Origin of the sequence: Paracoccus sanguinis, from assembly GCF_012689545.1 — a bacterium.
GTDB lineage: Bacteria > Pseudomonadota > Alphaproteobacteria > Rhodobacterales > Rhodobacteraceae > Paracoccus > Paracoccus panacisoli.
In genome coordinates this window covers 3,016,668-3,072,624 of sequence record NZ_CP051542.1, presented here as the reverse complement: position 1 = coordinate 3,072,624, position 55,957 = coordinate 3,016,668, and the positions used below count along the sequence as shown (strand labels likewise).

Here is a 55,957-nt window from a genome sequence, read left to right as displayed (position 1 = left end):
CGCGCTCTACGACGGCTACGCGATCCCGCCGAACTACGACAGCCTGATCGGCAAGCTGATCGTCCACGGCCGCGACCGCGACGAGGCGCTCGCCCGCCTCAACCGCGCGCTGGGAGAGCTGATCGTGGACGGCGTCGACACGACCATCCCGCTGTTCCGGCGGCTGTTGCAGGACCCCGACATCCAGCGCGGCGACTACTCGATCCACTGGCTCGAGAAATGGCTCGAGACGGCCGAGTTCTGAGGCTGGCGGGCGGGGCTGCCGCGATGACCCGCCCTGCCCTCTCGCCTGAGGCAAATATCTCGGCGGGGCGCCCGGCACGGGCGCGGGGGCAGCGCCCCCCGCGGCGTCGGCCCCCGGTGCTGATGCCGTGACCGGCGCGGCTGCCGACCGCCAGCTCAGGCTGGTGGCCGCGCTGCGCCGCTACGGCGCGGCCCACGCCGGGCTGATGCTGGCCTTCGCGCGCCATCTTGCGCTGCACCCGACCGACGCCGCGGCGCTCTCCGAGATCCTGCTGGCCGAGGATCTGGGCGCCCCCCTCACCCCCGCCACGCTCGCCCGCCGCATCGGCCGCTCGCGGCCCGCGACGACCGCGGTGCTCGACAGGCTTGCGGCCGAGGGCCTCGTCGCCCGCGCCCCCCATCCCCGCGACGGCCGCGCCACCGTTCTCGGCGCCGGCCCGCGGATCGGCGCCGCGATCCCGCAATTCTTCCAGCCCCTCTCCGAGGCGATGGCGGCGACGCTCGCCCCCCACGATCCGGCGCAGGTCGAGGCGCTGATCGCGCTGGTGGGCGAGGTGACGAACTGCGTGGTCAGCCAGACCCCACCGGAAAATTAGTTCCATCATGGAATGATACGTGCGAGGATGAGGCGCTGCGTCCCCAGAGGAGCCTCCGCATGGCCGACTTCCACAGCCTCGTCATCGACCACCTCAACATCGGCGTCTTGGACCTCGACCGCGCCCTGCCGATCTACGAGGCGGCGCTTCGCCCGCTCGGGCTTGCGGTGTTCTTCCGCCCCGAGGCCGCCGCGGCCGAGTCCCGCACCCGCATGATCGGCTTCGGCCGGACACCGGACCGCCCGGTGTTCTGGCTGGTGGACGCCCAGCCGCCCGGCCCCGCAACCCACATCGCCTTTGCCGCCGCGGACCGGGCGCAGGTGGACGCCTTCCACGCCGCCGCGCTGGCCGCCGGCGCCACCGACAACGGCCCGCCGGGGCTGCGCTGGTACCACCCGCACTACTACGGCGCCTTCATCCGCGACCCGGACGGCCAGAATATCGAGGCCGTGTGCCACGCCCCCGCCTGAGCGCGGGCCGACGGGCGACGCTTGGCGTGGCGGCGACGGTCCTGCCGACGCCCGCGCAGACGTAGGGCGCGACGAGGCCGCACGGGCGAACGCCGCCCCGCGCGTCACGAACGGCCGACGCATAGATGGAGCCGGATGATACCGCCGAGGGCGTCCGGCCACGGCCCAGACCGCCGGGGGCGTGGGGCGCCGCCACCGCCCGCGTCGCGCGCGCCCCCTCGTTGGCCCGCCAGAGCGCTCGGCGAGTCCCCGCCCCCTGCCCGAACCGCGAGCCCGCGCCCCCTTCCCCAGACGCCCAGATCGGCTAGGGTTCGGACCATGCACGATCTGCCCGGCCTCTCGCCCCGCCAGCTTCTCGCCGGTTATGCCCACGGCATCTTCCCGATGGCGCTCTCGGCCGATGACCCGCGGCTGTCCTGGTACGATCCGCCGGCGCGCGGGGTGCTGCCGGTCGGCGGCGTCCACGCCTCGCGCTCGCTCAGGCGCAGCCTCGCGCGCCACGACTGGCGGGCCGAGGTCGCCGAGGATTTCGACGCCATCGTCGGCGCCTGCGCCGACCGCGCAGAGACGTGGATCAACGCCCCGCTACGGACCCTCTATGCCCAGCTCCACGCGACCGGCCATGCCCACGCGCTCGCCGTCCATTGCGACGGTGAGTTGGCGGGCGGGCTCTTCGGGGTGTCGCTCGGGGCCGCGTTCTTCGGCGAGAGCATGTTCTCGGCCCGCACCGACGGCTCGAAGATGGCGCTGGTCTGGCTGTCGGACCACCTCGACCGCTGCGGCTTTCTGCTCTGCGACACGCAATATCTGACACCGCATCTGGCCAGCATGGGCGGGGTCGAGCTCACCCGCCGCGCCTATCGCGCCCGCCTCGCCGCCGCGCTGGCGCAAGAGGCCGATTTCCGCGCCCTCCGCCCCCGCCCCGCCGACGAGCTGGCGGACGATCTACGCACGGCCGGTGCTGCGGAGGGGTGAGGGGGGCGACGCAGAGCGTTAGGGTTGGTCTCAACCGGCTCGCGGTGCTTTACCCGGAGCCAATCCGTCCGCAACCCGCACTGATCCCGATCTTAGGGTGGAGCGAACGGCCCCCGCAGGCCCGTGACTCCGACCCCGTGCCACCTGAAGGCCCTAGTTCACCTGCCCACGGTTTGGCGGCGCCCTGCCGGCAGACGAGTGGATTCTGCGCCAGAGGATAGACCGGCCCGCCATCCCGGGGCGCACCCGACGATCCTAAGCGGTCGCGCCTGACCGCCTCCAACCCATTCCAGAGGCCAGCGGAACAGGTTGTCCGGGCCGATCGACGGGATAGGGACGGGTCGCGCGGACTGCCTTGGCTAAGCCGAGGAACAGGCGACACCGGTCGTAGGATGCAGCGTGGATCCCCACGCCGCGCGTCGGCGCAATCCTCGCGGCCCTCCGCGTCGCCCGTCCTTACCCGAGCCGCCACGGCACGCCCGCCGCAGCCCCGCCCCTCAGCCCCCGGCGCCGTCCGCGGGCGGAGGCGTCTCGCCCTCGCCCTCGCCGTCGCCGCCCTCACCCTCGCCACCGGTCCCCTCGATGGGCGGCGCGCCTTCGCCGTCCGGCCCGGCGCCCTCGCCGCCCTCGGGCACGGCGGTGTCGGGCACATAGGTCAGCTCGGGCCGCGCCAGGCCCGTGCCGTCGTTGCAGCTCACCACCCAGACGTCATAGCGCGCATCGTCCAGCGCCGAGAGCGCCGGGGACGAGGCGATCATCCACCCCGTGAACAGCGCCTTGCGGTTGGTCGTGTCGGTGACCGTCAGCTGGGCGAAGGCGTCCGATTCGGGGTCCGCCTCGGGATAGCGGCACTCGCCCAGCCGCACCTCGAGCCGGCCGAACTTCACCGCCTCGCCCACGTTCAGCGGCAGGTCGGTGCTCTGCCCCGACACCTTGTCGAGCCCCCGGAGCAGTGCCCCCTGCCCGCGCGCGACCTTGCCCTCGATGACCGGGGCCACGCTCTCGGCGCGGGTGCCGGGGGCGATGTCGGTGCTGGCGCGCGACTGCGCCAGCGCCGGGCCGGCGGCGAGGACCGCCGCGCCGAGGATCAGCGCCGTCCTCATGGCTGGGCCCCGGTCGGCGTCGCACCCGGCCGGGCACCGCCCGCCGCGTCGCCCTCACCCGAGCCCGAACCCGACTGCGAATCCACGAACTTCATCATCAGCGCGAGCAGGCTGACCGCCCCCTGCACGTCCTCGATCTCGTCGCCGGGCTTCAGCATCTCCTCGGCCCCGCCGGGGCGCAGCTCGATGTACGAGCCCCCGAGCAGCCCATCCGACTGGATCAGCGCCGCGCTGTCGGTGGGCAGCGCGATCGTCTCGGGCACCCGCAGCTCGGCCTCGGCATAGTAGGTCTGGGGGTTCAGCGTCACCGCCGCAACGCGCCCCACGCGCACGCCCGCCAGCCGCACTTCGGTGCCCCGCTCGACCCCGTCCACGTTCGGAAACGCCGCCCGCAGCGGATAGCTGCCGCCGCCGGTCCCGCCCAGGCCCCCGGTCGACCAGATCACGAACCCCGCCGCCACCGCGAGCACCGCGGCGCCGACGAGCGTCTCGGCGCGTTCGGCTGCCGCGCTCATCTATTCCGGCTGCCAGGCGTCATAGTCGCGCCGCTGCGCGGGCTCGGCGCGCACCAGCGACCCGGCCGGGCGATACGCCCCGGGCAACCCGGTCTGGTTGGCGCGGTGCGGCTGCTCCCACGCCTTGCGGGGCAGCGGCGCCTCGGTCGGCGGCTGGTCGAAGGTGAAATGCAGCCAGCCATGCCACTCGGGCGGCACCCGGCTCGCCTCGGCCTCGCCGTTGTAGATCACCCAGCGCCGCTTGCCGCCCTGGGTCTGGTAATAGACGTTGCCCTGCGCGTCCTCGCCGACGCGCAGCCCGTGCCGCGCGGTCCAGAGCTGCGTGCCCAGCGTCTGGCCGTTCCACCAGGTCAGCAGCCGATCGACGATCCACATTGCGGCGCCCTCTCTCGAAAATCCGCCCCCCGTATCGCCGATCCCCGCGCCGGGGTCCAGCATCCTGTCGCGTCCTGACGGCAGAGTGACGGCCGGGCCCCGCCCCCCCCTTGCACCCCGCCCGCGCGCCGGGTCTGTTGGCCCCGCACAGGCTGGGGGGAGAGGCTGCCATGACCGAGGTTCTGATCGCCGGCGGCGCCGTCATGGGCGCCTCCGTGGCCTTCTGGCTCACCCGGCTCGACCCCGGCCTCCGCGTCACCGTCATCGAGCCCGACCCGGGCTACGCCACCGCCTCGACCGCGCTCTCGGCGGCCGGCATCCGCTCGCAGTTCACCAACCCCGTCAACGTCGAGATCTCGCGCTTCGGGATCGAGTTCATCCGCGACTTCGCCCGTTGGACGGGCCCCGCCGGCGGCGTCCCCGACCTCGGGCTGCGCGAGAACGGCTATCTCTTCCTCGCCGAGACCGAGACCGGCGCGCTGCAGCTCGAGAACCTCGCCGCCATGCAGCGGGGGTTGGGCGCCGGAACCGAGGTGCTCTCGCCCGCCGAACTCAAGGTCCGCTTCCCGTGGCTCTCGACCGAGGGCGTCTCGGCCGGCAGCTTCGGGCCGCGCGACGAGGGGTTCTTCGACAACATGGGCCTGCTTTCGGGGATGAAGGCCGCCGCCCGCGCCGCCGGCGCCGTCTGGGTCCGCGACCGCGTCACGGCGCTCGAGCGTGACGGGGACCGCATCACCGCGGCGATCCTCGAGAGCGGCGGGCGCCGCCCGGCCGACGTGTTCGTGAACTGCGCCGGCCCCCGCTGCGCCGAGATGCTGCGCACCGTGGACCTGAACCTGCCGGTCGAGCCGCGCAAGCGCACCATCTTCGTCGTCGACGCCCCCGCCGCCCGCCACCCCGAGGCGCCGCTGGTCGTCGACCCCTCGGGCATCTGGATGCGCCCCGAGCACGGCCAGTGGCTCGCCGCGACCGTCCCCGCCACCGACGGCCCCTGCGCGCCGGACGACTTCACCCCCCAGTCCGAGCTGTGGGAAGAGCACGTCTGGCCCGCCCTCTACGCCCGCTGCGCGGGCTTCGAGGCGGCCCGCGTGATCCGCGAATGGGCCGGGCACTACGCCTATAACACCCTGGACCAGAACGCGATTCTGGGGCGGAACCCGCAGGCCCCGAACCTCTATCACGCCAACGGCTTCTCGGGGCACGGGCTGCAACAGGCCCCTGCGGTCGGCCGCGGCGTGGCCGAGCAGATCGTCCACGGCGACTGGGTCACGCTGGACCTGTCCGAGCTGGGGGTGCAGCGGGTGCTGGACGGTCAGCCGTTTGCCGAGGCTGCGATTGTGTGAGGCAGCACTGACGTGTTACTGGTCATAGAAACCGGTATCTTTCTGAACAACCTGTCTTGATGGACACAACATGCATCTCAAGTCTGTCAGTTTAAGCAATATAAAGGGATTCGAGGATCTTGAATTTGATTTTTCTAGAGGAACAAGCAAAGAGCTAGCCGGCTGGACCGTTATTACCGGGGACAACGGCTCCGGCAAAAGTGCTTTTCTTAAGTCCATCGCTATCGCGCTGTCTGGCCCAGATGCAGCGCGATCATTGCAACCGAGCTTTGCAGGGTGGCGCACACACGGAATTGACGAAGATGCACACTCGCAAGTGAGTATTGATGTAAGGCGGTCGGAGGAAGTAGATTTCTTTTCTTCTGGGGGCCAGCCGGGATCGGGGACATTTAAAGCGACAATTAGATTTTCTGGATCAGGACGCGAAACGTTCCTCGAAGCAGTGAATTTTAAAGGGAAGCGAGTTACGCCTCAAAGAACAATTTGGGCCCCAAAGGCGGCCGGATGGTTCTGTTGCGGCTACGGACCCTTCCGCCGGGTGTTTGGCGCATCACCAGAGGCCATGCGGCAAATGGTTGCGCCGACTACAGAACGGTTCGTTACGATGTTCCAAGAGGCCGCCTCGCTTGCAGAGGTTGACCAGTGGCTGAGGGCGCTGAAGCACAAAGAGCTGGAGGGGCGTCATGACGATATCAAAAAACTTGAAGTTGTTAAAGCCATATTAGATGATGACTTTTTGCCTAACGGGATGAAGATCGCGCATATCAATTCGGAGGGGTTATGGCTGCGAGATCGCAGTGGGGCAACCTTGTCTTGGGACGAAATGAGCGACGGCTATCGCGCCGCTCTCGCTCTAGTTGCAGATATTCTAAGACATCTTATAAACGCTTATGGTATTGATAATCTGACCGGCACAGATGAGGCGGGTAAACTTTTAATAGGAATGCCGGGCGTCGTGCTGATTGATGAGGTTGACGCGCACCTTCATCCTGTTTGGCAGCAAAGTATCGGGTTCTGGCTGAAACACCGGTTTCCTAATATACAGTTCATAGTCACCAGCCATAGCCCCCTAGTGTGCCAAGCTGCAGATGAAGGTGGATTATTTGTTTTGCCGGCGCGTGGCGGTCAAGATTTTCCTAGAAAGCTAAGCGGAGAGGAGCACCGTAGAATCGTAGCTTCGCGGCCCGACACTATACTATTAACTCCAGCGTTTGGCCTTCGAAACACTCGCTCACCCGTGGCCGTTACGGGGCGTGCTCGCCTCAGCCAGATGCGAGCGAAAGTTCGGGCTGGCGCTCGGCTGACCGAGCAAGAGAAAATCGAGCTATCTCAGTTAGAACTTTTTGACGTCGGCGATGAGGCAATTTAGTTGAAGCGCGTTATCCGTTGCGATCTAACCGCGCGCGAGATTAATTACCTGGATCGGCGCGCCAATGATCTGGCTTTGCGGGGTGCAGACAATCTGCCTCCAGGCGCGATTAATCAGCATTGGAGAATTTCCAGGCAGACGCGAACGCTGAACGGAATTTTCGATAAGCTGAGGTCAATGATGGGGCCGTTCGAGCGCTGCATGTATTGCCTTGACTCGCACGGATGCGATATCGAGCATTTTAAGCCCAAGGCTTCATATAACGAGAGCATGTACACGTGGAACAATCTCCTCTTATGCTGCACAGAATGCGGCAGGCTAAAAGGTAGCAAGTTTCCGATGGATGGCGCTGAGCCGTTGCTTATTGATCCGACAGGCGAGAACCCTTGGGATCATCTTTCCTTCGACCCAAGACTGGATACAATTACAGCATCTTTCGATTTAGCTTCGAACACATTTGATAAGAAGGGCACTGCAACCGTGGAGTTGCTTAACCTTGACCGTCGAGAGGCGTTACAACACATCTATCGGCGCGCCTACCGACGGCTAACTCATTGCATCACTCAAATAATAGACGCCCCTCCGGCTCCCGACGAAGCGGTCGATATACTCATAGAAGAGGATGTCTGCGGCTTATTAGGCTGGATGTTCGGACTCGAAGGAGAACGTATTAGCCCCATGTTAGAGTTAAAAGAACATTATGTGGGCATTTGGGATGCCTGCCACCGGAAATTCGTTCTAATGGCGTAATAACCATGCCCTTCACCATCGCCATAGACGGCCCCGCGGCCTCCGGCAAAGGCACCCTCGCGCGGGCTCTGGCCGAGCGCTTCGGCTTTGCCCATCTCGACACGGGCCTCCTCTACCGCGCCGTCGGCGCCCGCGGCGGCGATCCCGTCGCGGCGGCCCAAAGCCTCACGCCCGAGGACCTGGCCCGCCCCGACCTCCGCTCGGCCGAGGCCGGGCTGGCGGCCAGCCGCGTCGCCGCCCTCCCCGAGGTGCGCGCCGCGCTCACCGACTTCCAGCGCCGCTTCGCGCGGGTCGAGCCCGGCGCGGTGCTCGACGGGCGCGACATCGGGACGGTGATCTGCCCCGATGCGGCGGTGAAGCTCTATGTCGTGGCCGACGACGCCACCCGCGCCGCCCGCCGCGCCGCCGAGCTGGGCGCCGACCCCGCCGAGATGCTGGCCCAGATCCGCGACCGCGACGCCCGCGACGCCGCGCGCGACACCGCGCCGATGCGCGCCGCCCCGGACGCCGTGGTGCTCGACACCACGCGGATGACAATCGAGGAGGCCGTCGCCGCCGCCGTCGCCCTCGTGACGTCGCGGCTCGGCGCCTGAGCGCTTCCCGGTCGGGCCGGATCGTTCATACGGTTGCTGCACGGCGTTCGCATGAACCGTGCATGAACATCGCACGAACGATGCACGAACCGTGCCCGGGGGTGGCGGCCCTCAGCCCATCAGCCGGGACTTCACCACCGCCCCCGCGGCGGCAAAGTCCATCTGCCCGGCGTGCCGCTCGCGCAAGCTCGCCATGACCCGCCCCATGTCGCGCACGCCGGTCGCGCCGAGGTCGGCGATCACCGCGTCGATGGCCGCCGCAACCTCGGCCTGATCGAGCTGCCGCGGCAGGAATTCCTGAATGACGGCAATCTCTTGCGTTTCGCGCTCGGCGAGTTCCAGCCGCCCGCCCTCCTCATAGGCGCGGGCCGATTCCTGGCGCTGCTTGACCATCTTGGAAAGCAGCGCGACCACGTCCGCCTCGTCCAGCCCGGTCTGCCCCGGCTCGCCCCGGACCGCGATCTCACGATCCTTCAGCGCTGCCCCGATCAGCCGCAGCGTGGACAGCCGCAGCTGGTCGCGGCTGCGCATCGCATCCTTCGTCGCCTCTTGAATCCGCGTCCGAATTTCCATGTTTTCCTCGCTTTTTGGGCCTCACCCTCCCTTGTCCCGATCGCCGCCGCGGGGTCAACCCGGCTTGACCCCGGCCCCCGCTTCCCCTAGCAGTCGTCCGATTTTCCAGAGGGTGACGATGGGACAGAAACCGACCGCGTGTCTGGCGCTCGCCGACGGGACGATCTTCTACGGCCAAGGCTTCGGTGCCACCGGCGAGGTCGTGGCCGAGCTCGTCTTCAACACCGCGATGACGGGGTATCAGGAGATCATGACCGATCCCTCCTACGCCGCCCAAGTCGTCACCTTCACCTTCCCCCACATCGGCAACACCGGCATCACCCCCGAGGATGACGAGGCCCCCGACCCCGTCGCGGCCGGCATCGTCGTCAAGTGGGACCCGACCGAGCCCTCGAACTGGCGCGCGACGAGCGACCTCGCCGACTGGATGGCGCGGCGCGGCCGGATCGGCATCGGCGGCGTCGACACCCGCCGGCTGACCCGCGCGATCCGCCAGCAGGGCGCGCCGCACGTGGTGCTGGCGCATGACCCGGCGGGGAACTTCGATATCGCCGCGCTGGTCGCCCGGGCCCGGGCGTGGCCGGGGCTCGTCGGCATGGACCTCGCGCGCGAGGTCTCGTGCGCGCAGTCCTACCGCTGGGACGAGGGGCTGTGGCAGTGGGGTCAGGGCTTCGCCCCGATCGAGGACCAGCGGCCGTTCCGGGTCGTCGCCGTCGACTACGGCGCCAAGCGCAACATCCTGCGCTCGCTGGCCGGCAGCGGCGCCGAGGTCACGGTCCTGCCCGCGACCGCCACGGTGGACGAGATCCTCGCCCATGACCCCGAGGGGGTGTTCCTCTCGAACGGCCCCGGCGATCCGGCGGCCACGGGCGAATACGCCGTGCCGATGATCCAGGACCTGCTCGACCGCGACCTGCCGATCTTCGGGATCTGCCTCGGCCACCAGATGCTGGCGCTCGCGCTCGGCGCGAAAACGGTCAAGATGGGCCACGGCCACCACGGCGCGAACCACCCGGTCCGCGACGTCGAGACCGGCAAGGTCGAGATCACCTCGATGAACCACGGGTTCGCGGTCGACGCCCAGACCCTGCCCGAGGGCGTGATCGAGACGCACGTCAGCCTCTTCGACGGCTCGAACTGCGGGCTGCGGGTGGCGGACCGGCCGGTGTTCTCGGTCCAGTATCACCCCGAGGCGAGCCCCGGCCCGCAGGACAGCGCCTATCTGTTCGAGCGGTTCGCCGAGGCGATGGCCGCGCGCCGCCGCTGAACCGCCGCGACGCGCCGCGGGCGTTAACCACGGCTTAAGTCTTTCGCGCCATGTAGATCGGGCAACCGCCGCGCGAGGTGCCCGATGAACGTCACACCGATTCGCCGCCCCGTCCCCGCCCCGGACGAGGCCCCGGCGCCGGGGGTCGTTCCGTTCCGCCCGCGCGCCGCCCGCGCCGGCGACCGCCCCGCGCCTGCACCTGACGGCCGCGATCCGCGGGCGCTCGGGCAGATCCTCATCGACGACGGCGCGGTCGAGCCCGGCAACCTGCTCAAGGCGCTGGTCATGCAGCGCCGCGAATCGGCGCGGCTGGGCGAGGTGCTGCTGGCGCATGGCTGGGTCACCGACGTGGCGCTCGCCCGGGCGCTCTCGCGCCAGTGGCGGACGACCGTGATCGACCTTGTGGCGCTGCCGCCCGACGCCCGGTTGATCGACCAGGCGGGGCCCGAGTGGTGCCTGTCGCAGGCGGTGGTGCCGTGGCGCCGCGCCGGCGGGGTGACCTTCGTGGCGACCGCCCGCCCCGAGGCGTTCGCGGCGCACCGGCCGCGGCTCGAGGCGCGGTTCGGCCCCGTCCGCATGCTGCTCTGCGCCGAGTCCGAGGCCATGCAGGCGCTGGTGTCGCTGCGCCGCACCGCCCTGATCCGCGAGGCCGAGTGCTGCGTCGCGCCCGAGCTGAGCTGCCGGACCCGCAACGAGGCGCGGCTGGGGGCGCTGCTGCTCGCCCTGATGGCTGGCCTCGCGGCCGGGCTGTGGCTGGCGCCGACGGCGGTGCTGGTGGTGGTCAGCGGCCTCGCCATCCTGACGCTGGGCGCGACCACGATCCTCAAGGCCCTCGCGTTCCGCGCCACGCTGCGCGGCGAGGCCGCGGCACCACCACGCCCGGATGCCGAGATGGAGGCGCGGCTGCCCGTCATCTCGGTCATGGTGCCGATGTTCCGCGAGGCCGACATCGCCGACCGGCTGGTGGCGCGGCTGTCGCGGCTCAGCTATCCGCGCGAGCTGACCGACATTCTGCTGGTCGTCGAAGAGACCGACCACGTCACCCGCGCCGCGCTTTCGGGCGTGCGGCTTCCGGCCTGGATGCGGGTGGTGACCGTCCCCGACGGCCCGATCCGCACCAAGCCGCGGGCGCTGAACTATGCGCTGCATTTCTGCCGCGGCAGCATCATCGGGGTCTGGGACGCCGAGGACCGGCCCGAGCCCGACCAGCTGCACCGCGTGGCCCGGCACCTGCACTTCGCTGCCCCCGAGGTCGCCTGCGTGCAGGGCGCGCTCGACTTCTACAATCCGCGCACCAACTGGCTCGCCCGGTGTTTCACGCTGGAATATTCGTCGTGGTTCCGCGGCGTTCTGCCGGGGATGGCGCGGATGGGGCTGGTGGTGCCCTTGGGCGGGACGACCTTCTTCATCCGGCGCGCGGCGCTCGACCACGCCGGGGGATGGGACGGCTGGAACGTCACCGAGGACGCCGACCTGGGCGTCCGCCTCGCCCGGCTCGGCTACCGGACCGAGATCGTCGCCACCACGACCCACGAAGAGGCGAACTGCCGCGCCGTGCCGTGGGTCAAGCAGCGCTCGCGCTGGCTCAAGGGGTTCGCGATGACCTGGGGGGTGCACATGCGGGCGCCCCGCCGGCTGTGGCGAGAGATCGGGCCGATGCGGATGCTGGGCTTTCACCTGCAGATGTTCGCCACCGTCCAGCAGTTCCTGCTGGCGCCAGTGCTGTGGAGCTTCTGGCTGCTCACCCTGGGGTTCGGCCATCCGTTGTCGCCCATGGCCGGCGGCTGGCTCGGCACGGCGGTGATCGGGCTCTTCCTCGTCTCGGAGGCGCTGAACGCGGTGGTGGCGGCGTGGTCCGTGCGCCGCACCCACCCCGGGCTGATGCTCTGGGCGCCGAGCCTCTACGCGTATTTCCCGCTCGCCTGCCTCGCGGCGTGGAAAGCCGCCTACGAGATCGTGGTGAAGCCCTTCTACTGGGACAAGACCACTCATGGGGTGTTCGATCACAGCGCTGACGTGATGGCCTCGGCAGAAGCGGCGATGCCCGAGAGCGCGCTGATCCCGATGGCGGCCGACGGCGGCGGATGCGCCGCCGCGACCGGCGCGCCGGTGGCCGTTCCTGTGCATGGGAGCATCGGCTAAGGGGGTGGCGACCTGTCGGGGCGGCGGGCTGCCGTTTGGTCCGGTTGCCTGAGGTCCGGCGACAGAAGTTTCCCTGAGCCGCTGCGTCAGAAGAACGAGCCCTGCGGGTCGCTGTCCGGGTCCTCGCCCTTCTGGCGGCGCCGCGCTCGCGGTCGCGGCGGTTGCTTCGTAGCTGTCTCGCTGGGGGGCTCAGATGGGGGCTGCGGGGCAGGATCGGTGACCAGCGCCTTGGACTCGGCGCGTGATCCAATGTCGGCCACGGTTCGATCGGGCCGCGTGCCGTCACCCTCACCCGCTGCCGGACCGCCGCCCGATCCCGGCCGCACCGGACCGCTCGGCGTGACGGGCAAGGCGCCATCGTGGAACTCGAGCGTGAGCGCGGCGGCGCGGGCCGCCGCGTCGGCCGAGACGACGAGCCCTTGGGGCCCGTGCACGATGACGAAACCGCGGCGCAGCGTCTCGGTATGGCCCAGCGTCTGGCGCAGCCGGTCGAGACGCGCGAGCGCGGCGCGCCGCTCGGTGATGAGATCCGTCCGGAGAACCGCCAGTCGGCGCTCGAGCGCCGCGTAGCCCGTGCGGTCCGCGGCGATCTTGCGGCGGGCGTCGGCCTGCATTCGCGCCCGGGCGGCGGTCAGGCGCTGTGCCAGCGCAGCCAGCCGCCGCTGCGGATCGTCGTGCCGGCGGGCCAGGGCGCGGGGCAGGCGCGCGCTCAGCTCAGCGAGGCGCCGCGCCGGCGCCTCGGTCCGCTGCGCCAGCGCGGGGGCGAGGCGCCCGTCCGCCGCGGCGAGGCGCCGGGCGTCGGCGGCGCGGGCAAGCTGCACGGCGGCGGGTCGCGGCATGGGCAGTTCGGCCCGCAGCCGCGCGTGATGCTGCCGCGCCGCCCGGTCGAGATCGCTGCCGGCGCGGCCCAGCTCCGTCCGCCGGTCGGCCATGAAACTGCGCAGCGCAAAGAGCGGCAGGTCCAGCGCCTCGGCCTCGCGTCGCCGCGCCCGGACGAAGCCGCGCAGCACCGGGTCGAGCCGCGGCCCGGTCAGGTCGAGCCGCTGCCGCGCAGGATCGGTCATTGCCTGCGGGCGCCCGAGCAGCCGGCCCAGATCGGCGAGACGTTGCGCCGGCCGCTCGATCCGCGCCCGGGCCGAGCGCCACAGCCGGCTCTGGCTGTCGGCGATGCGCGCGCCGAGCTCGGCCAGCACCGGCACCGCCATTTCGGCGGCCGCGGTCGGGGTCGGGGCGCGCAGGTCGGCGGCATGGTCGATCAGCGTGGTGTCGGTCTCATGCCCGACCGCCGAGATCAGGGGGATGGTCCCCGCCGCGACGGCGCGCACCACGGCCTCCTCGTTGAAGCCCCACAGGTCTTCCACCGAGCCGCCGCCGCGCGCCACGATGATCAGGTCGGGCCGCGCAATCGCGCCCCCCGCAGGCAGCGCGTTCAGCGCCGCGATGGCCTGCGCGATCTGCGGCGCGGACTGTGCGCCCTGCACCGCCACCGGCCAGATCAGCACCCGGCTGGGAAAGCGGTCGCGCAGCCTGTGCAGGATGTCGCGGATCACCGCCCCCGAGGGCGAGGTGACCACCGCGATCACCCCGGGCAGGAACGGGATCGGGCGCTTGCGGGCGGCGTCGAAGAGCCCCTCGGCGGCCAGCGCCCGCCGGCGCTGCTCGAGCATGGCCATGAGCGCGCCGAGGCCCGCGGGCTCGATGTGCTCGACCAGCAGCTGATAGCGCGACTGGCCCGGAAATGTCGTGAGGCGGCCCGTGGCGATGACCTCGAGTCCCTCTTCCGGGCGATGCGGCAGGCGGCAGGCGTTGTCGCGCCAGCACACCGCGGCGAGCACCGCGCGGTCGTCCTTGAGGTCGAAGTAGAGATGCCCCGAGGACGGGCGCGAGACCCGCCCGACCTCGCCGCGCACGCGCACGCGGCCGAACTCACCCTCTACCACCCGGCGGATCGCGCCGGAAAGTTCCGAGACGGACAGGGTCGGGGCATTGCCGGACGGGGCGTCGGCCGAGGGGTCGTCGAAAAGCTCCATGGCTTCGGGTGTCGCCCAGCCGGGGGCGGGGTTCAAGCGCGGATCGTGTGGGGGGCTGAGGGGACATTGACTGGATGGGCTGACGACGGGGTTGGAGGGACACACGGTGGCGGCTCGGAGGCGACGGGGGGGTGAGCCGCAGCCGTAAACCGCGTGTTCAGCTTTCTCGTCAGCCTTGAGACCCGCCTACTTCAGCGGTCGCATGACCAACCTCACTCTGCCCGGATTAAGGTGGCACACACGCGCCTTGGTGCCGATGGCGCGCCGATCCCTATCCCGCCGACAAAAGGAACTGTCCCCGACCGCCCACGCCGGCCCGCGCCCCTTGCCCGCCCCCCCGTCGCGGCCTAAAGCCCCAACCCAACAATGGCGCGCGGGCGGTCGGGCGCTGAGGCCCGCCCCCGCCGGGGCGGAGAGAGGGCGAAGGGGCGGCGATGAACATCCTCATTCTCGGCGGCGGGGGCCGCGAACACGCGCTCGCCTGGGCGTTCCGGCAGAACCCGAAATGCGACCGGCTGATCGTCGCGCCGGGCAACGCCGGGATCGCCGCCATCGCCCGCTGCGCGGCGCTCGAGATCACCGACGGCGCCGCCGTGGTCGGGTTCTGCGAAGAGCAGGCTATCGACCTCGTGGTGATCGGCCCCGAGGCGCCGCTGGCCAGTGGCGTCGCCGACAGCCTCCGCGCCGCCGGGATCGCGGTGTTCGGCCCCTCGCGCGAGGCTGCGCGGCTCGAGGCGTCGAAGGCCTTCACCAAGGAAATCTGCGACGCCTGCGGCGCCCCGACCGCGGGCTGGGCGCGCTTCACCGACGCGGCCGCCGCCCGCGCCCATGTGGCCGCGCGCGGCGCGCCGATCGTCGTCAAGGCCGACGGGCTCGCGGGCGGCAAGGGCGTGACCGTGGCGATGACCGAGGCCGAGGCCCTGACCGCCATCGACGCCGCCTTCGGCGGGGCCTTCGGTGACGCCGGGACCGAGCTCGTCATCGAGGAGTTCATGGCGGGCGAGGAGGCGAGCTTCTTTGTCCTCTGCGACGGCGCGACCTGCCTGCCGATCGGCACCGCGCAGGACCACAAGCGCGTGGGCGAGGGCGACACCGGGCCCAACACCGGGGGCATGGGGGCCTATTCCCCTGCCCCGGTCCTGACCGAGGCGCTGCAGGCGCAGGTGATGGCCGAGATCGTCCAGCCCACCATCGCCGAGATGGCGCGGCGCGGCACACCCTTCCAGGGGGTGCTTTATGCCGGGCTGATGATCGCGGACGGGCGGGCGCGGCTCGTCGAATACAACGTCCGCTTCGGCGACCCCGAGTGCCAGGTGCTGATGATGCGGCTCGGGGCGCAGGCGCTCGACCTCGTGCACGCCTGCGCCGAGGGGCGGCTGGCCGAGATGACCGTGAACTGGGCCGACGACCACGCGCTGACCGTGGTGCTGGCGGCCGAGGGCTATCCCGGCGACGTCCAGAAGGGCAGCGTTATCGGCGGGCTCGAGGGCCTGCCCGAGACGGCGACGCAGATGCTGTTTCACGCCGGCACCGCCGCGCAGGAGGGCCGGGTCGTGGCCAACGGCGGCCGGGTGCTGAACGCGACGGGCCGCGGCGCCACGTTGGCCGAGGCGCAGGCGCGCGCCTATGCGGTCGCCGATGCGGTGGACTGGCCCGAGGGGTTCTATCGCCGCGACATCGGCTGGCGGGCGCTCTGAGGGGCGGCCGCCGCGCCCGGCGACCGCGGCCGGCTAGCCCGCGACGCCGCGCGGCGCGGACGGCTCAGACCGAGGTGTACATCCCCTCATAGACCGGCTGCAGCGTGTCCAGCTCGAAGAGCGAGGACACCGAGGTGCCGTTCCAGATCGACATGATCGCCTGCGCAAACAGCGGCGCGGTCGGGACGATGCGGATGTTGCGGGCGGTCTTGACCGGCTCGGGCTGGCCTATCGAGTCGGTGATGACCAGCGACTTCATCACCGAGGTCTCGATGCGCTCGACCGCCGGACCCGACAGCACGCCGTGGGTGATGTAGGCGTGAACCTCGCGCGCGCCGTGGTCCACGAGAAGCTGCGCGGCCTTCACCAGCGTGCCGGCGGTGTCGCAGATGTCGTCCACGATGATGCAGGTCTTGCCCGTGACCTCGCCGATCACCGTCATGTCGGCGATCTCGCCCGCCTTCTCGCGGCGCTTGTCCACGATCGCCATGGGCGCGTTGATCCGCGTGGCGATCTCGCGCGCCCGCGCCACCCCGCCCACGTCCGGCGAGACCACCATCAGGTCGTCCGACCGGCCCTTGAACTGGTGGAGGATATCGAGCGCAAACACCGGCGCCGCATAGAGATTGTCCACCGGGATGTCGAAGAACCCCTGGATCTGCGCGGCGTGCAGGTCGAGCGTCAGGACGCGGTCCACGCCCGCCTCGGTCAGCAGGTTCGCCACCAGCTTGGCCGAGATCGGCGTGCGCGCCTTGGCCCGCCGGTCCTGCCGCGCGTAGCCGAAATAGGGGATGACCGCGGTGATCCGGTTGGCCGACGACCGGCGCAGCGCGTCGGCCATGATCAGCAGCTCCATCAGGTTGTCGTTGGCCGGGTTCGAGGTCGGCTGGATGATGTACATGTCCTCGCCGCGGACGTTCTCGTAGACCTCGACGAAGATTTCCTGGTCATTGAACCGCTCGACCCGCGCATCGACCAGCGCCACGTTCATCCCCCGGTGCATCGACATCCGCCGGGCAATGGCGGTGGCGAGCGGGCGGTTGGCGTTGCCGGCGATCAGCTTGGGTTCGGTCATGGCGGGCATGGGGTTTCCTCGGGCGCAGGACGTGAGGGGGCGGGAATCGCCCGATTGCGCCCCGATTAGCACCGCGCTAGCGTCTCGGCAAACCGGCGAGAGGGGGCCCGGCGCATGGCCGCGATCGACTATTACTTCAGCACCATCAGCCCCTGGGCCTATCTGGCCGGCGACCGGCTGGAACAGATCGCCGCGCGACACGGGGCCGGCATCACCTATCGGCCGCTCGACCTGATGCAGCTTTTCGACCGCACCGGGGGGCAGCGGCCGCAGGACCGGCACCCGGCGCGGCTCGCCTATCGCAACCAGGACCTGCCGCGGGTGGCGGCGCATCTGGGGATGCCGATCCGGCTGGACGTGCCGATGACCAACATGGCGCCCTCGTCCTACGCGGTGATCGCCGCGCAGGAGGGCGGCGCCGACGTGGGCACGCTGGTGCAGGGCATCCTCGCTGCCCGCTTCGTCGAGGGGCGGGACGTGGCCGACGACGCGGTGATCCGCGACGTGCTGGCGGCGACCGGGCATGATCCGGCCATCGCCGACCGCGGGCTGTTCACCGGGGCCGAGATCTACGGCCGGAACCTCGAGCGGGCGGTGGCCGCGGGGGTGTTCGGCTCGCCCTTCTACATCGTCGCCGAGAGCGGCGAGATGTTCTGGGGGCAGGACCGGCTCGACTACCTCGACCGGCATCTGGCGACGCTGTGAGCTTCGGCTATCGCGTGACGGGCGCGCGCCGGGGGCGGGCATGACGGCGGGCCTGCGGCATTTCCCGGGCGACCCCGCGCGCCCGGCGCTGGCGTTGCACTGCATGATGGGCAGCGCGGCGTCCTGGGGCGCGGTGGTCGAGCGGCTGGGGGGCCGGATCGACGTGACCGCGCCGGACCTGCCCCTGCACGGTCGCGGCCCGGCGTGGCAGGCGGGCGGTGAGAGCTTTGCCGATGCGACGCTCAGACTGGCGCGACCGCTGGCCGAGACGCTTGCGGCGCGAGCGGGGGACGGGCGGATCGACCTGATCGGGCACAGCTTCGGCGCCGTGGCCGCGCTGCGGCTGGCGCTTCACGCGCCCGCGCGGGTGCGCAGCCTGACGCTGATCGAGCCGGTGCTGTTCGCCGCCCTGCCCGCCCCGGAGCGCGATCCTGGCGGGCTGCTGCCCCGGCTTGAGCAGATGGAGACCGCTGGGGACCGGGCGGGATCGACCGCGGCCTTCCTGCGCTACTGGAACGGGCCCGACCTGACCGGCCTGCCCGCCCCGGCGCAGGCCCAGATGGTGGCGCAGATGGCAGGGGTGCTCGACACCATGGGCGATCTTTACAACGACCGCGGCGGCATCCTCGCGCCCGGCGGGCTCGAGGCGCTGGCTGTGCCGGTGATGCTGATCCGCGGCGCGGCGTCGGCGCCGGTGATGGCGCCCATCCTCGAGGCGCTGGCGGCGCGGCTGCCGGACGTGGGCGTGGCGGTGGTGCCGGGCGCGGGGCACATGGTGCCGCTGACGCACCCGGCCGAGGTGGCGGGGCTGGTGGCGGTCAACCTCGACCGGGCCTGAAGCCGTCAGTCCGGCTCGAACTCGTCCACGTGCTCGGCCGGGCCGATGGCGAGCCAGCGGGCGCGGACCCGCGCCACGCGCGTCTCGCCCCAGGTGCGGAACACGATCTCGAACCCCTCGGGCGTGACGGCCTCGGCCGCGACGTCGGCGCGCTGGGTGGTGTTCACCGCGATGTCCCACATCGACAGGCCCACATGGATCACCGGCGGGCCGAGGAAGGGGTCGGCGAAGGTCACCCGCAGCCGCTCGACCCGCGGCCCGTTGTCCGTCCACATCGGGCCGCCGTCCTCGAAGGCCGAGAACAGCACCTCGTCGCCCTGCTGGACGCCCACGGCGGTATGGCTGAAGCGCAGCACGGGGTCGGCATCCGTCGTTGGGGCGGGTACGACGATCGTATGACAAAGGCCCCCACCCTGGCTACAGGGAGAGGGCCTTGATTTTCATTAAAGATGTCGGGCGAACCCGACGCGCGATCAGTCGGGGACGGTGGACTGGTTCGGGTCCAGCCCGATGTGCGTCCCCATCGCCTCCATGTCGCCCAGAAGCTTGGCGGCGGCGGCCACGACCTCGTCGCCGACCGTCTCGCGCCGGCTTTCGGCCGACTTGTGCGCGCGGCGGGCGTCGCGGACCATCTCGTTATAGATGGCCTGGGTCATCTCGGCCCGCGGGTGGCCGCGCTCGGCCAGCAGGCTGACGGACTCGCCGTTGATCTCGACGAAGCCGCCGGTGACGGCGAACTCGGTCGCATGTCCCTGCGCGTCGATCACCGTGACCATGCCGGGGCGCAGCGTGACAATGGCGGGCGCGTGGCCCGGCATCGCCGTCAGGTCGCCGTCGGTGCCCGGCAGGCGCACCTCGCGCACCGGAACGGAGACGAGGCTCCGCTCGGGCGAGACGAGGTCGAACTGCATCGTGTCGGCCATGGTGCCCCCTTACGCCGCGTCCGCGGCGAGACGCTGGGCCTTGGCCTTCACCTCTTCGATGCCGCCGACCATGTAGAAGGCCGCTTCCGGCAGGTGGTCGTATTCACCCGCCACGACCGCCTTGAAGGACGAGATGGTGTCCTCGAGCGGGACCTGCACCCCGTCCGAACCGGTGAAGACCTTGGCCACGTCGAAGGGCTGCGACAGGAAGCGCTGGATCTTGCGCGCCCGAGCCACCGTCAGCTTGTCCTCTTCGGACAGTTCGTCCATCCCGAGGATGGCTATGATGTCCTGCAGCGATTTGTACTTCTGCAGGATGCCCTGGACGTCGCGGGCCACCGCATAGTGCTCTTCGCCGACCACGGCCGGGTCGAGGATCCGGCTGTTCGAGTCGAGCGGGTCCACGGCCGGGTAGATGCCGAGTTCCGAGATCGCCCGCGACAGCACCGTGGTGGCGTCGAGGTGGGCGAAGGTGGTGGCCGGCGCCGGGTCGGTGAGGTCGTCGGCCGGCACGTAGACGGCCTGGATCGAGGTGATCGAGCCGTTCTTGGTCGAGGTGATGCGTTCCTGCATCGCGCCCATGTCGGTCGCCAGCGTCGGCTGGTAGCCCACGGCCGACGGGATGCGGCCCAGAAGCGCCGACACTTCCGAACCCGCCTGGGTGAAGCGGAAGATGTTATCGACGAAGAACAGAACGTCGGTGCCGGTCGCGTCGCGGAACTGCTCGGCCAGCGTCAGGCCGGTCAGCGCCACGCGCATCCGCGCCCCCGGAGGCTCGTTCATCTGGCCGTAGACCAGCGCCACCTGCGATTCGGCGAGGTTGTCTTCCTTGATGACGCCCGATTCCACCATCTCGTGGTAGAGGTCGTTGCCTTCGCGCGTCCGCTCACCCACGCCGGCGAACACGGAGTAGCCCGAGTGCACCTTGGCGATGTTGTTGATGAGCTCCATGATCAGCACGGTCTTGCCCACGCCGGCGCCGCCGAAGAGGCCGATCTTGCCGCCCTTCGAATAGGGCGCCAGCAGGTCGATGACCTTGATGCCGGTGACGAGGATTTCCGAGCTGGTCGCCTGGGCGGCGAACTCGGGCGCCGGCTGGTGGATGGCGCGGGTCTCGGTCGCGGTGACCGGGCCGCGGTCGTCCACCGGCTCGCCCACGACGTTGAGGATGCGCCCCAGCGTCGCGTCGCCGACCGGGACTGAGATCGGCCCGCCGGTGTCGCGCACGTCGGCGCCGCGCACGAGACCTTCGGTCGCGTCCATGGCGATGGTGCGGACGGTGTTCTCGCCCAGGTGCTGGGCCACTTCCAGCACCAGCTTCTTGCCGTTGTTCTCGGTTTCCAGCGCGTTCAGAATCGCCGGCAGCGCGCCGTCGAACTGCACGTCCACGACGGCGCCGATGACCTGCGTGATCTTGCCCGTAGCTGCCATGTATCTACCCCTGCGTTACGGTCAGAGCGCCTCGGCGCCCGAAATGATTTCAATGAGTTCCTTGGTGATCGCGGCCTGACGCGAGCGGTTGTACTCGGTCGTGAGGCGGTCGATCATGTCGCCGGCGTTGCGCGTCGCGTTGTCCATCGCGGTCATCCGCGCGCCCTGCTCGGACGCGGCGTTTTCCAGCAGCGCGGCGAACACCTGGGTGGCGACGGACCGCGGCAGCAGGTCGGTCAGGATCGCCTCTTCGCCCGGCTCGTAGTCGTAAAGCGCGCTGGCGCCGCCGACGTCCGCACCCTCCTCGACCACCGCGGGGATGATCTGGCGGGCGGTCGGAACCTGGCTGATCACCGACTCGAAGCGGTTGTAGAACAGCGTCGCCACGTCGAAGTCGCCGGCGTCGAAGCGGTCGAGGATCTCGGCCGCGATCTCACGCGCGTTGGCGTAGCCGACCGACTTGACCTCGGACAGGTCGACATGGTGGACGAAGCGCCCGCCATGCTCGCGCTTGAGCTGCTCGCGGGCCTTCTTGCCCACGGTCATGATGGCGACCTGCTTGCCCTGGCCCAGCAGCTCTTCGGCGCGCTGGCGGGCCAGCTTGACGATCGAGCTGTTGAAGCCCCCGGCCAGACCCCGCTCGGAGGTCAGCACCACCAGAAGGTGGCGCTGGTCCGAGCCGGTCCCGGCCAGCAGCCGCGGCGCGCCCTCGGCGCCCGAGGCCGCCGAGGTCAGCCCCGCCATCACCGCGCTCATGCGGTCGGCATAGGGGCGCGCGGCCTCGGCCGCCTCTTGCGCGCGGCGCAGCTTGGCGGCGGCGACCATCTGCATCGCCTTGGTGATCTTGCGCGTGTTCTTGACGCTGCCGATCCGGTTCTTGAGAGCCTTGAGGCTGGGCATCCTCCCCTCCTCAGGCCGCGGTCTTGGCGTAGGCGTCCAGCACCGCTTTCAGCCGCGCCTCGGCCTCGCCCTTGAGCTTCGGGTCCTCGCGCGTCAGCCAGTCGAGCACGTCGGCGTGCTGGTTGCGCATGAACTGCAGAAGCCCGGCTTCCCACTTGCCGACCTCGCGCACCGGGACGTTGTCCAGGTAGCCCTTGGTGCCGGCGTAGATGACCGCCACGATCTCGGCGTTGGTCAGCGGCGAGTATTGCGGCTGCTTCATCAGCTCGGTCAGGCGCGCGCCGCGGTTCAAGAGCTTCTGCGTCGCCGCGTCGAGGTCCGAGCCGAACTGCGCGAAGGCCGCCATCTCGCGGTACTGCGCCAGCTCGAGCTTGACCGGGCCCGCGACGGATTTCATCGCGTTGGTCTGCGCGGCCGAACCCACGCGGCTGACCGAGAGGCCGGTGTTCACCGCCGGGCGGATGCCCTGGAAGAACAGGTCGGTCTCGAGGAAGATCTGGCCGTCGGTGATCGAGATCACGTTGGTCGGGATATAGGCCGACACGTCGCCCGCCTGCGTCTCGATGATCGGCAGCGCGGTCAGCGAGCCGCCGCCATGCTCTTCGTTCAGCTTGGCCGAACGCTCGAGCAGGCGCGAGTGCAGGTAGAACACGTCGCCCGGATAGGCCTCGCGCCCCGGCGGACGGCGCAGCAGCAGCGACATCTGGCGGTAAGCGACGGCCTGCTTCGAGAGGTCGTCATAGATGATCAGCGCATCCATGCCGTTGTCGCGGAAGTATTCGCCCATCGCGGTGGCCGAATAGGGCGCGAGATACTGCATCGGCGCGGGGTCCGAGGCAGTCGCGGCGACGACGGTGGTATAGGCCATCGCGCCGGTCTCTTCGAGCTTCTTGACCAGCTGCGCCACGGTCGAGCGCTTCTGCCCCACGGCGACGTAGATGCAGTAGAGGGTGCGGTGCCCCTCTTTGAAGTTGTAGTTCTGCTGGTTCAGGATGGTGTCGAGCGCGATCGCGGTCTTGCCGGTCTGGCGGTCGCCGATGATCAGCTCGCGCTGGCCGCGGCCGACGGGGATCATCGCGTCCACCGACTTGAGGCCGGTCGCCATCGGCTGGTGCACCGACTTGCGCGGCATGATGCCCGGCGCCTTGACGTCGGCGCGGCGCATCTCGGCGCCCTCGAGCGGGCCCTTGCCGTCGATCGGGTTGCCGAGCGCGTCCACGACGCGGCCGAGCAGCGGCTTGCCGGTCGGCACTTCCACGATCGAGCGGGTGCGCTTGACGGTGTCGCCTTCCTTGATCGAGCGGTCGTCGCCGAAGATCACGATCCCGACGTTGTCGGTTTCAAGGTTGAGAACCATGCCGCGGATGCCGCCGGGGAACTCGACCATCTCGCCGGCCTGAACCTTGTCCAGACCGTGGACGCGCGCGATGCCGTCGCCCACCGACAGCACCTGGCCGACTTCGGCCACCTCGGCATCCTGGCCGAAATTCTTGATCTGATCCTTGAGGATCGCCGAAATCTCGGCTGCCTGGATTCCCATTATCCGACCTCTTTCATGACATTCTGCAGGGAAGCGAGCTTCGAGCGGATCGAGCTGTCGATCATCTGCGAGCCCAGCTTGACAATCATTCCGCCGATCAGCCCCTCGTCGACGCGGGTGTCGAGCTTGACCGTCTTGCCAGACTTCGCGGCGAGCGTCTCGGTCAGGCGGCGCGCCTGTTCGGCGGTGAGCGGCGCGGCCGAGACGACCTCGGCGGTGACCTCGCCCTTGGCCTCGGCGATCAGCGCCGACAGCCGCGAGACGAGCTGCGGCAGGGCAAAGAGGCGGCGGTTCTGGGCCATCAGGCGCAGCGTGTTGGCCAGCACCGGCGACAGGCCCATGCGCGATGCGACGGCGCCGATCGCGGCCTCCTGCTCGCCGCGCGAGATCAGCGGCGAGTTGATCAGCGTGCGCAGGTCGGCGCTGTCGTTGAGCGCGGTGCCGAGGCTCTCGACCTGCCCGGCGAGCGCATCGACGGCGCCCTCCTCGCGGACCAGGTCGAACACGGCTTGCGCGTAACGCCCGGCGATATTGGCGGAAATCGAAGCGTTGTTGGCCACGGACACCCCTTTGGCTTGCGCGAAGCCCCGCAGGCCGGGCCGGCGTGGGCCGGTCAGTCGCGGGGCGCGGACGGCGAAGGCTTTCGGCGCAAGGGCGACGGGCCTTCCTGAAATCTGCGGCGTCTCTAGCAGCAGTTCACCGGACTGTGCAACTGCCCCGCGGGCCGAAAACGGCGGCTTTGGTCGCTAACAGGCGGCTTGCCGCACGGCACCCGGTGCAGGGCGGCCGGGCGGTGGGGGCGGGGCCGCTGACGGGTCGTCAACTTCGCCGCGATTCGGGCGGCTGGGGGTCGTCCGAGGCGGGGTCAGGCCCCGCCAGGCGGCGCCGTCCGCCGCGCCCCGGCCGGGCGAGGGGCCCGGATGCCGTCGAGCACCTCGCGCGGGCTCGGCACCAGCGCCGCCCGCCCCGGCCCGACCGGGGCCGCGACGTGCTTGCCGAACTCGGCCACCACCACGCCCGCGATCAGGAGCCGCGCGATCCGCGCCCCCGTCCGCTCCCACATCTGCGCGCCCCTGAGCCAGAAGCGCCGGTCCGAGGGCGGGATGTAGAGCGCCGCGCCGCAATCCTCGAGCACGAAGCCCGCCGCCCCCGCCTGCCGCTCGATCTGGCCGCGGGTGTAGCTGCGGCCGATCCCGAAGGGCGTGGCCTCGCTCTGCGCCCAGAGCCCGGCGCGGTTCGGCACCATCACCACCAGCCGCCCGCCGGGGCCGAGCACCCGCCACGCCTCGGCCAGCAGCACGGCGGGGTCCTGCGCCGTCTCGAGCCCGTGCAGCATCACCAGCCGGTCCACGCTGCCGGTGTCGAGCGGCCAGGCCTCTTCGTCGCAGACCACGCTGCGGTTGGGCAGCCCCGGCGGCCACGCCATCACCCCCTGCCGGGCGGGCATCAGCGCGGTCACCCGGCGCGCGGACGCAAGGTAAGGACGCAGCATCGGCGCGGCGAAGCCGTAGCCCGCCACCGTCATCCCCGCCGTGCCGCCCGGCGGCCAGCGCTCAGTCAGCCGGTCGCGCAGCACCCGCTGAACCACACGGCCGAGGGCGCGCTGGTAGTAGAAACGGCGCAGGTCGGCGACATCGTTCTGCATGGCGCCAGTGGGCCGGCTGGCGGCGCCAAGGTCAAGCGCCTGCGGCAGCGCGGCGCGGCGGTGTCCCCCTGCCCTCACCCCTGCCCTCAACCGGCCGGGTTTGCAGACCGCGCCCCGCGCCCCTAGCTTGAGGGAAAAGAGGAGCCTCCCATGGTCGAGCTGGTCACCGTTCGCTGCCTGTCGGACAACTACGCCTATCTGATCCACGGCGGCGGCCAGACCGCGCTGATCGACGCCCCCGAAGCCGCGCCGATCCTCGCCGAGCTGTCCCGGCGCGGCTGGGGGCTCGACGTGATCCTGCTTACCCATCACCACGACGACCACATCCAGGCGGTCCCCGACATCGTGGCCGCGACCGGGGCCGAGGTCTGGGGCAACGGCGCCGACCGGCACCGGCTGCCGCCGCTCGACCGGGCGCTGGCCCCGGGCGAGGCGGCCGAGGTCTGCGGCGAGGCGCTCGATGTGATCGACGTGCCGGGCCACACGGTCGGCAATGTCGCCTTCCACCTGCCCGGTGCCGGCATGGCCTTCACCGCCGACAGCCTGATGGCGATGGGCTGCGGGCGGATCTTCGAGGGCACCCCCGCGCAGATGTGGGACTCGCTCACCCGCCTCGCGGCGCTGCCGGACGAGACGCTGATCTGCTCGGGCCACGACTACGCCCGCGGCAACGGCGCCTTTGCGCTCGCGGTGGACCCGGACAACGCGGCGCTGCGCGCCCGGCTGGACGCGACGCTGGCGGGGCAGCGCCCGGCCTCGCCCGCGACGCTGGCCGAGGAAAAGGCCACCAACCCGTTCCTGCGCGCCGGCGCGCTCGCGCGACCGGGCGAGGATGCGGGGGCGGCCTTCGCCCGGCTCAGGGCCGAAAAGGACGGGTTCCGTGGATGACCGGGGCCGGGTTGAAAACGCCGGGGTGTGATCACATCTGCACCATCAGCCGCATCTTCGGCCCGCGGGGTCCAGAAACCCCTTGCGCCGCGCCGGAATGCACCAATTCTTAATCGTATCGTGACAGTCTGGTCAGGTGGGTGCCCAAGCGCCCAGACCGCCAGCCGACTGACAGGAGCAGGAAGTGCCGTCATTCTCGACCACGCTGGAACAGGCGATCCATGCCGCGCTGTCGCTGGCCAACCAACATCGGCATGAGCTGGCGACCCTCGAACATCTGCTGCTCGCGCTCACCGAAGAGCCCGATGCCGTCCGCGTCATGCGGGCCTGCAACGTGGACCTGGCCGAGCTGCGCCGGCTGCTGACCGATTTCATCGAGGACGATCTCTCGACGCTGATCACCGACGTGGAAGGGTCCGAGGCGGTGCCGACCGCGGCCTTCCAGCGGGTGATCCAGCGCGCCGCGATCCATGTGCAGAGCTCGGGCCGCAACGAGGTCACGGGCGCGAACGTGCTGGTGGCGATCTTCGCCGAGCGCGAATCGAATGCCGCGTTCTTCCTGCAGGAACTCGACATGAGCCGCTATGACGCGGTGAACTTCATCGCCCACGGGGTGGCCAAGAACCCCTCGTTCAGCGAGCCGCGCACCGTGCAGGGCGCGCAGTCCGAGTCGGCGAAGACCGAGGAAAAACCCTCGGGCAAGGACGATTCGGCGCTGGCTAAATACTGCGTGGACCTTAACGCCAAGGCGTCCGAGGGCGACGTGGACCCGCTGATCGGCCGCGCCGATGAGGTCGAGCGCTGCATCCAGGTGCTTTGCCGGCGGCGCAAGAACAACCCGCTGCTGGTGGGCGATCCCGGCGTTGGCAAGACCGCCATCGCCGAGGGGCTGGCGCTCAAGATCACCCGTGGCGAGACGCCGGACGTGCTGTCGGGGGCCACGATCTTCTCGCTCGACATGGGGGCGCTGCTGGCCGGTACCCGCTATCGCGGCGACTTCGAGGAGCGGCTGAAGGCCGTAGTGAAGGAGCTGGAAGAGCATCCCGACGCGATCCTCTTCATCGACGAGATCCACACGGTGATCGGCGCGGGCGCGACCTCGGGCGGGGCGATGGACGCCTCGAACCTGCTCAAGCCGGCGCTGGCGGGCGGCAAGCTGCGCTGCATGGGCTCGACCACCTACAAGGAATACCGCCAGCACTTCGAGAAGGACCGGGCGCTGAGCCGGCGGTTCCAGAAGATCGACGTGAACGAGCCCTCGGTCCCGGACGCGATCAAGATCCTCATGGGGCTGAAGCCGAGCTTCGAGAAGCACCACGACCTGCGCTATACCTCCGAGGCGATCAAGTCGGCGGTGGAGCTCGCGAGCCGCTACATCAACGACCGCAAGCTGCCCGACAGCGCCATCGACGTGATCGACGAGGCGGGGGCGGCCCAGCACGTCGTGGCCGAAAGCCGGCGCCGCAAGGTGATCTCGCCCAAGGAGATCGAGGCGGTCGTCGCCAAGATCGCGCGGATCCCGCCCAAGAACGTCTCGAAGGACGATGCCGAGGTGCTGCGCGATCTCGAGAAGACCCTCAAGCGGCTGGTGTTCGGGCAGGATTCGGCGATCGAGGCGCTGGCGTCCTCGATCAAGCTCGCGCGGGCAGGTTTGCGCGAGCCGGAAAAGCCGATCGGCAACTACCTGTTCGCCGGCCCGACCGGGGTCGGCAAGACCGAGGTCGCCAAGCAGCTCGCCGCGACGCTGGGGGTGGAACTGCTGCGCTTCGACATGAGCGAATACATGGAGAAGCACGCCGTCAGCCGCCTGATCGGCGCGCCGCCCGGCTATGTCGGCTTCGACCAGGGCGGGCTGCTGACCGACGGGGTGGACCAGCATCCGCACTCGGTGCTGCTGCTTGACGAGATCGAGAAGGCGCACCCGGATGTCTACAACATCCTGTTGCAGGTGATGGACCACGGCAAACTGACGGACCACAACGGCCGGCAGGTCGATTTCCGCAACGTGATCCTGATCATGACCTCGAACGCCGGGGCCGCGGACCAAGCCAAGGCCGCCATCGGCTTCGGCCGCGACCGCCGCGAGGGCGAGGACAAGGAGGCGATCGAGCGCACCTTCACGCCCGAGTTCCGCAACCGTCTGGATGCGGTGATCTCGTTCGCGCCGCTTTCGCGCGACGTGATCGTGCAGGTGGTCGAGAAGTTCATCCTCCAGCTCGAGGCGCAGCTGATGGATCGCAACGTCCACATCGAGCTGACCGACGAGGCGGCGAACTGGCTGGCCGAAAAGGGCTACGACGACCGCATGGGCGCCCGCCCGCTCGGCCGGGTGATCCAGGAGACGATCAAGAAGCCGCTTGCCGAAGAGCTTCTGTTCGGCCGTCTGACCAAGGGTGGCGTGGTCAAGGTGCGGATCGAGGACGACAAGCCGGTGTTCGACATCGAGGGCCCAGGCTCGCCCCGCCTCGGCCGCGACCGGACGCCGTTGCTGACGGCGGAGTAAGAGGCGGGCCGGGCTGATCCTGGCTCGGCCGGTAACGGTCGGCCGAGATGTGGACTGATCTTGAAGCTGCCGCGGTCCCTTGGGGGCCGCGGCAGTTTTTTTGTGGGGCACAAGCGGAGGGCGGGGCAGGCCGTCCCCTCCGGCGAGGCTAGTGAGGGCGGCCGGTGACGGCGACCACGCGGCTTGTCTACACCGTGCAGATCGGACGCACATTAGGGTTATCGAATCGTGTTCTTCTGCGCTGCTCCATACGCCCGCTGCGTCTTCGCTTGGACCGCGCAACAACGACGGTCGGGCTTTCCTATCTCCGGAGAAAGCGCCCGCAGCTCCATTAAACTGAGTAATAAAACAAGCTGGGTGCGTTGTCGGTTCTGGCCTTAATGGGATTTATCGGGCGACTTTACCGGATGTTGGCGCAAGCGTGGAGATCGACATGCGACGCAGAAATCTACTCATGATCTTGGCCGCAGGCTTGGCTCTGCCTCTCGCCGGACACGCGCAGGCGGGCAATCCATTGCGGGCTGCGTTCATGGCGATATCGGAGCGGCAGCGCCGTACCGTTCAAGAGGAACTCAAGACCGCAGGCTTCTATGAGGGCCGGGTCGACGGGTCTTACGGGCCGGGCACCGAGCGTGCGCTGGCAGAGGCAGCCGCGTTCATCAGCGAGAACAGTCGAGGAGAGGCCCGGTACGATCTTCGCTCCGAGGCCGGAATCCGCGCGTATCTGAGCGATCTGGCCGACGGAACGGCCGCCGCGTGGCTCTACGGCGAGGGCGATGAGGCCGATCTCTCGGTTTCTGGTTGACCGGCCCCGCAGCCGCGACGCGGGCGGCGGCTTGCCTCTTCGCGTTGACCGTAGTGGCGAGGGTTAGACTGCTGGGCATCACGATCGTGTCGGCTATCCCACCCACAGGCCGGTGAGCAGGTTCGCAGGTGAGCAGGTGAGCAGGTGAGCAGGTGAGGCTCGGTCAAATGCGGAGATCGGTGAACGCTCATCTGAAGCTGCGGCATCGTTCGTGCGTTGCAGCCGGTACCGCTGAAGTCGGACGACCGAGACGCACGCAGTGGCTCCGGTTGCACCGCTTAGAGTCCGCCGCAGAGCATCGCTCGGGATCAGCCGCCGCTCGGGCTGCGATCCGCCCGCGCACCCCTGGCCCTCAGTGTCTCAACCGCACCGCCCCCGCCCGCGCTTTACCCGCCCAACCCCTCACCAGCATCAATCGCCAGCACCGCCTCGGCCATGACCTCGGCGCCGATGGCGATGGCGTCGGGCTCGGCCCATTCCTCGGGGCAGTGCGAGCGCCCTCCTCGGCAGGGTACGAAGACCATCGCCGCCGGTGCGATCCGGGCCATGAAGGCCGCGTCGTGGCCCGCGCCCGAGACCATGCGGCAGTGGCTGGCGCCGACCCGGTCGGCGGCGGCGGCAAGCGTTTCGACGAGCCCCGCGTCCATTGGCATCGGCTGGTTGTCCGACAGCAGCCGCGCGGTGCCGGTGATCCCGGCGGGCTGGTCTGCGACGCGGGCCTCGACCCAGGCGAGGAAATCCTGCATCGCCGCGCGTTCGGGCGCGCGCGCGTCGATGAGCAGGCGGGCGCGACCGGGGACGACGTTCGCTGCCCCCGGCTCGATCGCAAACTCGCCGACCGTGGCGGTGAAATGGCCGCGGGCGGCGCGGGCGGTGGCCTCGGCGTCGATCTGCCCGATCAGGGCGGCGGCCGCGACCAGCGCGTCGGCGCGGCGGCCCATCGGCACGGTCCCGGCGTGGTCGGCCTGACCGGTCAGCACCACCTCGATGCGCTCGATCCCGGCGATGGCGGTAACGAGGCCAAGGTCAATCGGGCCGCTTTCGAGCACGGTCCCCTGCTCGATGTGCAGTTCCAGAAAGGCGCGGATGCCGGTCGCGGGCTCGAGCCGCTCGGGGTCGCCGCCCACGTCGTGCAGCGCCTGCGCCAGCGTGCGGCCCTCGTGGGTCAGGCCCAGCCAGGCCTCGGGGCGCACGCCCGCCATGGCCCGCGAGCCGATGCAGGAGACGCCGAAGACCGAGACCTCCTCGGCCAGGAAATCCACCACGGCGAGGTCGTGCCGCAGGGCGATGCCGCGCTCGGCCAGCATCCGCACCACCTCGAGCGCCGCGATCACCCCCGCCGTGCCGTCGAAGCGGCCGCCGTCCGGGACGGTGTCCGAGTGGCTGCCGAGCATGATCGTCCCGAGCCCCGGCTCGGTGCCGGCGCGGGTGCCGATCAGGTTGCCGCCGGCGTCGGTCCTGAGGCTCAGTCCGGCGCGCGTGAATGCGCCCGCGACCCAGGCGCGCCCCTCGTCGAAGCGCGGCGAGAAGGCGCGCCGGGTCCACGGGCGGTCCGGGTCGGTGATCGCCGCGAGGGCCGTCAGGTCGGCCTCGATCCGGTCGGGGCTGACGCGCAGGTTGCGGGGCGGCAGGGTGGGGGCGGGGGTCGCGTCGGGCATGTGGGGCCTCGGGTTCAGCGCCCCGGTGCGGGGCCGGGTGTCGTTCTAGCGGCCCCGCCGGGGCGGCGCGAGCCCCCTACCCCGCGAGCAGCGCCGCGTTGCCGCCGGCGGCCGTGGTATCGACGCAAAGATGCCGCTCGTGGACCGCGTGCGCCCGGTCGGGCATCGCCGTGACCAGCGGCAGGATCGGACCCGGCCGCCCCGCGAGCGCCTGGGCATAGTCCCGCGCCGTCTCGGCATCGCCCCACCAAAGCACGCCTGAGAACCCGTCGAGCCGCGCCAGCGCCGCGGGCTCGACCCGCCCGGCCACCGTCACCGCCCGGCCGCCGAGCGCCCTCACCGCGTCGGCCTGCGCCTCGGCCGCCGCCCGGCCGGGGCCGAGGCACAGAAGCGGCGGGCGCGGCGTGAGGCTCAGCCGGTTCAGCTCGCCCGTGGGGCCGGGCATGAGCCGCGTCTCGACCGGCGCCGCAGGTCCCGGGGCGGCCAGCGCCGCCGCGACATCGGCCGGCGCCGCCACGCCATCCGGCGTGCCCGCCGCCGCCCCCGGCTCGGGCGCGTAGAACCGGGGCAGGTAGAGCGGCCCGCCCGCCTTGGGGCCGGTCCCCGACAGCCCCTCGCCACCGAAGGGCTGGCTGCCCACCACCGCGCCGATCTGGTTGCGGTTGACGTAGAGGTTGCCGGCGTGGACCGCGTCCGTCACCTCCTGCACGCGGCCGTCGATGCGGGTGTGCAGGCCGAAGGTCAGCCCGTAGCCGCGGGCGTTGATGTCGTCCACCACCCGGTCGAGATCCTCGGCCGCGAAGCGCGCGACGTGCAGCACCGGGCCGAACACCTCGCGGTCGAGATCGCCGATGCCGCCGACCTCGATCAGCGTGGGCGGGATGAAATGCCCGCCCGCGGGGGCCGCGACCTGATGGGCGATGCGGCGCCCGGCGAGGTAGTCCGCGATCCCCTCCTGCGCGTCGGCGTCGATCACCGGGCCCACGTCGGTCTCGAGCCGGGCGGGGTCGCCGACCCTGAGCTCGTCCATCGCGCCCGCGATCATCTCGGTCAGCGGGGCGGCAATGTCGTCCTGCACATAAAGGCAGCGCAGCGCCGAGCAGCGCTGCCCGGCCGAGCGAAAGGCCGAGGCGACCACGTCGCGCACCGCCTGCTCGGGCAGGGCGGTCGAATCGACGATCATGGCGTTGAGCCCGCCGGTCTCCGCGATCAGCGGCGAGCCGGGGGCGAGGTGCTCGGTCATCGCCCGGGCGATGGTCTGCGCGGTCTCGGTCGAGCCGGTGAACACCACCCCCGCCACCCGCGGGTCCGAGGTCAGCGCCGCCCCGACCGTGCCGCCCTGCCCCGGCAGCAGTTGCAGCGCCGCAGGCGGCACGCCGGCCGCGTGCAGCAGCCGCACGGCGATGGCGGCGACGAGCGGGGTCTGCTCGGCGGGCTTGGCCAGCACCGCATTGCCCGCCATCAGCGCCGCCGCAATCTGGCCGGTGAAGATCGCCAGCGGGAAGTTCCACGGGCTGATCGCCGCGATGATCCCGCGGGGCGGGCGGTCCACGCCCTCGCCCTCGGCGGCGTAGTAGCGCAGGAAATCCACCGCCTCGCGCAGCTCGCCCACCGCGTCGGCGCGGGTCTTGCCCGCCTCGCGGGTCAGCGCCGCGAAGATCGGGCCGAAGTTCGCCTCATAGAGGTCGGCGGCGCGGCGCAGGGCGGCGGCGCGGGCGGCGGGCGGGGCGTCCCACGGGCGGGCGTCGGCGAGGGCGCGGGCGACGGTCGCGGCGTCGGCCTCGGTCACCTGTGCCACGGTCTCGCCGGTGGCGGGGTTGCGCACCGGCTGCACCGTGCCGGTCGGGGCCGAGACGGTCAGCGGCGCCGCATCGGGCACCGTCACGTCGCGCGCCGCGTCGATCCGCGCCAGCGTGGCCGCATCGCTGAGGTCGAAGCCCCGCGCGTTCACCCGCCCGGCGCCGAAGATCGCCGCCGGCGCCGCGAGGCCCTTGGGCGCCCGCGCCTCGGCCAATGCCGCGAAGGGGTCGCGGGCGATCTCGGCCGGGGTCACGCTCTCGTCGACGATCTGGTGGACGAACGACGAGTTCGCGCCGTTCTCGAGCAGTCGCCGCACGAGATAGGCCAGCAGGTCGCGGTGCGCGCCGACCGGCGCATAGATGCGGCAGCGGCCCTTCGTCTCGCGCAGGACGATGTCGTGCAGCCGCTCGCCCATGCCGTGCAGGCGCTGGAACTCGAACCGGATGTCGCCCGCCATCTCGAGCACGGCGGCCACGGTCTGGGCGTTGTGGGTGGCGAACTGCGGATAGATCCGGTCGGCCATGCCGATCAGCTTGCGCGCGTTGGCGAGATAGCTCACGTCGGTCGCGGTCTTCGAGGTGAAGAGCGGAAAGTCGGGCAGCCCCTCGACCTGCGCGCGCTTCATCTCGGTGTCCCAATAGGCGCCCTTGACCAGCCGGACCATGATCCGCCGGTCAAGCCGCGTGGCCAGCGCATGAAGCCAGTCGATGACCAGCCCGGCGCGCTTGCCGTAGGCCTGCACCACCACACCGAACCCGTCCCAGCCGGCGAGGCTTGCGTCCGACAGCACCGCGCGGATGACCTTGAGCGAGAGCACCAGCCGGTCCTGTTCCTCGGCGTCGATGTTCATCCCCATGCCGGCCGCCTTTGCGGCCTGGGCGAGGCGCAGGACGACGGGCACCAGCTCCTCCATCACCCGCGCTTCCTGCGCGACCTCATAGCGGGGGTGCAGCGCCGAGAGCTTGATCGAGATGCCGGGGTTCTGCGCCACGTCCGGCTTGTCGCAGGCGCGCGCGATGGCGGCGATGGCGTCGGCATAGGCGGTCTCATAGCGGGCGGCGTCGGCGGCGGTCATCGCGGCCTCGCCCAGCATGTCGTAGCTGTAGCTGTAGCCCTGCGCCTCGCGCGTCCGGGCGCGGTCGAGCGCGGCCTCGATGGTCGCGCCCAGCACGAACTGGCGCCCCATCTCCTTCATCGCGCGGGTCACGGCGGCGCGGATCACCGGCTCGCCCAGCCGCCTGAGCGCGCCGCGCAGCGTCCCGGCGATGCCGCCCTGCGCGTCGTCCAGCACCTTGCCGGTCAGCATCAGCGCCCAGGTCGAGGCGTTGACGAGGCTCGAGGACGCCTCACCCAAGTGCTTGCCCCAGTCCGAGGGGGCGATCTTGTCCTCGATCAGCGCGTCGATGGTGTCGCGGTCGGGGACTCGCAGCATCGCCTCGGCCAGGCACATCAGCGCCACGCCCTCGCGGGTCGACAGCCCGTATTCCGACAGGAAATGCTCCATCAGCGAGGGCTTGGCCTCGGCGCGGATGCGGCGGACGAGGTCCTCGGTCCGCGCGGTGATGCGGGCGCGCGCCTCGGGCGACGGGGCGGCCGTGGCGAGGTCGGCCAGAAGCGCGGCCTCGTCGCGGAACTTGGCGTCGGTGGTGAAGCGGTCGAGGTCGGGCAGGCTCATGGTCGGGCATCCGCGCGAATGGGGTTCAGGCCCGGATATAGGACGTTGCCTCTGGACGATCCGACCAAAGATGGCGAGGATGACAGGCGATCGGACCATATTGGGGGCGCCGGACTGACATGACCGACCAGCTCGACGCCGCGAACCGCAAGATCCTGCGCGAGCTGGTGGCGAACGCGCGGATTCCGATCAGTGAACTCGCCCGCAAGGTCGGGCTGTCCAAGACGCCCGTGGCGCAGCGCATCCGCGCGCTCGAGGCGATGGGGCTGATCACCGGCTACCGCGCGATGCTGTCGCCGCTGAAGCTGGGGCTGACCCACGTCACCTTCATGCAGGTGCGGCTGTCGGACACGCGGCAGAAGGCGCTCGAGCAGTTCAACGCCGAAGTCCGCGCCATCCCCGAGATCGAGGAGTGCTACATGATCGCCGGCGGCTTCGACTATCTGCTCAAGGTCCGGTCGCGCGACATGATCGAGTTCCGCCGCCTGATGGCCGAGCGCATCTCGGCGCTGCCCCATGTCGCCGCCACCTCGAGCTTCGTGGCGATGGAGGCGGTGGTCGAGCAGGGCTGGACCCCAAGCTGAGCCGCGGCCGCGCGGCAGCGCTGCCGTCGGCCATTGCCCTCACCCCCTCTGCGGGCTAGGTGGCAAGGGACGACCGCGCCGTGCGGTCCGGGCCGCGGGCCCTGCCCCGACGGCAGCCCGGCCCGGGGGCCAGACGGCGCACGAGGCGGCACGGGAAGGGACGGCCCATGGAAATCTTTACCGCAGCCGGGTTCACGGCGCTGCTGCAGGTCATCGCCATCGACCTGGTGCTGGCGGGCGACAACGCCATCGTCATCGGCCTTGCCGCCGCCGGCCTGCCGCGCGAGCAGCGCAACAAGGCGATCCTCGTGGGCATCATCGCGGCCACGGTGCTGCGGATCTTCTTTGCCCTCATCACCACGCAGCTTCTGGCCATCAAGGGCCTGCTGCTGGTCGGCGGCCTGCTGCTGCTCTGGGTCTGCTACAAGATGTTCCGCGAGCTGCGCGCCGGCCACCCCGACCCCGAGCATCTGGAAGAGGTGATCGCGGGCGACGGCGACAACGTGGTGACGGCGACCGGCAAGGCGCCTCCGCGCAAGACATTCGCCCAGGCCGCGATGCAGATCGTCATCGCCGACGTGTCGATGTCGCTCGACAACGTGTTGGCGGTGGCGGGGGCGGCGCATGGGCACACGACGGTGCTGATCGTCGGGCTGGTGCTCTCGATCGCGCTGATGGGCCTAGCCTCGACCTGGATCGCGCGGGTCATCAACCGCTATCCGTGGATCGCATGGGCGGGCCTGCTGGTGATCCTCTATGTCGCGCTCAAGATGATCTACGAGGGCAGCCACCAGCTCGGCTGGATCTGAGGCCGCCCCTTCCCGCCCACTGACCCCGGCCCGGCGCCTGCCGCGGCCGGGGTTTCTCGTTCGGGGGCGAGGCCGGTGGGGCCGCTCAGCGCAGCAGGCCGGGGTCCGGGCCGAGCGCGAGGCCGGGGAAGATGCGGTCCTCGATCACCCCCGGCGCGATGCCGAAGAGCCCGCGCAGCGCCCAGCCGGCATAGGCGCGCACGTCGCGCGTGGGCATCAGGTCGCGGTCCTGGTAGAGCGCGCCCTCGCCCAGCCCCGGCCAATCGCCGAGCACCCGCCCCCCGCGCACCGCCCCGCCGGCGAACAGCATCGCGCCCCCGGTGCCGTGGTCGGTCCCGCCCGAGCCGTTCTCGCGCGCGGTGCGGCCGAACTCGGTCAGGGCGAGGACCGCGGTGCGCGACCAGTTCGGGCCAAGCCCCTCGCGGAGGGTCAGCACCGCCTCGGCCAGCTGGCCCAGCGGGCGGGTGATGACCTGCGCCTGCCGGGCGTGGCTGTCCCAGCCGGTGAGCGAGAAGGCCGCGATCCGGGTCGCGCCGTTGAGCCGCCCGGCGGCAAAGGCCGCGAGCCGCGCCCCCTCGCCCTGCGGGCCGCCGCGGCGTCCCTCGCCCGCCATCGCGCCGGTCCCGCCGATCAGCGCCGCATCGGCGGCCGCGTCGCGGAACAGCGGGTCGTCGTGATAGACCTCGGCCAGAAGCCGCTGCGCCTGCGGGGTCAGCGCCAGCCGCGCCTCGGGCGCCCAACTCAGCGCATGGGCCGGGCCCGAGAGGATCAGCATCTCCTCGGTGCCGACCGAATAGGCGGTCTCGGCGGTGGCGCCCGGGATCGCGGCCAGCAGGCGGTTCAGCCAGCCGCCCTTCTGCTGGTCGATGGGCAGGTCGTTGCCTGTCCCCGCCTCGAGCAGGTCCTGCCCGTCGAAATGGCTGCGCTTGTCGCGGTAGGGCGTAGCCGCGGCGTGGGCGAAGCCCAGCTCTCCGGCCTGCCAGAGCGGCATGAGGTCGGCCAGCGCCGGATGCAGCGCATAGAACCCGTCGAGGTCATGCGCCCCGCCCGCCGGCCCCACCGACAGCGCCGGGCGCAGCGCCCTGAGCGCCGGGTCGCCGTAGGGCTGCACCACGTCGAGCCCGTCCATCGCCCCCCTGAGCACGATGACCACGAGCCGGTTCTCGCCCGGCACGGCGGCAAGGCTGATGGTGCTGAGCCACGGGTGGGCCGCCGCCGAACAGGCGGCGAGCGTGGCGGCCCTCAGGAAGCTGCGGCGGGTGGGCATGGCGTCCCCCTTTCAGCGGCGGTTGAAGTCGGTCGAGGCGAGGACCAGCGCCACCCCCTCCCGCACCGTCTCGGCCCGCGGGACGGCGGCGGCCAGCGTCTCGGACGCGCTGCCGCCGAGGGCGGTGTCGATCAGCGCGCGGGGGTCGGGCAGCGGATCGACGAAGCGCGCGGGCACCCTCAGCGCCCAGTCGATCCGGGCCGCGAGCGTCTGCGGCGTGATCCAGTCGGCGGCGGCCTCGGGCCAGCCATCGGGGCCGCGGGCGCGGACGAAGGGCTGGCCCATGCGGGCGAGCGGCGCCCAGAGCAGGCGGTTGGCGTCGGGCGGCGCCAGCGCCAGCACCTCGGCCCCCGTCACGCCGAGCGCGCGCAGCCCGGCCACCACTAAGTCGAAGGGCTGGCGCGCCTTGGCCCGGAACGTCGCGGAAAGGTCGGGGTGGCCCGCCAGAACCGCGTTGACCTGTGCCAGATCGCCGCCGCTGCCGCGCAGGGTCGCGGCGAGATCCTCGACCAGCCCCGCAGGCGGGTCATCGGCGGCGAAATGAATGGCGAGCTTGCGGGCCAGATGCGCCGCCGTGGCCAGGGCGGCGGCGAGGTCGCCGAGCGCGCGGGCGATCTCGGCCAGCCCGTCGCGGTCGTCTCCGCCGTAGCGGCGACCCAGCACCGTCTCGGCCCCCGGCTCGGCCATCTGCGGGCGGTAGGGCACCGGGTTGCGGGGGTTGAAGCTGAGGCCGGTGAAGAGCTCGGCCAGCGCCCGCACGTCGCCCTGCGCGTAAGGCGCCCCGACCCCGAGCGTGTGCAGCTCGAGCACCTCGCGCGCGAGGTTCTCATTCAGCCCCAGCCGCTCGCGCGACCGCCGGATGGCCGCGCGCGAGTTCGGCCCGACGCTGCTGGTCTGGTTGAGATAGACGAGCATCATCGGGTGGGTGACGGCGGCCACCACCATGTCGCCCAAGCGCCCGCCGAGATTCGGGCGGATCGCCTCATCGACCAGCGCGGCGGACAGCAGGTGCTGCGGCGGGTTCTGCGGCACGGTGGTGAAGTGATCGGCCCAGAACTGCACGAGCCGCTCGCCGAACCCCGAGGGCGCGTCGAGCGCCCGCGCGATCCGCCGTTGCAGCACGACTAGCCGCTGCTGGTCGATCGCATCGGCCAGCGCCTTGTAGCCCGCAGGGTCGAGCGTGCCCGCGTCCCGCGCCTTGCGCGCGTCGTCGAGGCGGATGATCGCGGCGGTCGCCTCGGCCCGTGTCCAGCCGTCCGGGCGGGCGGCGTCCGCGACCCCCGCGAGCACGCCCGCGAGGTCCGCAGGCGGGGCCATGCGCGGCGAGAGGCCGAAGCCCAGCCGGATCGCGGCGAGGGCGGGATAGTCGGGCGGGCGCATCGGCGCGACCTCGGGCGCGGGCTGCGCCCCTGCCGTTATCGCAGGGCGGGGGCGGGCGCGCACCCGCCCTCACGCAAAGCTGATGCGCGGCGGGCGGCAACCCGCCTGCCGCTCAGCCAGGGCCGAGGGCGCCGGACGCTCAGGCGTCCTTCGGCAGCACCCGCAGGCGCAACTCGCGCAGCTGCTCGTTCGTGGGCTCGCTCGGCGCGCCCATCATCAGGTCCTCGGCGCGCTGGTTCATCGGGAACATGATGACCTCGCGGATGTTGCTCTCGTCGGCGAGCAGCATCACGATCCGGTCGATCCCCGCGGCGCAGCCGCCGTGCGGCGGGGCGCCATAGCGGAACGCCTTGACCATCCCGCCGAAGCGCTTCTCGACCTCGTCGCGGCCGTAGCCGGCCAGCTCGAAGGCCTTGAACATGATCTCGGGCGTGTGGTTGCGGATGCCGCCCGAGATCAGCTCGTAGCCGTTGCAGGCGAGGTCATACTGCCACGCGTGGACTTTGAGCGGGTCGCCATTGAGCGCCTCGAGCCCACCCTGCGGCATCGAGAAGGGGTTGTGCGAGAAGTCGATCTTGCCGTCGTCGCCGCGCTCGTACATCGGGAAATCGACGATCCAGGCGAACTTGAACTGGTTCTCGTCAATCAGGCCCAGTTCGCGGCCGATCTCGGTCCGGGCGCGGCCGGCGACGGCCTCGAAGTCGGCCGGCTTGCCGCCGAGGAAGAACGCCGCGTCACCCTCGCCCAGCCCGAGCTGGGTGCGGATCGCCTCGGTCGGCTCGGCCCCTAGCGCCTTGGCGATCGGGCCCGCGGCCTCGGTCGAGCCGTCCTCGGCCTTGCGCCAGAAGATATACCCCATCCCCGGCAGGCCCTGCGCCTGTGCGAAGGCGTTCATCCGGTCGGCGAACTTGCGCGAGCCGCCGGTCGGCGCGGGAATGGCGCGGACCTCGGTGCCGTCCTGCTCGAGAAGCTTGGCGAAGATGCCGAAGCCCGAGCCGCGGAAATGCTCGGAGACGTCCTGCATCTCGATCGGGTTGCGCAGGTCGGGCTTGTCGGTGCCGTATTTGCGCAGGCTCTCGACATAGGGGATCAGCGGCCAGTCGGCGTCCACCCGGCGGCCGCCGCCGAAGGTCTCGAACAAGCCCTGGATCACCGGCTGGACGGCGGCGAAGACGTCCTTCTGCTCGACGAAGGACATCTCGATGTCGAGCTGGTAGAAGTCGGTGGGCGAGCGGTCGGCGCGCGGGTCCTCGTCGCGGAAGCAGGGCGCGATCTGGAAGTAGCGGTCGAAGCCCGCGACCATGATCAGCTGCTTGAACTGCTGGGGCGCCTGCGGCAGGGCGTAGAACTTGCCCGGATGCAGCCGCGAGGGCACGAGGAAGTCGCGCGCGCCCTCGGGCGACGAGGCGGTGATGATCGGGGTCTGGAACTCGGTGAAGCCCGCGTCCCACATCGCGTCGCGCAGCCACTTGATGACGCGGGAGCGCAGCATGATGTTGGCGTGCAGCGACTCGCGCCGCAGGTCGAGGAAGCGATAGGCGAGGCGGGTTTCCTCGGGGTAGTCCTGGTCGCCGAAGACCGGCAGCGGCAGCTCGTCGGCCGGGCCGAGGATGGCCACGTCGGTGGCGTAGACCTCGATCTCGCCGGTGGGCAGCTTGGGGTTCACCAGCGCCGCGTCGCGCAGCTTGACGCGCCCGTCGATGCGGATGACCGTCTCGGCGCGCAGCTTTTCCAGCGTGGCAAAGGCGGGGCTGTCGGTGTCGGCGATCACCTGGGTCATCCCGTAGTGGTCGCGCAGGTCGATGAACAGCACGCCGCCGTGGTCGCGGACCCGGTGGACCCAGCCCGACAGGCGGACGGTCTGGCCGGCGTCGGCCGCGGTCAGGGCGCCGCAGGTGTGGGTGCGGTAGGCGTTCATCGGGCTGTCCTTTGTTGTCCGCAGCGCTTCAACGCCGCAGGGCGCGCGGTGTCAAGCCGCAGGACCCGGGCGCCGGCCGGGACGCGCCGGATATTTGCCGACGAGCGCGGGTGCGGCGGTGCTCAGAACGGCCGCACCACGTTGCCGGAATAGAAGAACGCCCCCATCCCGACGACGAAAAGCACGTTGCCGGCGATGGCGTGGGCGACCCACGCGGCCGGGAACCCGCGCTGCTGGTAGAGGCGGGCGAAGATCAGCCCGCCCACGAAGGTCATCACCGCCACGACCGCCGACCAGTACATGAGGTGGGCAAAGGAAAACACCGCCGCGTTCACCAGCCGGGCGCTGCGCGCGCTGCCCATCAGGGGGGCGTAGCGGTGGAAGTAGAGGGCGCGGAAGATCAGCTCCTGCGGCAGCGCCGAGAGCAGCGGGTAGAAGATCAGGATGAACGGCACGAAGCGCAGCCACGCGCGCGAGGTGTTGATCTCGAACCCCGGATGGGTGGCTACCATGATCGCGTAGCCGGTCAGCCCCACGCCGAGGCCGAACAGCGCCATGCGGCCCCAGCGGATCCGGCGCCAGCCGCGGACGAGCTCGCGCCAGTCGAACTCTCCGGTCCACCAGATCAGCGCCAGCCCGGCGAGGGTGAAGCCGAAGAGCGCCGGGAACAGCCCGCGCGGCGGCAGGAACAGCGCCATGGCCAGCGGCGCGCCGATGAAGAGGACGAGGAACTCGGCCCAGCGTCCGGCGCGCTGCATGGGATCAGCGCTGCGACCGGGAGGCCACCCAGCGGTTCCACTGGGCGCGGCTGCCGGCAAAGGCGTTCAGATCGACGTTGCCGCCGAAGCCCGGGGACGTCCCCGTGCCGGTGTACTGCCAGAAGGTCCAGCGCTGGCCGGGATAGATCCGCGACGGGTGATCGGCGACCGAGCGTAGCCAGAACTCGGCCCTGACCTGCCCCAGCGCGTTGTCGTGGTAGAAGTCGACGGTGGTGTAGATGACCGGCCGCTGCCCGTAGTAATTGCCGACGATGGTCAGGAAGGTGTTGATCTCGCGGTGCACCTCGGCGGGGCTCGGGCGGAAGCGGCAGGTCCGCGACTGGTGGTTCCACTCGAGGTCCAGCACCGGCGGCAGCGCGCCGCGTTCACGCGGGACGTTGGCGATGAACCACGCCGCCTGCTCGGCGCCCGAGCGGCAGAAGTAGTAGAAGTGATAGGCGCCGCGCGGGATGCCGGCCTGCCCGGCCCCGGCCCAGTAGGTGCGGAACGCGGGGTCCGAGTGGTCAGCGCCCTCGGTCGCCTTGATGAAGGCAAAGCTGATCCCGGCCCGGCGGGCGGCGTGCCAGTCCACGTTGCCCTGATAGCGCGAGACGTCGACGCCGTGGACCTGGTGGTTGTAGGGGTGGCCCGAGGTCCAGACATGGGGCGCGCTGTCGCCGAGCGCGGGGACCGCGCCGCCGACGAAGCCGCCCTGCACCGACTGGCCCGAGCCGATGCTCGCGTCCGTCACCACGTGGCGCGTGCTGCTGCCCCCGCAGCCTGCCAGCGCCGTCACCGCCGCCAGCGCGACCGCCTTGATCCAGAGTTTCATGCGTCCCGCCTCGATCCCGTATTTCTTCTTTTGCCCGGGACTATTCCACAGCCCCGCGGCAAACGCCAAGCGGACCCGGCGGCGGCGGTCAGGCGGGGCCGTTCACGAAACCGTCAGCGGCCGCGCGGGGTCAGTTCATGTCGGGCACCATCTTGCCCGGGTTCATGATGTTGTTGGGGTCGAGCGCCCGCTTGATCGTGCCCATCACGGCCCAGGCGGGGCCGTGCTGCGCCTCCATCAGGTTCCGCTTGCCGACCCCGATGCCGTGCTCGCCGCTGATCGTGCCGCCCACGGCGAGCGCGCGGTGCGCCATCCGCTCGGCCACGCCCTTGGCAATGGCGATCTCGGCCTGGTTGCCGGGCTCGAGCAGCATCAGCACGTGGAAGTTGCCGTCGCCCACGTGCCCCACCACGTCCCCGATCAGCCCCGAGGCGTGCATGTCGGCCGAGGCCGCCGCCACCGCCGCCGGCAGCTCGGACATCGGCACGCAGATGTCGGTGCTGATCCCGGTAGCCCCGGGGCGCAGCTTCAGCGCCGCGTAATAGGAGGCATGGCGCGCCGCCCACAGCCGGTTGCGCTCTTCGAGGCTGGTGGCCCAGGCGAAGCCCGCGCCGTGATGCTCTTCGGCGATGGCGCCGAAGAGCTCCGCGTCGCGCTTGACCGCCTCGGGGGCGCCGTTGAACTCGACCATCAGATGCGGCTGCTCGGGGTAGTTCGAGCCGAGGTGCAGGTTTACCGCCCGCATCCCGAGCGCGTCCATGAACTCGATCCGCGCCATCGGCACGCCCATCTGCATGGTCTGCGCAACGCAGGTCACCGCGTCCTCGAGCGTCGGGAAGGCGCAGACGGCGGCGGCCACGTCCTCGGGCTGGCCGTGCAGGCGCAGCGTCAGCTCGGTGATGATCCCGAGCGTGCCCTCGGACCCGACGAGCAGCGCGGTCAGGTCATAGCCGGCCGAGGATTTCGCCGCCCGGCTGCCGGTGCGGATGATGGTGCCGTCGGCCAGCACCGCCTCGAGCCCGAGCACGTTCTGCCGCATGGTGCCATAGCGGACCGCGGTGGTGCCGCTGGCGCGGGTCGAGGCCATGCCGCCAAGGCTCGCGTTGGCGCCGGGATCGACGGGGAACATGAGGCCGGTGGCGCGCAGCTCGGTGTTCAGCGCCTCGCGGGTGACGCCGGGCTGGACCACGGCCAGCAGGTCGGCGGGGCGGATGTCAAGCACCCGGTCCATCCGCATCATGTCGAGGACCAGCCCGCCCCGCACCGCGAGCGCGTGCCCCTCGAGCGAGGTGCCGGTGCCCCAGCCGATCACCGGCACGCCGTGGGCGTTGCAGATCTTGAGGACGGCGGAGACCTCTTCGGTCGTCAGCGGCCAGGCGACGGCATCGGGCGGCGGCGCGCTGTGGAACGTCTCGGACGCGCCGTGCAGCGTGCGATCCGATTCGCCGGTGGACAGCCGGTCGCCCAGCACCGCGCGCAGTTCCGAGAGGATGTGATCGGCGATGGGCATGGCTGGGGTCCTCGGGCTCGAGCGGCAGGGGTAACGGCGCGCAGTCTTGCACCCGCGCGGGCCGAGCCTCAACCCCGGATGGCATACCAGATCGGGCGTTGTTTTGCCTCAAATACCCCTGCCCCGCGCCCCAGGCGCGGCGGCAGGCGGTCAGACCGTCAGATCGCCCAGCGGCGCCGTGGCTGCGGCCAGCCAGCCGCGCAAATCGGGGGGCAGCCGCGGCCCGCACTCGGCCGCGACGCGGGCGTGATAGGCGTCGAGCCAGGCGATCTCGGCCCGGCTCAGCATCCCCGGCTCGATCAGGCGCCGGTCGATGGGCACCAGCGTCAGCGTTTCGAACCCCAGAAGGTCGCGCCCGTCCGGGCCGGTCGCCGGCTCGACCGCGATCAGGTTCTCGAGGCGGATGCCCCATTCCCCCTCGCGGTAATACCCCGGCTCGTTCGAGAAGATCATCCCCGGCTCGAGCGGCAGTTCGGACCGGCGCGAGATCCTGAGCGGCCCCTCATGGACGCAGAGCGCCGCGCCGACGCCGTGCCCGGTGCCGTGGTCGAAATCCATCCCCGCCTGCCACAGCGGCGCGCGGGCCACCGCCTCGATGTCGCGCCCGGCGAGGCCGCGCGGAAAGCGCAGCCGCGACAGGCCGATCAGGCCCTGCAGGACGCGGGTATAGGCGTCGCGGGCGGCCTCGGGCGCGGGGCCGACGGCGACGGTGCGGGTGACGTCGGTCGTTCCCATCGGATACTGGCCGCCCGAATCGAGCAGCAGCAGCTCGCCCGACGCCACGGTGCGGTTGCTCGCCTCGGTCACGCGGTAATGCACGATGGCGCCGTTGGGCCCGGCGCCGCTGATCGTGTCGAAGCTGATGTCGATGGCCCCCGCCTCGCGGCGGAAGCCCTCGAGCGCGCGGACCACGTCGATCTCGGAGAAACGGCCGGGGGTCTGGGCGTCGATCCAGGCGAGCACGCGGACCATCGCCACCGCGTCGGCGAGATGGGCGTCGCGCATCCCCTGCAACTCGGCCGCGGTCTTGCGCGCCTTGGGCAGCGCCACCGGGTCGCGGTCCCGCACCACCGTCGCGCCCGCCGCCGTCAGCGCCGTGGCGACCGCCACCGGCGCGCTCTCGGGGTCGATCCGCACAGCGCCCCTCAGGGTCGACAGCGCGGCGGCGAAATCCTCGGGCGGCGCGATGGTGACGGCGTTGCCGAGCGCGGCGCGCACCTCGGGGGTGAACTTCTCGGGCGCGGCGAAGAGCTGCACGGCGCCGGTGTTGTCGATGATGGCGAAGCTCTGGACCACCGGGTTGCGGGGGATGTCGGCGCCCCGCAGGTTCAGCAGCCACGAGATGCTGTCGGGCAGCGTCAGCACCGCCGCCCCCTGCCCCGTGGCCTTCAGGTCAGCCGCCACCTGCGCCCGCCGCGCCTCGGCCGAGGCCCCGGCCAGCGCCTCGGGGTGCAGGCGCGCCGCGCCCACGGGCGGGGCCGGACGGTCGGTCCAGATTGAGTCGACGGGGTTCTCAATGGGGGTCAGCGTGACGCCGCTGCCCTCGAGCTTCGCGGTGAGCGCCTCGATCTCGGTCACGCCGTGCAGCCAGGGGTCGAACCCGACCACCCCGCCTTGCGGCAGCGCCGCGCGCAGCCACTCGGCGGCGCCGGTCTCGGGCCAGTTGACCGGGGTCAGCACCGCCGGATCGGTCTCGGCCCGGACCTGCACCCGGTAGCGGCCGTCGATGAAGACGCCCGCGCGGTCGGCGGTCACGACGGCGAAGCCGGCGCTGCCGGAGAACCCGGTCAGCCAGCGCAGCCGCGCGTCGCAGTCGGCGACGTATTCCCCCTGATGGGCGTCGGCGCGCGGCACCAGCACCGCGTCGAGGCCGCGCGCGGCCATCCACGCCCGCAGCGCGGCGATGCGCGGGGCGGCGTCCGTTGGCGCGCCGCCTGACTCGAAGCTCTGCCAGCCCATCCCGGCCCCCTCAGTTCGACGCCGCCGGACCCAGCAGCGGCGCCGGGTCCGAGGCCCAGCCGTGCCGCGATTGCCCGGTGGCGAGCCCGGCCCGATAGACGGTGTTCATGTAGACCGGATCGAACGGCAGCCCCTGCGGCAACCGCAGCGCCGGCGGCACCGCGGTCACGTGGAAGTCGAAGCCGTCGCGCCGGGCCAGCCGCTCCATCTCGGTGATGTCGACCAGCGACTGCGCCTTGATCATCGTGCTGAGGCTGCGCCCGGCGATGGCCAGCGCGTTCTGCGCCACCGTCTCCGGCTCAGGCGAGAGCTTCGAGTTCCGCACCACCCACATCCGCCGCGGCCCGCGGCGCGGCGGCAGCGTGACCTCGGGCGGATAGGCGAAGACCCCGCGGGTCACGCCGCCGTCCACGTGCATCTCCTGGAAGCGGTGGCCTTCGGCGACGACGTCGATGGCGACCGGCGGGAAGGCCGCGGGGATCGAGGCCGAGGCGAGCAGGATGGCGCGGATCAGGTCGACCCGGTCGGGCTGGCCCGAGGCCGCAATGCGGCCGATGTCCCAGATCACCTGACGCTGCGCGTCGAGGTTGGTCGTGCCGATCAGCAGCATCCGCCCCTTGCGCCGCTCGGCCGCGATCTCGTCCACCATCGCCGGGGTGACGATGGCGGCGATGCGGTCGCGCAAGGGCGAGCTGTCGCCGACCGACGGCGCCCCGGTCAGCACCTGCAGCGGTTTCAGCAGCACCACGTCCGAGCGCCGGGTCTGGGTGTAGGACCGTTTCAGCTCGTTGTCGTAGCGCGGGCCGAGGAACGCGAGCGGCGCGATCAGCGCCCCGGTCGAGACGCCGGTGACCATGTCGAACTCGGGCCGGTCGCCGCGCTGGGTCCAGCCGATCAGCAGCCCGGCGCCGAACGCCCCGCCGTCGCCGCCCCCCGACAGCGCGAGGATGTCCACCGCGTCGGTGCCCCGCAGCCGCGCCAGCGCCGCCGTGCCCAGCGAATCGGTCTGCGCGTCGCTGGGGCCGATGACGTTGCCATAGGCGCGGATGCGGCCGTAGCCGGGCGGCTCGGCCGTCAGCGTCACGGATGCGGGAACCGCGGGCAGGTGGCGCACCGGCCCGAGGTCGCAGGCGGCGGTCGAGAGTGCCGCGGCCAGCAGCACGAGTGTGCGGGCGGCCCGGCCCGCGCGGTTCGCTGTCGTCATCCGGTCCCGGCCCCTGCCTCTCATGCCCATCTTCACCCTCAGCGCCGCGCGCTGCCGGCCAGCGCCCGCGCGCGTTTCCGAGGGTCGCTTTCGAACAGCGCGGCGAGCTGTTCGGTGATCGCCCCCGCCAGCTGCTCGGCGTCGGTGATCGTCACCGCGCGCTGGTAATAGCGGGTCACGTCATGGCCGATGCCGATGGCGATCAGCTCGACCTGACGGCGCTTTTCCACCATCGCGATCACGTCGCGCAGGTGCTTTTCCAGGTAGTTCGCCGGGTTCACCGACAGCGTCGAATCATCGACCGGCGCCCCGTCCGAGATCACCATTAGGATCTTGCGCGCCTCGGTGCGCCGCACCATCCGGCGGTGCGCCCACTCCAGCGCCTCGCCGTCGATGTTCTCCTTCAAGAGCCCCTCTTTCATCATCAGCCCGAGGTTCGGGCGCACCCGCCGCCACGGCGCGTCGGCGGATTTGTAGATGATGTGGCGCAGGTCGTTGAGCCGCCCCGGCGTCGCCGGGCGCCCGGCCTTGAGCCACGCCTCGCGGCTCTGCCCGCCCTTCCAGGCGCGGGTGGTGAAGCCGAGGATCTCAACCTTGACCTGGCTGCGTTCGAGCGTGCGGGCCAAAACGTCGGCGCAGACCGCGGCGATCGAGATCGGCCGGCCCCGCATCGAGCCCGAGTTGTCGATCAGCAGCGTCACCACCGTGTCGCGGAACTCGGTGTCCTTCTCGACCTTGAAGCTGAGCGGCGTCGTCGGGTTCGCCACCACGCGGGCAAGGCGGCCGGCGTCGAGCACCCCTTCTTCCTTGTCGAACTCCCAGCTGCGGTTCTGCTGGGCCTGCAGGCGGCGTTGCAGCTTGTTGGCCAGCCGCGACACCGCGCCCTTCAGCGGTTCGAGCTGCTTGTCGAGATAGGCGCGCAGCCGCTCGAGCTCGGCCGGCTCGGCCAGATCCTCGGCCCGGATCTCCTCGTCGAAGGACTGGGTGAAGACCTTGTAGTCGGTCGAGGCCTCGCTGACCGGCGGCGGCAGCTCGGGCGGCATCTCGCTGTCCGGCATCTCGGCGTCTTCGACCAGCTCCTCCTCGGACTGGTCGTCGAGGCTGACCTGCGCCTGGCGCTCGTCCTCGGTCCGCTCCTGGCTGCGCTCGGGGCTGGCCTCGGTGTCCTCGCCCTCCTGCTCCTCGCGGGACTGGTTGTCGCCCGATTCGGGATCGGGCTCGGCGTTCTCGTCGGCCTCGTCCTGCTGGGGCTCGTCGGGGTCGTCGCCGAGCTGGTCGCCGTAGCCGAGTTCGGCGATCATCCGCCGGGCGAGCCGCGCGAAGGCCGCCTGATCGGCGAGCGCCGCGTTGACGTCGGCGAGCGCGCCGCCCGCCTGCTGCTCGACGAACGGGCGCCACAGGTCGGCGACGTGCTGGGCCGCGGGCGGCAGCGCCCGCCCCGTCGCGGCCTGCCGGACCAGATAGCCGGCCGCGGCGGCGAGCGGCGCGTCGGCGGCGGCGCGGATCTGGCCGTAGCCCTTGCGCTCGGCCTCGGCCCCGAGCCGCGCGTCGATGTTCGACAGCGCCCCGGGCATGTCGCGGGCCCCCAGCGCCTCGCAGCGCGCGGTCTCCATCGCCTCGTAGAGTTCGCGCGCCATCGGCCCGGCGGGGGCGTAGCGGGCGTGAGTGGCGTCGTCGTGGTGGCGCAGCCGCATGGCGAGCGCGTCGGCGGTGCCGCGGGCGAGCAGGATCTCCTCGCGCGTCATCCGGCGGCTGACCTGCGGCAGGCGCATGGTGTCGCCCGCGACGCCCGAGGGGTCGGCGGTGTAGGTGACGTTCAGCTCACGCTCGTCGGCCAGCGCGCGGGTGGCCTCGGCCAGCGCCTTCTTGAACGGATCGGCGGGGTTGTCGGCGGGTTTCATGGGGGTGTTGTGGGCCGTTCCGGGGCGGCTGTCCATATGGCGCGGCGGGCCGCGACGCGCCGGACCGGGGCGCTGCCACGGACCCCGGGGTATTTGGGCCGGAAAGAAACGATGCCGCGCCGGGCGACGTTGGGACGCGACGCCCGACCCGGAGGACCGCCCATGCGCCGCGCCGCTTTCTGCCTTCTGCTCACTACCCTCGCGCCGCTGCCGGCGTTGGCGGCGGACGCCTGCCGGGCGGCGTACGAGCGGGGCTTCACCGAGGGGGTGGCGGCGGTCAACGCGCAGTTGGGCGCCGTGACCGCGCAGATGCAGCGCGACGTGCAGGCGCAGGTGAACGCCCAGCTCGCGGCGCTGGACGCAAAGCGCAACGCCGAGCTGGAGGCCCGTCTGGCGGCGGCGCAGGGCGAGGCGCTGGCGGCGCAGGGGCCGGTGCAGGCCCGTGGGGAAGGCGGCGTGGCGGTGATGCCCGCCATGCCGAGCTTGCCGCCGCTGGTGCGGGCGCCGGGGGGCGGGATCGCGCCCGCGCGGCCGGACGGCACGTTGCCGGGGGCTGCGGCGACCGCGGACATGGCGGCGCGTGGGACGGCGGGGCTGCCGGACGATCCGGCGGCGCTGCCGGCCGGGACGACGATCACCATCTCGGACCCGCAGGCGCTGCCGCCCGAGCTTTACCGCGCGCTGGTCGACTTCACCCGCTGATCTCGCTGACCGCGACGCTCTGGCGCTGCATGGTGGCGTTGGTCATCGTGGTCAGGAACGCCACGTCGAGCGCGTCGCGGCCGACCGCGATCAGCGCCATCTGGTCGGCGTGGGCCATGCCCGTCGCGTCGATCAGGTGCCAGGCGCCGTCCAGAAAGACTTCGGTCACCGCATGGAAGTCGGGCGGCGTCACGCCGGGCGCGAAGACGCTGGCGATGCGCGCCGGGACCTGGGCCGCGCGGCAGAGGGTGATCATCAGATGGGCGTAGTCTCGGCAGACCCCCTGCCGGTCGATGAAGCTGTCGATGGCGGTGGTGTCGATGGTGCTCGACCCGCTGACATAGGTCAGGTGGCCGGCGATCCAGTCGCGGATCGCCGCGACCCGCGCGCCCCCGGTCAGCCCGCCGAACTGCTGGCCCGCGAAGGTCACGAAGCGATCCGAGGGGCAGTAGCGCGAGGGCAGCAGATAGCGCAGCGCGTCGCCCGGCAGCTGGTCGAAGGGCACGTCCGAGAGCGCCGCGAAGTCCGGGCGCGGGCGCGTCACCTCGAGCTCGGCGCGGTAGCTGCAGGTCAGGTGATCCGCGGCGCGGACCACGATCTTCTCGCCGATCCCCTCTTCGCCGGGGACCCGGGCGAAATGCTCGAGCGGGCCGAGGTCGATGTGGGCCTGCACGATCTCCTGCCCCAGCGCGCCGGCGGCCTCGATCGACAGGATGGCGGGGCCAGGCGCGCTCAGCGCGTAGTCGAGCGCGACGTCGATCGAAAGGCGCATGGCAGGTCCTGCTGAGGCTGGGGCGTGGCCGCCATCCCTACGCGGCGCCTGCGCCCCGGCAAGGGGGCGGGGCGCGCGACGTGGCGACGGATCGGGACGGTAGATGCCGGCTGCGCTCAGCCGGCGCGGGCTGCCGCGCTTTCGGGCAGTTCCTCGTCGAAGAGTCGCTGGTAGAACTCGGCCACCGTCTGGCGTTCCAGCTCGTCGCACTTGTTCAGGAAGGTCAGCCGGAAGGCATAGCCGACGCTGTCGAAGATGCGCGCGTTCTGCGCCCACGAGATCACGGTCCGCGGGCTCATCACCGTCGACAGGTCACCCTGCATGAAGGCGGTGCGCGTCAGGTCGGCCAGCGTCACCATCTGGGCCACGATCTTGCGGCCCTTCTCGGTGTTGTACTGCGGCACCTTGGCGATGACGATCGCGGTCTCGGCGTCGTGGCTGAGGTAGTTCAGCGTGGCGACCAGGTTCCAGCGGTCCATCTGGCCCTGGTTGATCTGCTGGGTGCCGTGATAGAGGCCGGTCGTGTCGCCCAGGCCCACCGTGTTGGCGGTCGCAAACAGGCGGAAATACGGGTTCGGGGTGATGACCTCGTTCTGGTCCAGCAGCGTCAGCTTGCCGTCCGCCTCGAGCACCCGCTGGATCACGAACATCACGTCCGCGCGCCCGGCGTCGTATTCGTCGAACACGATGGCGGTCGGGTTCCTGAGCGCCCAGGGCAGGATGCCCTCGTGGAACACGGTGACCTGCTTGCCGTCCACCAGCTTGATCGCGTCCTTGCCGATCAGGTCGATGCGGCTCACGTGGCTGTCGAGGTTGACGCGCACGCAGGGCCAGTTGAGGCGCGCGGCGACCTGCTCGATATGTGTGGATTTCCCGGTGCCGTGGTAGCCCTGGATCATCACCCGGCGGTTGTAGGCAAAGCCCGCGAGAATGGCGAGCGTGGTGTCGGGGTCGAACTTGTAGGTGCTGTCGAGGTCCGGCACGCGCTCGGTGCGCTCGGCGAAGCCCCTGACCTTGATGTCGCTGTCGATCCCGAAGACGTCGCGGACGTCGATCTCTTCGGTCGGTTTCGCGTGCATATCCAGATCGGCCATCGCTCGGTCCCCTTCGCCTGTCGAGCCGTGATGGAGCATCCGCGCCCGGGGTGCAAGGGACCGCGGGGGGCCTCGCCCGTCTGCGGCGCCTGCGGGGCCGGACGCTGCGGCGCTGCTGGCCCGGGCCGTGCGAACCGATTGACGCGTCCGGCGTTCACGGGCACCACCGGGGACTGAACCTAAGACGAGAGCACCGAGATGAGCGGACTGATCGCGCTTCTGGACGATGTGGCGGGGATCGCCAAGGTGGCCGCGGCCTCGGTCGACGACGTCGCGGGGATGTCGGCCAAGGCGACCGCCAAGGCGGCCGGCGCGGTGATCGACGACGCGGCGGTGACGCCGAAATACGTCCACGGCTTCGACGCCGACCGCGAGGTGCCGATCATCTGGCGCATCGCCAAGGGGTCGATCTTCAACAAGCTGGTGATCCTGTTGCCGGTGGCGCTGCTGCTGTCGGCCTTTGCGCCCTGGGCCATCGCGCCGCTGCTGATGGTCGGGGGCGCCTACCTCTGCTTCGAGGGGGCCGAGAAGGTGTGGCACGCGATCTCGGGCGGCCACGACGACCACGCGGAAATCGAGATCGACACCAGCGACCCCGCCCATCTGGAAGAAGAGAAGGTTGCGGGCGCGATCAAGACCGACTTCATCCTCTCGGCCGAGATCATGACCATCGCGTTGAACGAGGTGTCGCGGCTGGTGGTCGAGCAGGACATCCACGGCCCCGGCAAGTTCGCCATGGAGGCGGCGGCGTTGGCCTTCGTCGCCGTCATCATCACGGTCGGGGTTTATGGCTTCGTCGCGCTGATCGTGAAGGCCGACGACTACGGCGTGGCGCTGGTGCGGACCCGCTCGGGCTTCTGGGCCTCGGCCGGGCGGACGCTGGTGCGGGCGATGCCGGGGTTCATGAAGGTGCTGACGGTGATCGGCACCGCGGCGATGATCTGGGTCGGCGGCAACATCGTCATCCACGGGCTGCACGAGCTGGGCTATCACGCGCCCTACGACTTCATCCACGCCCAGGCTGAGCGTGCCGCCCATGCGGTGCCGGCGATGGCCGGGGCGGTGAGCTGGTTCGTCACCGCGCTGATCGACGGCATCTTCGGGCTGGCGCTGGGGCTGCTGCTCATCCCGCTGTCGAAAGCGGTGATCGCGCCGCTGTGGCGCGCCGGGCAGCGGGCGGTGGGCAAGGCCTGAGACAGGCAAGCGGCGGGCTTCCCCCCGCGACCGCGGCCTGATTTGGGCAATTGAGCCCAGAAAGACGCGGCGCGGGCGGTGTCGGCCCGCGCCGTTTCCGTCAGCGGCGGCTCAGACCCCGCGCGAGCGACGCACCCCAGAGCACCGTCAGACCGGCCGAGATCAGCGCGTTCCACGCCGCCATGCTGAGGCCGAGGAACACCCACGCCGGCTCGTCACAGCGCACGACCTGCGCGCCGCGGATGCGGCTCACGAGGTCCGCCGCGCTGATGGTCGAGAGATCGGCGACCCCGCCGGCGCACGCGCTCGGCCCCGCCCACCAGTGCAGCTCGACCCCGGTGTGGTAGAGCGCAAGCCCCGTGGCCACCGCCGCCGCGACCATCCCGAGGCCGGCCCAGAGCGGGCGGTATCCGGCCAGCAGCACCACCGCGCCAACCAGCAGCGCCGCAAGATGCGGCCAGCGCTGCAGCAGGCACAGCTCGCACGGGCGATAGCCCGCCGCCTGGAACCCGAGCGCAGCGAGCAGCAGCAGCCCCGAGGCGGCCGCGGCAGCAAGCGCCAGCGAGCGCGGGGCGAGGGGGTCGGTCATGGGAAGGCTCCGAAGGGAAAGGGGGATCAGTGCGGGCGCCAGGTGACGACGCGGTAGAGATAGACGAGCACCACCGCCGCCACGACGAGTTTCGAGACCGGGTCGATCACATCCGCGACACGCCCGTAGTTGGCCGAGAGCAGGAACCCGGCCGCGGTCAGCAGCCCGGTCCAGATCGCCGAGCCGAGCAGCGTCCAGGCGAGGAACCGCCCCCAGCCCATGCGCGCGATCCCGGCCGGGACCGAGATCAGCGTCCGCACCGCCGGGATCATCCGGCCGAGGAACACCGCCTTGCCGCCGTGCCGGTCGAACCACGCCTGCGCCCGGTCGATGTCGCCGGGCGAGACGGTCATCACCCGCCCCCAGCGCGCCGCCCACCGCTTGAGCCGGGGCGCCCCGACCCAGGCGCCGAGGACGAACCAGAAGCTCGTCCCGAGCGCCGAGCCCGCGATCCCCGCGATCAGCGTGGGCAGCAGCGCAAGCCGCCCCTCGGCCACCAGGTAGCCGGCCAGCGGCATGATCACCTCGGACGGGATCGGCGGAAAGATGTTCTCGAGCAGCATCAGCGCGAAGACGCCCGGATAGCCCCAGGACCCGATCACCGACACCACCCAGTCGAACATCCGCCTTGCCCTCGCCGTTTCTCGTGCCATGCGCGCGCGCCCCCCGGGGATCGGGGGCCGCTGCGCCCTGCCCGGCCTGCGCCCGGCGGGGCCAGAAACCCCGCCTTGCAGCAGCCGTCAACCCTGCGTAACCATTCGCCATCGACGCGCCCTGCCCCCGATCCGGCGGCGGCGCAGCCTTCTGGAGGACGACGCGAAATGGAATGGCGTGGCCGCCGCGGCAGCGGCAATATCGAGGACCGCCGCAGCATGGGCTCGGCCGGTGTCGGCGGCATCGGGCTCGTCGGGATGCTGGTCGTGCTCGCGGTGGGGTATTTCTTCGGCGTGGACATCTCGCCCCTCGTCGGCGGGATGGAGCAGGGGCAGCCGACCGAGCAGCGCCAGCTGACCGCCGAAGAGCAGGAGATGGGCCAGTTCGTCTCGGTCGTGCTGGCCGACACCGAAGAGGTGTGGACCGACGTGCTCGCCCGGCAGGCCAACATGGACTATCAGAAGCCCAGCCTCGTGCTGTTCTCGGGCGCGGTGCAGTCGGCCTGCGGCGGCGCCTCGGCGGCGATGGGCCCGTTCTACTGCCCGAACGACCGCAAGGTGTATCTCGACACCGACTTCTTCCGGGTGATGAAGGGCAAGATGGGCGCCGGCGGCGATTTCGCCTATGCCTATGTGATCGCCCACGAGATCGGCCACCATGTCCAGAACCAGATCGGCATCCTGTCGAAGGTGAACGAGATGCGCGCCCGGGCGTCCGAGGTGGACTCGAACCGCATCTCGGTGCTGACCGAGCTGCAGGCGGACTGCTTTGCCGGGATCTGGGCCCGGCAGGCGAGCGAGAAGTTCGGCACCATCGACCAGGGCGACATCGAAGAGGCGATCAACGCCGCCCGCGCCGTCGGCGACGACATCCTGATGGAAAAGGCCGGCCGCGCGCCGATGCCCGACTCGTTCACCCACGGCTCGGCGGCCGAGCGGTCCGAGTGGCTACAGCGCGGGCTGGCCTCGGGCGACCTTCGCCAGTGCAACAGCTTCGCCGAGGCGGGTCTCTGACACCGTAGCCGCGCCAGACGCGACCACGCCGCGCCGCGCCCCACCCCGGGGCGCGGCGCTTGCGCTTTCCAACCTGCCGCACACCCCTCGGGCGGGATTGAAGACCCGGGTTTGTTGAACCTAGCGGCGGTGGGTGATAGACCGCACATCAACAACATATCGAAGGCGCACCCGTGGCCGACACCCCCGAAGACCTGCCCGAAGACCTGCCCCCCGAGGACCAGACCGACGCCGCGACCGACGCGGGCGGCGAGGATGCCGCGTCCGGGGGGGCCGGGGCGCTCGTCATGCCCCATGACGGGCCGACCATCGACATCGCCGAAGAGATGCGCTCGTCCTATCTCGACTACGCGATGTCGGTCATCGTCAGCCGGGCGATCCCGGACCTGCGCGACGGGCTGAAGCCGGTTCACCGCCGCATCCTCTTCGCGATGGACGAGACCGGGAACACCCACGACAAGCCCTATCGCAAGTCGGCGCGGCCCGTGGGCGACGTGATGGGGAAATACCACCCGCACGGCGACAGCGCGATCTATGACGCGCTCGTCAGGATGGCGCAGGACTTCTCGATGTCGCTGCCGCTGCTGGACGGGCAGGGCAACTTCGGCTCGATGGACGGCGATGCGGCCGCGGCGATGCGCTATACCGAGGTGCGCATGGCCAAGGCCGCCAACTGGCTGCTCATGGACATCGACAAGGACACGGTCGAGTTCCAGGACAACTACGACGGCAAGGACCGCGAGCCGACTGTGCTGCCGGCGCGGTTCCCCAACATGCTCGTCAACGGCGCCGGCGGCATCGCCGTCGGCATGGCGACCAACATCCCGCCCCATAACCTGGGCGAGATCGTCGACGCCACGCTGGCGCTGATCGAGAACCCGGACCTGCCGACCGAGCGGCTGCTCGAGATCGTCCCCGGCCCCGACTTCCCGACCGGCGGCATGGTTCTCGGCCGCTCGGGGGTCCGCAAGGCCTATCTCGAGGGGCGCGGCTCGATCGTGGTGCGCGCCCGCACCCGGGTCGAGACGCTGCGCGCCGGCCGCGAGGCCATCGTGCTGGACGACGTGCCCTATCAGGTCAACAAGGCCACGCTGATCGAGCGCATCGCCGAGCTGGCCAAGGAAAAGAAGGTCGAGGGCATCGCCCACGTCCAGGACGAATCCGACCGCCACGGCGTCCGAGTCGTCATCGAGCTCAAGCGCGACGCGACGGCCGAGGTGGTGCTGAACCAGCTCTACCGCTTCACCCCCATGCAGACCTCGTTCGGGGCCAACATGCTGGCGCTGAACGGCGGCCGGCCCGAGCAGCTCACCCTGCGGGATTTCCTCACCCACTTCATCGCCTTCCGCGAAGAGGTGGTGGCACGCCGCACCGCGTTCGAGCTGCGCAA

50 protein-coding genes (2 of these 50 only partly in view) are annotated in these 55,957 nt (G+C 71.0%); 22 read left to right on the top strand and 28 right to left on the bottom strand.

Annotation, left to right across the window (positions count from 1 at the left end):
• The 4 genes from accC to aat form a co-directional block, all read left to right on the top strand.
• Positions 1–244 carry the end of an acetyl-CoA carboxylase biotin carboxylase subunit gene (accC, locus tag HGN31_RS14720; RefSeq protein WP_036736185.1) on the top strand. Its footprint begins 1,103 nt before the window's first position, so only the last 244 of its 1,347 coding nucleotides appear in the window; its start codon lies beyond the left edge, outside the window; the stop codon is at positions 242–244.
• Positions 245–371: 127 nt separating this feature from the next.
• Positions 372–839 carry a MarR family winged helix-turn-helix transcriptional regulator gene (locus HGN31_RS14715; RefSeq protein WP_168783686.1) on the top strand — a complete coding sequence of 156 codons (468 nt, stop codon included), beginning with the start codon at positions 372–374 and terminating at the stop codon, positions 837–839.
• A gap of 59 nt (positions 840–898) precedes the next feature.
• The gene (locus HGN31_RS14710) at positions 899–1,309 is read left to right on the top strand and encodes a VOC family protein (RefSeq protein WP_168783685.1); all 411 of its coding nucleotides are present in this window, start codon (positions 899–901) and stop codon (positions 1,307–1,309) included.
• Positions 1,310–1,627: 318 nt separating this feature from the next.
• A complete protein-coding gene (gene aat, locus HGN31_RS14705; RefSeq protein WP_168783684.1) occupies positions 1,628–2,284 on the top strand; it encodes a leucyl/phenylalanyl-tRNA--protein transferase in 657 nt (218 codons plus the stop codon).
• Positions 2,285–2,781: 497 nt separating this feature from the next.
• Here the strand turns inward: aat and HGN31_RS14700 are convergent, their stop codons facing one another.
• Genes HGN31_RS14700 through HGN31_RS14690 form a run of 3 tightly spaced genes read right to left on the bottom strand, consistent with a single transcriptional unit; the run spans position 2,782 to position 4,277 of the window.
• Entirely contained in the window at positions 2,782–3,387 is a 606-nt protein-coding gene (locus HGN31_RS14700) for a DUF2155 domain-containing protein (RefSeq protein WP_074826974.1), read from the bottom strand.
• Positions 3,384–3,902: an outer membrane lipid asymmetry maintenance protein MlaD gene (mlaD, locus tag HGN31_RS14695; RefSeq protein ID WP_052176614.1), complete on the bottom strand. Its 519-nt coding sequence runs from the start codon at positions 3,900–3,902 to the stop codon at positions 3,384–3,386. The genes HGN31_RS14700 and mlaD overlap by 4 nt, the downstream gene beginning before the upstream one ends.
• A complete protein-coding gene (locus HGN31_RS14690) occupies positions 3,903–4,277 on the bottom strand; it encodes an NADH:ubiquinone oxidoreductase subunit NDUFA12 (protein WP_036705363.1) in 375 nt (124 codons plus the stop codon).
• 170 nt (positions 4,278–4,447) lie between these two features.
• Here HGN31_RS14690 and HGN31_RS14685 point away from each other — a divergent pair, with 170 nt between their 5' ends.
• From HGN31_RS14685 to HGN31_RS14670, 4 genes are all read left to right on the top strand, one after another.
• Positions 4,448–5,620 carry an NAD(P)/FAD-dependent oxidoreductase gene (locus tag HGN31_RS14685; RefSeq protein ID WP_168783683.1) on the top strand — a complete coding sequence of 391 codons (1,173 nt, stop codon included), beginning with the start codon at positions 4,448–4,450 and terminating at the stop codon, positions 5,618–5,620.
• A gap of 70 nt (positions 5,621–5,690) precedes the next feature.
• Positions 5,691–6,989, top strand: a complete 1,299-nt coding sequence (locus HGN31_RS14680; RefSeq protein ID WP_168783682.1) for an AAA family ATPase — start codon at positions 5,691–5,693, stop codon at positions 6,987–6,989.
• Positions 6,990–7,739, top strand: coding sequence for an HNH endonuclease family protein (locus tag HGN31_RS14675; RefSeq protein ID WP_168783681.1), 750 nt, complete (start codon positions 6,990–6,992; stop codon positions 7,737–7,739). It begins immediately after the preceding gene.
• A gap of 5 nt (positions 7,740–7,744) precedes the next feature.
• A complete protein-coding gene (locus tag HGN31_RS14670; protein WP_036704842.1) occupies positions 7,745–8,332 on the top strand; it encodes a (d)CMP kinase in 588 nt (195 codons plus the stop codon).
• Between the two features lie 111 nt (positions 8,333–8,443).
• Here HGN31_RS14670 and HGN31_RS14665 read toward each other — a convergent pair whose 3' ends face one another.
• Complete coding sequence (locus tag HGN31_RS14665) at positions 8,444–8,905, bottom strand: GatB/YqeY domain-containing protein (protein WP_036704844.1); 462 nt, start codon at positions 8,903–8,905, stop codon at positions 8,444–8,446.
• Positions 8,906–9,023: 118 nt separating this feature from the next.
• On the opposite strand from HGN31_RS14665, the gene carA reads away from it, so the two are divergent.
• Both carA and HGN31_RS14655 read left to right on the top strand, forming a co-directional pair.
• Complete coding sequence (gene carA, locus HGN31_RS14660) at positions 9,024–10,172, top strand: glutamine-hydrolyzing carbamoyl-phosphate synthase small subunit (protein ID WP_168783680.1); 1,149 nt, start codon at positions 9,024–9,026, stop codon at positions 10,170–10,172.
• An 84-nt stretch (positions 10,173–10,256) separates the two neighbouring features.
• Positions 10,257–12,314 carry a glycosyltransferase family 2 protein gene (locus HGN31_RS14655; RefSeq protein ID WP_168783679.1) on the top strand — a complete coding sequence of 686 codons (2,058 nt, stop codon included), beginning with the start codon at positions 10,257–10,259 and terminating at the stop codon, positions 12,312–12,314.
• 86 nt (positions 12,315–12,400) lie between these two features.
• On the opposite strand, the gene xseA is transcribed toward HGN31_RS14655, so the two are convergent.
• Positions 12,401–14,344 (bottom strand): exodeoxyribonuclease VII large subunit, encoded by a 1,944-nt coding sequence (gene xseA / locus HGN31_RS14650; RefSeq protein WP_168783965.1) that lies wholly within the window; start codon positions 14,342–14,344, stop codon positions 12,401–12,403.
• A gap of 434 nt (positions 14,345–14,778) precedes the next feature.
• On the opposite strand from xseA, the gene purD reads away from it, so the two are divergent.
• Positions 14,779–16,041, top strand: a complete 1,263-nt coding sequence (gene purD, locus HGN31_RS14645) for a phosphoribosylamine--glycine ligase (protein ID WP_168783678.1) — start codon at positions 14,779–14,781, stop codon at positions 16,039–16,041.
• 64 nt (positions 16,042–16,105) lie between these two features.
• On the opposite strand, the gene HGN31_RS14640 is transcribed toward purD, so the two are convergent.
• A complete protein-coding gene (locus HGN31_RS14640; RefSeq protein ID WP_168783677.1) occupies positions 16,106–17,125 on the bottom strand; it encodes a ribose-phosphate pyrophosphokinase in 1,020 nt (339 codons plus the stop codon).
• Between the two features lie 105 nt (positions 17,126–17,230).
• Between HGN31_RS14640 and HGN31_RS14635 the strand changes: the two genes are divergently transcribed.
• Positions 17,231–17,821: a 2-hydroxychromene-2-carboxylate isomerase gene (locus HGN31_RS14635; RefSeq protein ID WP_168783676.1), complete on the top strand. Its 591-nt coding sequence runs from the start codon at positions 17,231–17,233 to the stop codon at positions 17,819–17,821.
• A 40-nt stretch (positions 17,822–17,861) separates the two neighbouring features.
• On the top strand, positions 17,862–18,659 hold the full coding sequence (locus HGN31_RS14630) for an alpha/beta fold hydrolase (protein WP_036731652.1): 798 nt from the start codon (positions 17,862–17,864) through the stop codon (positions 18,657–18,659).
• A gap of 5 nt (positions 18,660–18,664) precedes the next feature.
• On the opposite strand, the gene HGN31_RS14625 is transcribed toward HGN31_RS14630, so the two are convergent.
• The 7 genes from HGN31_RS14625 to HGN31_RS14595 all read right to left on the bottom strand — a co-directional run bounded on the left by HGN31_RS14625 (position 18,665) and on the right by HGN31_RS14595 (position 25,098).
• The gene (locus HGN31_RS14625) at positions 18,665–19,015 is read right to left on the bottom strand and encodes an H-type lectin domain-containing protein (protein WP_231555271.1); all 351 of its coding nucleotides are present in this window, start codon (positions 19,013–19,015) and stop codon (positions 18,665–18,667) included.
• Positions 19,016–19,132: 117 nt separating this feature from the next.
• Positions 19,133–19,582, bottom strand: a complete 450-nt coding sequence (locus tag HGN31_RS14620) for a F0F1 ATP synthase subunit epsilon (RefSeq protein WP_168783675.1) — start codon at positions 19,580–19,582, stop codon at positions 19,133–19,135.
• Between the two features lie 9 nt (positions 19,583–19,591).
• Positions 19,592–21,013 carry a F0F1 ATP synthase subunit beta gene (atpD, locus tag HGN31_RS14615; RefSeq protein WP_168783674.1) on the bottom strand — a complete coding sequence of 474 codons (1,422 nt, stop codon included), beginning with the start codon at positions 21,011–21,013 and terminating at the stop codon, positions 19,592–19,594.
• Between the two features lie 21 nt (positions 21,014–21,034).
• Positions 21,035–21,913, bottom strand: a complete 879-nt coding sequence (locus HGN31_RS14610) for a F0F1 ATP synthase subunit gamma (protein ID WP_036701333.1) — start codon at positions 21,911–21,913, stop codon at positions 21,035–21,037.
• A gap of 10 nt (positions 21,914–21,923) precedes the next feature.
• A complete protein-coding gene (gene atpA, locus HGN31_RS14605) occupies positions 21,924–23,453 on the bottom strand; it encodes a F0F1 ATP synthase subunit alpha (protein WP_036701330.1) in 1,530 nt (509 codons plus the stop codon).
• The gene (locus HGN31_RS14600) at positions 23,453–24,019 is read right to left on the bottom strand and encodes a F0F1 ATP synthase subunit delta (RefSeq protein ID WP_168783673.1); all 567 of its coding nucleotides are present in this window, start codon (positions 24,017–24,019) and stop codon (positions 23,453–23,455) included. The genes atpA and HGN31_RS14600 overlap by 1 nt, the downstream gene beginning before the upstream one ends.
• Before the next feature lie 299 nt (positions 24,020–24,318).
• Positions 24,319–25,098, bottom strand: a complete 780-nt coding sequence (locus HGN31_RS14595; RefSeq protein WP_036701324.1) for a class I SAM-dependent methyltransferase — start codon at positions 25,096–25,098, stop codon at positions 24,319–24,321.
• A 150-nt stretch (positions 25,099–25,248) separates the two neighbouring features.
• Here HGN31_RS14595 and gloB point away from each other — a divergent pair, with 150 nt between their 5' ends.
• The 3 genes from gloB (at position 25,249) to HGN31_RS14580 (ending at position 29,294) form a co-directional block, all read left to right on the top strand.
• On the top strand, positions 25,249–25,986 hold the full coding sequence (gene gloB / locus HGN31_RS14590; RefSeq protein WP_168783672.1) for a hydroxyacylglutathione hydrolase: 738 nt from the start codon (positions 25,249–25,251) through the stop codon (positions 25,984–25,986).
• A gap of 184 nt (positions 25,987–26,170) precedes the next feature.
• Entirely contained in the window at positions 26,171–28,489 is a 2,319-nt protein-coding gene (clpA, locus tag HGN31_RS14585) for an ATP-dependent Clp protease ATP-binding subunit ClpA (protein ID WP_036712479.1), read from the top strand.
• Between the two features lie 421 nt (positions 28,490–28,910).
• The gene (locus tag HGN31_RS14580; protein WP_211096306.1) at positions 28,911–29,294 is read left to right on the top strand and encodes a peptidoglycan-binding domain-containing protein; all 384 of its coding nucleotides are present in this window, start codon (positions 28,911–28,913) and stop codon (positions 29,292–29,294) included.
• Positions 29,295–29,680: 386 nt separating this feature from the next.
• Here HGN31_RS14580 and HGN31_RS14575 read toward each other — a convergent pair whose 3' ends face one another.
• Complete coding sequence (locus HGN31_RS14575) at positions 29,681–30,952, bottom strand: Zn-dependent hydrolase (protein WP_168783671.1); 1,272 nt, start codon at positions 30,950–30,952, stop codon at positions 29,681–29,683.
• A gap of 76 nt (positions 30,953–31,028) precedes the next feature.
• Positions 31,029–34,427, bottom strand: coding sequence for a bifunctional proline dehydrogenase/L-glutamate gamma-semialdehyde dehydrogenase PutA (gene putA / locus HGN31_RS14570; RefSeq protein ID WP_168783670.1), 3,399 nt, complete (start codon positions 34,425–34,427; stop codon positions 31,029–31,031).
• A 119-nt stretch (positions 34,428–34,546) separates the two neighbouring features.
• Between putA and HGN31_RS14565 the strand changes: the two genes are divergently transcribed.
• Entirely contained in the window at positions 34,547–35,011 is a 465-nt protein-coding gene (locus HGN31_RS14565) for an Lrp/AsnC family transcriptional regulator (RefSeq protein ID WP_036701315.1), read from the top strand.
• A gap of 167 nt (positions 35,012–35,178) precedes the next feature.
• Complete coding sequence (locus HGN31_RS14560) at positions 35,179–35,820, top strand: TerC family protein (protein ID WP_036701313.1); 642 nt, start codon at positions 35,179–35,181, stop codon at positions 35,818–35,820.
• 85 nt (positions 35,821–35,905) lie between these two features.
• Here the strand turns inward: HGN31_RS14560 and HGN31_RS14555 are convergent, their stop codons facing one another.
• From HGN31_RS14555 to cobT, 9 genes are all read right to left on the bottom strand, one after another.
• Positions 35,906–37,087, bottom strand: coding sequence for a DUF1501 domain-containing protein (locus HGN31_RS14555; RefSeq protein ID WP_168783669.1), 1,182 nt, complete (start codon positions 37,085–37,087; stop codon positions 35,906–35,908).
• A 12-nt stretch (positions 37,088–37,099) separates the two neighbouring features.
• Complete coding sequence (locus HGN31_RS14550; protein WP_168783668.1) at positions 37,100–38,467, bottom strand: DUF1800 domain-containing protein; 1,368 nt, start codon at positions 38,465–38,467, stop codon at positions 37,100–37,102.
• 139 nt (positions 38,468–38,606) lie between these two features.
• Complete coding sequence (gene aspS, locus HGN31_RS14545; protein WP_168783667.1) at positions 38,607–40,385, bottom strand: aspartate--tRNA ligase; 1,779 nt, start codon at positions 40,383–40,385, stop codon at positions 38,607–38,609.
• Positions 40,386–40,507: 122 nt separating this feature from the next.
• Positions 40,508–41,143, bottom strand: a complete 636-nt coding sequence (locus tag HGN31_RS14540) for a CPBP family glutamic-type intramembrane protease (protein ID WP_168783666.1) — start codon at positions 41,141–41,143, stop codon at positions 40,508–40,510.
• 4 nt (positions 41,144–41,147) lie between these two features.
• Positions 41,148–41,975 carry a glycoside hydrolase family 25 protein gene (locus tag HGN31_RS14535; RefSeq protein WP_168783665.1) on the bottom strand — a complete coding sequence of 276 codons (828 nt, stop codon included), beginning with the start codon at positions 41,973–41,975 and terminating at the stop codon, positions 41,148–41,150.
• A 130-nt stretch (positions 41,976–42,105) separates the two neighbouring features.
• Positions 42,106–43,485 carry an FAD-binding oxidoreductase gene (locus tag HGN31_RS14530; RefSeq protein ID WP_168783664.1) on the bottom strand — a complete coding sequence of 460 codons (1,380 nt, stop codon included), beginning with the start codon at positions 43,483–43,485 and terminating at the stop codon, positions 42,106–42,108.
• 150 nt (positions 43,486–43,635) lie between these two features.
• Positions 43,636–45,444, bottom strand: coding sequence for an aminopeptidase P family protein (locus HGN31_RS14525; protein WP_168783663.1), 1,809 nt, complete (start codon positions 45,442–45,444; stop codon positions 43,636–43,638).
• Positions 45,445–45,454: 10 nt separating this feature from the next.
• On the bottom strand, positions 45,455–46,648 hold the full coding sequence (locus HGN31_RS14520) for a patatin-like phospholipase family protein (protein ID WP_168783662.1): 1,194 nt from the start codon (positions 46,646–46,648) through the stop codon (positions 45,455–45,457).
• A 38-nt stretch (positions 46,649–46,686) separates the two neighbouring features.
• The gene (gene cobT, locus HGN31_RS14515) at positions 46,687–48,549 is read right to left on the bottom strand and encodes a cobaltochelatase subunit CobT (RefSeq protein WP_168783661.1); all 1,863 of its coding nucleotides are present in this window, start codon (positions 48,547–48,549) and stop codon (positions 46,687–46,689) included.
• 162 nt (positions 48,550–48,711) lie between these two features.
• On the opposite strand from cobT, the gene HGN31_RS14510 reads away from it, so the two are divergent.
• Entirely contained in the window at positions 48,712–49,251 is a 540-nt protein-coding gene (locus HGN31_RS14510; protein WP_168783660.1) for a hypothetical protein, read from the top strand.
• Here HGN31_RS14510 and HGN31_RS14505 read toward each other — a convergent pair.
• Together HGN31_RS14505 and cobS are read right to left on the bottom strand one after the other, a co-directional pair.
• Complete coding sequence (locus HGN31_RS14505; protein WP_168783659.1) at positions 49,241–50,023, bottom strand: transglutaminase-like domain-containing protein; 783 nt, start codon at positions 50,021–50,023, stop codon at positions 49,241–49,243. The genes HGN31_RS14510 and HGN31_RS14505 overlap by 11 nt on opposite strands.
• A 116-nt stretch (positions 50,024–50,139) precedes the next feature.
• Entirely contained in the window at positions 50,140–51,117 is a 978-nt protein-coding gene (gene cobS, locus HGN31_RS14500) for a cobaltochelatase subunit CobS (RefSeq protein ID WP_036709607.1), read from the bottom strand.
• Positions 51,118–51,315: 198 nt separating this feature from the next.
• Here cobS and HGN31_RS14495 point away from each other — a divergent pair, with 198 nt between their 5' ends.
• On the top strand, positions 51,316–52,311 hold the full coding sequence (locus tag HGN31_RS14495) for a DUF808 domain-containing protein (RefSeq protein WP_036732010.1): 996 nt from the start codon (positions 51,316–51,318) through the stop codon (positions 52,309–52,311).
• Positions 52,312–52,411: 100 nt separating this feature from the next.
• Here the strand turns inward: HGN31_RS14495 and HGN31_RS14490 are convergent, their stop codons facing one another.
• Complete coding sequence (locus HGN31_RS14490; protein WP_036732013.1) at positions 52,412–52,900, bottom strand: disulfide bond formation protein B; 489 nt, start codon at positions 52,898–52,900, stop codon at positions 52,412–52,414.
• Between the two features lie 26 nt (positions 52,901–52,926).
• Positions 52,927–53,523: a DedA family protein gene (locus tag HGN31_RS14485; protein ID WP_036709614.1), complete on the bottom strand. Its 597-nt coding sequence runs from the start codon at positions 53,521–53,523 to the stop codon at positions 52,927–52,929.
• A 198-nt stretch (positions 53,524–53,721) separates the two neighbouring features.
• Between HGN31_RS14485 and ypfJ the strand changes: the two genes are divergently transcribed.
• Positions 53,722–54,567: a KPN_02809 family neutral zinc metallopeptidase gene (gene ypfJ / locus HGN31_RS14480; RefSeq protein WP_036732016.1), complete on the top strand. Its 846-nt coding sequence runs from the start codon at positions 53,722–53,724 to the stop codon at positions 54,565–54,567.
• A gap of 287 nt (positions 54,568–54,854) precedes the next feature.
• Positions 54,855–55,957, top strand: partial view of a DNA gyrase subunit A gene (gene gyrA, locus HGN31_RS14475; protein ID WP_168783963.1) — the 5' end (the start) only. The gene runs 1,600 nt beyond the window's last position; 1,103 of the gene's 2,703 nt are visible here — the first part of the coding sequence; its start codon is at positions 54,855–54,857; its stop codon lies off the right edge, out of view.

Excerpts from the sequence above, each read along its gene's own strand:
- HGN31_RS14710 (WP_168783685.1), top strand. The coding sequence starts at position 899 with ATGGCCGACTTCCACAGCCTCGTCATCGACCACCTCAACATCGGCGTC.
- aat (WP_168783684.1), top strand. The coding sequence starts at position 1,628 with ATGCACGATCTGCCCGGCCTCTCGCCCCGCCAGCTTCTCGCCGGTTAT.
- HGN31_RS14700 (WP_074826974.1), bottom strand. The coding sequence starts at position 3,387 with ATGAGGACGGCGCTGATCCTCGGCGCGGCGGTCCTCGCCGCCGGCCCG.
- mlaD (WP_052176614.1), bottom strand. The coding sequence starts at position 3,902 with ATGAGCGCGGCAGCCGAACGCGCCGAGACGCTCGTCGGCGCCGCGGTG.
- HGN31_RS14690 (WP_036705363.1), bottom strand. The coding sequence starts at position 4,277 with ATGTGGATCGTCGATCGGCTGCTGACCTGGTGGAACGGCCAGACGCTG.
- HGN31_RS14685 (WP_168783683.1), top strand. The coding sequence starts at position 4,448 with ATGACCGAGGTTCTGATCGCCGGCGGCGCCGTCATGGGCGCCTCCGTG.
- HGN31_RS14680 (WP_168783682.1), top strand. The coding sequence starts at position 5,691 with ATGCATCTCAAGTCTGTCAGTTTAAGCAATATAAAGGGATTCGAGGAT.
- HGN31_RS14670 (WP_036704842.1), top strand. The coding sequence starts at position 7,745 with ATGCCCTTCACCATCGCCATAGACGGCCCCGCGGCCTCCGGCAAAGGC.
- HGN31_RS14665 (WP_036704844.1), bottom strand. The coding sequence starts at position 8,905 with ATGGAAATTCGGACGCGGATTCAAGAGGCGACGAAGGATGCGATGCGC.
- carA (WP_168783680.1), top strand. The coding sequence starts at position 9,024 with ATGGGACAGAAACCGACCGCGTGTCTGGCGCTCGCCGACGGGACGATC.
- HGN31_RS14655 (WP_168783679.1), top strand. The coding sequence starts at position 10,257 with ATGAACGTCACACCGATTCGCCGCCCCGTCCCCGCCCCGGACGAGGCC.
- xseA (WP_168783965.1), bottom strand. The coding sequence starts at position 14,344 with ATGGAGCTTTTCGACGACCCCTCGGCCGACGCCCCGTCCGGCAATGCC.
- purD (WP_168783678.1), top strand. The coding sequence starts at position 14,779 with ATGAACATCCTCATTCTCGGCGGCGGGGGCCGCGAACACGCGCTCGCC.
- HGN31_RS14640 (WP_168783677.1), bottom strand. The coding sequence starts at position 17,125 with ATGCCCGCCATGACCGAACCCAAGCTGATCGCCGGCAACGCCAACCGC.
- HGN31_RS14635 (WP_168783676.1), top strand. The coding sequence starts at position 17,231 with ATGGCCGCGATCGACTATTACTTCAGCACCATCAGCCCCTGGGCCTAT.
- HGN31_RS14630 (WP_036731652.1), top strand. The coding sequence starts at position 17,862 with ATGACGGCGGGCCTGCGGCATTTCCCGGGCGACCCCGCGCGCCCGGCG.
- HGN31_RS14620 (WP_168783675.1), bottom strand. The coding sequence starts at position 19,582 with ATGGCCGACACGATGCAGTTCGACCTCGTCTCGCCCGAGCGGAGCCTC.
- atpD (WP_168783674.1), bottom strand. The coding sequence starts at position 21,013 with ATGGCAGCTACGGGCAAGATCACGCAGGTCATCGGCGCCGTCGTGGAC.
- HGN31_RS14610 (WP_036701333.1), bottom strand. The coding sequence starts at position 21,913 with ATGCCCAGCCTCAAGGCTCTCAAGAACCGGATCGGCAGCGTCAAGAAC.
- atpA (WP_036701330.1), bottom strand. The coding sequence starts at position 23,453 with ATGGGAATCCAGGCAGCCGAGATTTCGGCGATCCTCAAGGATCAGATC.
- HGN31_RS14595 (WP_036701324.1), bottom strand. The coding sequence starts at position 25,098 with ATGCAGAACGATGTCGCCGACCTGCGCCGTTTCTACTACCAGCGCGCC.
- gloB (WP_168783672.1), top strand. The coding sequence starts at position 25,249 with ATGGTCGAGCTGGTCACCGTTCGCTGCCTGTCGGACAACTACGCCTAT.
- HGN31_RS14575 (WP_168783671.1), bottom strand. The coding sequence starts at position 30,952 with ATGCCCGACGCGACCCCCGCCCCCACCCTGCCGCCCCGCAACCTGCGC.
- putA (WP_168783670.1), bottom strand. The coding sequence starts at position 34,427 with ATGAGCCTGCCCGACCTCGACCGCTTCACCACCGACGCCAAGTTCCGC.
- HGN31_RS14565 (WP_036701315.1), top strand. The coding sequence starts at position 34,547 with ATGACCGACCAGCTCGACGCCGCGAACCGCAAGATCCTGCGCGAGCTG.
- HGN31_RS14560 (WP_036701313.1), top strand. The coding sequence starts at position 35,179 with ATGGAAATCTTTACCGCAGCCGGGTTCACGGCGCTGCTGCAGGTCATC.
- HGN31_RS14555 (WP_168783669.1), bottom strand. The coding sequence starts at position 37,087 with ATGCCCACCCGCCGCAGCTTCCTGAGGGCCGCCACGCTCGCCGCCTGT.
- HGN31_RS14550 (WP_168783668.1), bottom strand. The coding sequence starts at position 38,467 with ATGCGCCCGCCCGACTATCCCGCCCTCGCCGCGATCCGGCTGGGCTTC.
- aspS (WP_168783667.1), bottom strand. The coding sequence starts at position 40,385 with ATGAACGCCTACCGCACCCACACCTGCGGCGCCCTGACCGCGGCCGAC.
- HGN31_RS14540 (WP_168783666.1), bottom strand. The coding sequence starts at position 41,143 with ATGCAGCGCGCCGGACGCTGGGCCGAGTTCCTCGTCCTCTTCATCGGC.
- HGN31_RS14535 (WP_168783665.1), bottom strand. The coding sequence starts at position 41,975 with ATGAAACTCTGGATCAAGGCGGTCGCGCTGGCGGCGGTGACGGCGCTG.
- HGN31_RS14530 (WP_168783664.1), bottom strand. The coding sequence starts at position 43,485 with ATGCCCATCGCCGATCACATCCTCTCGGAACTGCGCGCGGTGCTGGGC.
- HGN31_RS14525 (WP_168783663.1), bottom strand. The coding sequence starts at position 45,444 with ATGGGCTGGCAGAGCTTCGAGTCAGGCGGCGCGCCAACGGACGCCGCC.
- HGN31_RS14520 (WP_168783662.1), bottom strand. The coding sequence starts at position 46,648 with ATGACGACAGCGAACCGCGCGGGCCGGGCCGCCCGCACACTCGTGCTG.
- cobT (WP_168783661.1), bottom strand. The coding sequence starts at position 48,549 with ATGAAACCCGCCGACAACCCCGCCGATCCGTTCAAGAAGGCGCTGGCC.
- HGN31_RS14510 (WP_168783660.1), top strand. The coding sequence starts at position 48,712 with ATGCGCCGCGCCGCTTTCTGCCTTCTGCTCACTACCCTCGCGCCGCTG.
- HGN31_RS14505 (WP_168783659.1), bottom strand. The coding sequence starts at position 50,023 with ATGCGCCTTTCGATCGACGTCGCGCTCGACTACGCGCTGAGCGCGCCT.
- cobS (WP_036709607.1), bottom strand. The coding sequence starts at position 51,117 with ATGGCCGATCTGGATATGCACGCGAAACCGACCGAAGAGATCGACGTC.
- HGN31_RS14495 (WP_036732010.1), top strand. The coding sequence starts at position 51,316 with ATGAGCGGACTGATCGCGCTTCTGGACGATGTGGCGGGGATCGCCAAG.
- HGN31_RS14490 (WP_036732013.1), bottom strand. The coding sequence starts at position 52,900 with ATGACCGACCCCCTCGCCCCGCGCTCGCTGGCGCTTGCTGCCGCGGCC.
- HGN31_RS14485 (WP_036709614.1), bottom strand. The coding sequence starts at position 53,523 with ATGTTCGACTGGGTGGTGTCGGTGATCGGGTCCTGGGGCTATCCGGGC.
- ypfJ (WP_036732016.1), top strand. The coding sequence starts at position 53,722 with ATGGAATGGCGTGGCCGCCGCGGCAGCGGCAATATCGAGGACCGCCGC.